52 protein-coding genes, 1 tRNA gene and 1 pseudogene (1 of these 54 running past the window's edge) are annotated in these 57,671 nt (G+C 55.5%); 32 read left to right on the plus strand and 22 right to left on the minus strand.

Going from position 1 to position 57,671, the window contains the following annotated elements:
- From trmD to HEQ34_RS07165, 8 genes are all read left to right on the plus strand, one after another.
- Positions 1-903, plus strand: a 903-nt coding sequence (gene trmD / locus HEQ34_RS07130; protein WP_366934846.1) for a tRNA (guanosine(37)-N1)-methyltransferase TrmD, incomplete at its 5' end; no start/stop codon positions are given.
- Between the two features lie 7 nt (positions 904-910).
- Positions 911-1,303, plus strand: coding sequence for a 50S ribosomal protein L19 (gene rplS / locus HEQ34_RS07135; protein WP_125230085.1), 393 nt, complete (start codon positions 911-913; stop codon positions 1,301-1,303).
- Positions 1,304-1,499: 196 nt separating this feature from the next.
- Complete coding sequence (locus tag HEQ34_RS07140) at positions 1,500-2,525, plus strand: aspartate-semialdehyde dehydrogenase (RefSeq protein WP_296199172.1); 1,026 nt, start codon at positions 1,500-1,502, stop codon at positions 2,523-2,525.
- 3 nt (positions 2,526-2,528) lie between these two features.
- Positions 2,529-3,176: a 2-hydroxychromene-2-carboxylate isomerase gene (locus tag HEQ34_RS07145; RefSeq protein ID WP_296199174.1), complete on the plus strand. Its 648-nt coding sequence runs from the start codon at positions 2,529-2,531 to the stop codon at positions 3,174-3,176.
- Positions 3,177-3,212: 36 nt separating this feature from the next.
- Complete coding sequence (locus HEQ34_RS07150) at positions 3,213-3,971, plus strand: alpha/beta fold hydrolase (protein WP_296199176.1); 759 nt, start codon at positions 3,213-3,215, stop codon at positions 3,969-3,971.
- Entirely contained in the window at positions 3,968-4,534 is a 567-nt protein-coding gene (locus HEQ34_RS07155) for a GNAT family N-acetyltransferase (protein WP_296199178.1), read from the plus strand. The genes HEQ34_RS07150 and HEQ34_RS07155 overlap by 4 nt, the downstream gene beginning before the upstream one ends.
- A 2-nt stretch (positions 4,535-4,536) precedes the next feature.
- Complete coding sequence (locus HEQ34_RS07160) at positions 4,537-5,067, plus strand: hypothetical protein (protein ID WP_296199181.1); 531 nt, start codon at positions 4,537-4,539, stop codon at positions 5,065-5,067.
- Positions 5,068-5,121: 54 nt separating this feature from the next.
- Positions 5,122-6,996, plus strand: coding sequence for a M2 family metallopeptidase (locus HEQ34_RS07165; RefSeq protein ID WP_296199184.1), 1,875 nt, complete (start codon positions 5,122-5,124; stop codon positions 6,994-6,996).
- A 313-nt stretch (positions 6,997-7,309) separates the two neighbouring features.
- On the opposite strand, the gene HEQ34_RS07170 is transcribed toward HEQ34_RS07165, so the two are convergent.
- The 3 genes from HEQ34_RS07170 to HEQ34_RS07180 all read right to left on the minus strand — a co-directional run bounded on the left by HEQ34_RS07170 (position 7,310) and on the right by HEQ34_RS07180 (position 9,840).
- Complete coding sequence (locus HEQ34_RS07170; RefSeq protein ID WP_296199186.1) at positions 7,310-7,753, minus strand: hypothetical protein; 444 nt, start codon at positions 7,751-7,753, stop codon at positions 7,310-7,312.
- 68 nt (positions 7,754-7,821) lie between these two features.
- Positions 7,822-9,267, minus strand: coding sequence for an AMP nucleosidase (locus HEQ34_RS07175; RefSeq protein ID WP_296199188.1), 1,446 nt, complete (start codon positions 9,265-9,267; stop codon positions 7,822-7,824).
- A 93-nt stretch (positions 9,268-9,360) separates the two neighbouring features.
- Complete coding sequence (locus HEQ34_RS07180) at positions 9,361-9,840, minus strand: peroxiredoxin (protein WP_296199190.1); 480 nt, start codon at positions 9,838-9,840, stop codon at positions 9,361-9,363.
- 246 nt (positions 9,841-10,086) lie between these two features.
- On the opposite strand from HEQ34_RS07180, the gene ahcY reads away from it, so the two are divergent.
- From ahcY to trxA, 8 genes are all read left to right on the plus strand, one after another.
- A complete protein-coding gene (gene ahcY / locus HEQ34_RS07185; protein WP_296199192.1) occupies positions 10,087-11,481 on the plus strand; it encodes an adenosylhomocysteinase in 1,395 nt (464 codons plus the stop codon).
- A gap of 162 nt (positions 11,482-11,643) precedes the next feature.
- The gene (locus HEQ34_RS07190; RefSeq protein ID WP_296199194.1) at positions 11,644-13,956 is read left to right on the plus strand and encodes a PAS domain-containing sensor histidine kinase; all 2,313 of its coding nucleotides are present in this window, start codon (positions 11,644-11,646) and stop codon (positions 13,954-13,956) included.
- The gene (gene tsaE / locus HEQ34_RS07195; RefSeq protein ID WP_296199197.1) at positions 13,953-14,384 is read left to right on the plus strand and encodes a tRNA (adenosine(37)-N6)-threonylcarbamoyltransferase complex ATPase subunit type 1 TsaE; all 432 of its coding nucleotides are present in this window, start codon (positions 13,953-13,955) and stop codon (positions 14,382-14,384) included. The genes HEQ34_RS07190 and tsaE overlap by 4 nt, the downstream gene beginning before the upstream one ends.
- 1 nt (position 14,385) lies before the next feature.
- Positions 14,386-15,363, plus strand: coding sequence for a phosphotransferase (locus HEQ34_RS07200; RefSeq protein ID WP_296199352.1), 978 nt, complete (start codon positions 14,386-14,388; stop codon positions 15,361-15,363).
- Complete coding sequence (locus tag HEQ34_RS07205) at positions 15,356-16,084, plus strand: nucleotidyltransferase family protein (protein WP_296199199.1); 729 nt, start codon at positions 15,356-15,358, stop codon at positions 16,082-16,084. Before HEQ34_RS07200 ends, HEQ34_RS07205 begins: the two co-directional genes overlap by 8 nt.
- Positions 16,074-19,046, plus strand: coding sequence for a double-strand break repair protein AddB (gene addB, locus HEQ34_RS07210; protein ID WP_296199201.1), 2,973 nt, complete (start codon positions 16,074-16,076; stop codon positions 19,044-19,046). Before HEQ34_RS07205 ends, addB begins: the two co-directional genes overlap by 11 nt.
- On the plus strand, positions 19,043-22,474 hold the full coding sequence (gene addA, locus HEQ34_RS07215) for a double-strand break repair helicase AddA (protein WP_296199203.1): 3,432 nt from the start codon (positions 19,043-19,045) through the stop codon (positions 22,472-22,474). The genes addB and addA overlap by 4 nt, the downstream gene beginning before the upstream one ends.
- 81 nt (positions 22,475-22,555) lie before the next feature.
- Positions 22,556-22,876, plus strand: coding sequence for a thioredoxin (gene trxA / locus HEQ34_RS07220; protein WP_296199206.1), 321 nt, complete (start codon positions 22,556-22,558; stop codon positions 22,874-22,876).
- A gap of 10 nt (positions 22,877-22,886) precedes the next feature.
- On the opposite strand, the gene argJ is transcribed toward trxA, so the two are convergent.
- Entirely contained in the window at positions 22,887-24,110 is a 1,224-nt protein-coding gene (gene argJ, locus HEQ34_RS07225) for a bifunctional glutamate N-acetyltransferase/amino-acid acetyltransferase ArgJ (protein ID WP_296199208.1), read from the minus strand.
- A 48-nt stretch (positions 24,111-24,158) separates the two neighbouring features.
- Between argJ and HEQ34_RS07230 the strand changes: the two genes are divergently transcribed.
- From HEQ34_RS07230 to HEQ34_RS07245, 4 genes are all read left to right on the plus strand, one after another.
- Positions 24,159-25,223: a TonB family protein gene (locus HEQ34_RS07230; RefSeq protein WP_296199209.1), complete on the plus strand. Its 1,065-nt coding sequence runs from the start codon at positions 24,159-24,161 to the stop codon at positions 25,221-25,223.
- Positions 25,224-25,295: 72 nt separating this feature from the next.
- Positions 25,296-25,568: a hypothetical protein gene (locus HEQ34_RS07235; RefSeq protein ID WP_296199211.1), complete on the plus strand. Its 273-nt coding sequence runs from the start codon at positions 25,296-25,298 to the stop codon at positions 25,566-25,568.
- A gap of 87 nt (positions 25,569-25,655) precedes the next feature.
- Positions 25,656-28,385 (plus strand): preprotein translocase subunit SecA, encoded by a 2,730-nt coding sequence (secA, locus tag HEQ34_RS07240; protein ID WP_296199213.1) that lies wholly within the window; start codon positions 25,656-25,658, stop codon positions 28,383-28,385.
- Between the two features lie 24 nt (positions 28,386-28,409).
- Positions 28,410-29,156, plus strand: a complete 747-nt coding sequence (locus HEQ34_RS07245) for a sulfite exporter TauE/SafE family protein (protein ID WP_296199214.1) — start codon at positions 28,410-28,412, stop codon at positions 29,154-29,156.
- Between the two features lie 297 nt (positions 29,157-29,453).
- Here the strand turns inward: HEQ34_RS07245 and HEQ34_RS07250 are convergent.
- Together HEQ34_RS07250 and HEQ34_RS07255 are read right to left on the minus strand one after the other, a co-directional pair.
- Positions 29,454-29,561, minus strand: a pseudogene (locus HEQ34_RS07250) (DedA family protein); the annotation flags it as partial.
- Positions 29,562-32,180: a DUF2339 domain-containing protein gene (locus HEQ34_RS07255; RefSeq protein ID WP_296199215.1), complete on the minus strand. Its 2,619-nt coding sequence runs from the start codon at positions 32,178-32,180 to the stop codon at positions 29,562-29,564.
- 300 nt (positions 32,181-32,480) lie between these two features.
- Between HEQ34_RS07255 and HEQ34_RS07260 the strand changes: the two genes are divergently transcribed.
- Entirely contained in the window at positions 32,481-33,443 is a 963-nt protein-coding gene (locus tag HEQ34_RS07260; RefSeq protein WP_296199217.1) for an alpha/beta fold hydrolase, read from the plus strand.
- Between the two features lie 79 nt (positions 33,444-33,522).
- Here the strand turns inward: HEQ34_RS07260 and HEQ34_RS07265 are convergent, their stop codons facing one another.
- From HEQ34_RS07265 to HEQ34_RS07275, 3 genes are read right to left on the minus strand one after another with little or no spacing between them, the layout of a single operon-like run.
- Positions 33,523-34,731, minus strand: coding sequence for an HlyD family efflux transporter periplasmic adaptor subunit (locus tag HEQ34_RS07265; RefSeq protein WP_296199220.1), 1,209 nt, complete (start codon positions 34,729-34,731; stop codon positions 33,523-33,525).
- Position 34,732: 1 nt separating this feature from the next.
- On the minus strand, positions 34,733-37,108 hold the full coding sequence (locus HEQ34_RS07270; RefSeq protein ID WP_296199222.1) for an ABC transporter permease: 2,376 nt from the start codon (positions 37,106-37,108) through the stop codon (positions 34,733-34,735).
- Positions 37,102-37,815: an ABC transporter ATP-binding protein gene (locus tag HEQ34_RS07275; protein ID WP_296199224.1), complete on the minus strand. Its 714-nt coding sequence runs from the start codon at positions 37,813-37,815 to the stop codon at positions 37,102-37,104. The genes HEQ34_RS07270 and HEQ34_RS07275 overlap by 7 nt, the downstream gene beginning before the upstream one ends.
- Positions 37,816-38,122: 307 nt before the next feature.
- On the opposite strand from HEQ34_RS07275, the gene HEQ34_RS07280 reads away from it, so the two are divergent.
- Positions 38,123-38,743, plus strand: coding sequence for a hypothetical protein (locus tag HEQ34_RS07280; RefSeq protein ID WP_296199226.1), 621 nt, complete (start codon positions 38,123-38,125; stop codon positions 38,741-38,743).
- Here the strand turns inward: HEQ34_RS07280 and HEQ34_RS07285 are convergent, their stop codons facing one another.
- The 3 genes from HEQ34_RS07285 to HEQ34_RS07295 are packed head-to-tail and all read right to left on the minus strand — an operon-like array spanning position 38,744 to position 41,446.
- Positions 38,744-39,439 carry a phosphoribosyltransferase gene (locus HEQ34_RS07285; RefSeq protein ID WP_296199228.1) on the minus strand — a complete coding sequence of 232 codons (696 nt, stop codon included), beginning with the start codon at positions 39,437-39,439 and terminating at the stop codon, positions 38,744-38,746.
- Entirely contained in the window at positions 39,436-40,134 is a 699-nt protein-coding gene (locus tag HEQ34_RS07290) for a dienelactone hydrolase family protein (protein ID WP_296199230.1), read from the minus strand. Before HEQ34_RS07290 ends, HEQ34_RS07285 begins: the two co-directional genes overlap by 4 nt.
- Complete coding sequence (locus tag HEQ34_RS07295) at positions 40,103-41,446, minus strand: erythromycin esterase family protein (protein WP_296199231.1); 1,344 nt, start codon at positions 41,444-41,446, stop codon at positions 40,103-40,105. Before HEQ34_RS07295 ends, HEQ34_RS07290 begins: the two co-directional genes overlap by 32 nt.
- A gap of 271 nt (positions 41,447-41,717) precedes the next feature.
- Between HEQ34_RS07295 and HEQ34_RS07300 the strand changes: the two genes are divergently transcribed.
- Together HEQ34_RS07300 and HEQ34_RS07305 are read left to right on the plus strand one after the other, a co-directional pair.
- The gene (locus HEQ34_RS07300; RefSeq protein ID WP_296199234.1) at positions 41,718-41,999 is read left to right on the plus strand and encodes a hypothetical protein; all 282 of its coding nucleotides are present in this window, start codon (positions 41,718-41,720) and stop codon (positions 41,997-41,999) included.
- A gap of 69 nt (positions 42,000-42,068) precedes the next feature.
- Positions 42,069-42,677 (plus strand): NAD(P)H-dependent oxidoreductase, encoded by a 609-nt coding sequence (locus tag HEQ34_RS07305; protein WP_296199236.1) that lies wholly within the window; start codon positions 42,069-42,071, stop codon positions 42,675-42,677.
- 3 nt (positions 42,678-42,680) lie between these two features.
- Here the strand turns inward: HEQ34_RS07305 and HEQ34_RS07310 are convergent, their stop codons facing one another.
- Positions 42,681-43,928, minus strand: coding sequence for an NRAMP family divalent metal transporter (locus HEQ34_RS07310; RefSeq protein WP_296199238.1), 1,248 nt, complete (start codon positions 43,926-43,928; stop codon positions 42,681-42,683).
- A 185-nt stretch (positions 43,929-44,113) separates the two neighbouring features.
- Here HEQ34_RS07310 and HEQ34_RS07315 point away from each other — a divergent pair, with 185 nt between their 5' ends.
- The 4 genes from HEQ34_RS07315 to HEQ34_RS07330 all read left to right on the plus strand — a co-directional run bounded on the left by HEQ34_RS07315 (position 44,114) and on the right by HEQ34_RS07330 (position 48,524).
- Positions 44,114-44,926 (plus strand): universal stress protein, encoded by an 813-nt coding sequence (locus tag HEQ34_RS07315; protein ID WP_296199239.1) that lies wholly within the window; start codon positions 44,114-44,116, stop codon positions 44,924-44,926.
- 6 nt (positions 44,927-44,932) lie between these two features.
- Positions 44,933-46,198 (plus strand): MgtC/SapB family protein, encoded by a 1,266-nt coding sequence (locus tag HEQ34_RS07320; protein WP_296199241.1) that lies wholly within the window; start codon positions 44,933-44,935, stop codon positions 46,196-46,198.
- A gap of 10 nt (positions 46,199-46,208) precedes the next feature.
- Positions 46,209-47,771: an MBL fold metallo-hydrolase gene (locus HEQ34_RS07325; protein ID WP_296199243.1), complete on the plus strand. Its 1,563-nt coding sequence runs from the start codon at positions 46,209-46,211 to the stop codon at positions 47,769-47,771.
- Positions 47,772-47,873: 102 nt separating this feature from the next.
- Positions 47,874-48,524, plus strand: a complete 651-nt coding sequence (locus HEQ34_RS07330; RefSeq protein ID WP_296199246.1) for a BON domain-containing protein — start codon at positions 47,874-47,876, stop codon at positions 48,522-48,524.
- Between the two features lie 291 nt (positions 48,525-48,815).
- On the opposite strand, the gene HEQ34_RS07335 is transcribed toward HEQ34_RS07330, so the two are convergent.
- Positions 48,816-49,307, minus strand: coding sequence for an Hsp20/alpha crystallin family protein (locus tag HEQ34_RS07335; protein ID WP_296199248.1), 492 nt, complete (start codon positions 49,305-49,307; stop codon positions 48,816-48,818).
- 231 nt (positions 49,308-49,538) lie between these two features.
- Here HEQ34_RS07335 and HEQ34_RS07340 point away from each other — a divergent pair, with 231 nt between their 5' ends.
- Both HEQ34_RS07340 and HEQ34_RS07345 read left to right on the plus strand, forming a co-directional pair.
- Positions 49,539-51,038, plus strand: coding sequence for a PAS domain-containing sensor histidine kinase (locus tag HEQ34_RS07340; RefSeq protein ID WP_296199354.1), 1,500 nt, complete (start codon positions 49,539-49,541; stop codon positions 51,036-51,038).
- The gene (locus HEQ34_RS07345) at positions 51,028-51,687 is read left to right on the plus strand and encodes a response regulator (RefSeq protein ID WP_296199250.1); all 660 of its coding nucleotides are present in this window, start codon (positions 51,028-51,030) and stop codon (positions 51,685-51,687) included. Before HEQ34_RS07340 ends, HEQ34_RS07345 begins: the two co-directional genes overlap by 11 nt.
- Before the next feature lie 28 nt (positions 51,688-51,715).
- On the opposite strand, the gene HEQ34_RS07350 is transcribed toward HEQ34_RS07345, so the two are convergent.
- Positions 51,716-52,159, minus strand: coding sequence for a host attachment family protein (locus HEQ34_RS07350; protein WP_296199253.1), 444 nt, complete (start codon positions 52,157-52,159; stop codon positions 51,716-51,718).
- Positions 52,160-52,229: 70 nt separating this feature from the next.
- The gene (locus HEQ34_RS07355; RefSeq protein ID WP_296199255.1) at positions 52,230-52,856 is read right to left on the minus strand and encodes a cation-translocating P-type ATPase; all 627 of its coding nucleotides are present in this window, start codon (positions 52,854-52,856) and stop codon (positions 52,230-52,232) included.
- Positions 52,857-52,900: 44 nt separating this feature from the next.
- On the opposite strand from HEQ34_RS07355, the gene HEQ34_RS07360 reads away from it, so the two are divergent.
- Positions 52,901-53,470, plus strand: coding sequence for a sulfite exporter TauE/SafE family protein (locus HEQ34_RS07360; RefSeq protein WP_296199257.1), 570 nt, complete (start codon positions 52,901-52,903; stop codon positions 53,468-53,470).
- 191 nt (positions 53,471-53,661) lie between these two features.
- Here the strand turns inward: HEQ34_RS07360 and HEQ34_RS07365 are convergent, their stop codons facing one another.
- A complete protein-coding gene (locus HEQ34_RS07365; protein ID WP_296199259.1) occupies positions 53,662-54,555 on the minus strand; it encodes a hypothetical protein in 894 nt (297 codons plus the stop codon).
- A gap of 6 nt (positions 54,556-54,561) precedes the next feature.
- Positions 54,562-54,792, minus strand: a complete 231-nt coding sequence (locus tag HEQ34_RS07370; protein ID WP_296199261.1) for a hypothetical protein — start codon at positions 54,790-54,792, stop codon at positions 54,562-54,564.
- 84 nt (positions 54,793-54,876) lie between these two features.
- Between HEQ34_RS07370 and HEQ34_RS07375 the strand changes: the two genes are divergently transcribed.
- On the plus strand, positions 54,877-55,131 hold the full coding sequence (locus tag HEQ34_RS07375) for a helix-turn-helix transcriptional regulator (RefSeq protein WP_296199264.1): 255 nt from the start codon (positions 54,877-54,879) through the stop codon (positions 55,129-55,131).
- 242 nt (positions 55,132-55,373) lie between these two features.
- On the opposite strand, the gene HEQ34_RS07380 is transcribed toward HEQ34_RS07375, so the two are convergent.
- The 4 genes from HEQ34_RS07380 to mfd all read right to left on the minus strand — a co-directional run.
- A tRNA-Asn gene (locus tag HEQ34_RS07380) sits at positions 55,374-55,448 on the minus strand.
- A gap of 74 nt (positions 55,449-55,522) precedes the next feature.
- On the minus strand, positions 55,523-56,299 hold the full coding sequence (locus tag HEQ34_RS07385; protein WP_296199266.1) for an NAD kinase: 777 nt from the start codon (positions 56,297-56,299) through the stop codon (positions 55,523-55,525).
- Positions 56,296-57,282 (minus strand): GTP 3',8-cyclase MoaA, encoded by a 987-nt coding sequence (moaA, locus tag HEQ34_RS07390; protein WP_296199268.1) that lies wholly within the window; start codon positions 57,280-57,282, stop codon positions 56,296-56,298. The genes HEQ34_RS07385 and moaA overlap by 4 nt, the downstream gene beginning before the upstream one ends.
- 130 nt (positions 57,283-57,412) lie before the next feature.
- Positions 57,413-57,671: the end of a transcription-repair coupling factor gene (gene mfd / locus HEQ34_RS07395; protein WP_296199272.1), read on the minus strand. Its footprint extends 3,212 nt past the window's final position; the window shows 259 of its 3,471 coding nt (coding positions 3,213-3,471); its start codon lies beyond the right edge, outside the window; it ends in the stop codon at positions 57,413-57,415.

Genomic DNA, 57,671 nt, shown 5'->3' on the forward strand with positions numbered 1-57,671 from the left:
CACGCCCAAATTCTCACGCTTTACCCTGAAATGTTCCCCGGACCGCTGGGGATATCCTTGGCTGGCCGTGCGCTGGAGGAGGGGAAGTGGTCTTGCGCGCCTATTCAGATCCGTGACTTTGCGACGGACAAACATCGGACCGTTGATGATACACCCGCGGGCGGCGGGGCGGGGATGGTATTGCGGGCGGATATTCTGTCGGCGGCAGTGGCGTTTGCGAAACGTGAAATGGCGCAGAAAATGAGGCCCCGCCCCTTTAGGGGAGGGGTTGGGGTGGGGTCTGTCAGTATAACGCGGCCTTTGCTACAAAACCCCACCCCCGGCCCCTCCCCTAAAGGGGAGGGGGGAAGCCCGGCTTTGGCCAGTGTTGGGACTCCCAAATTCTCTTACAATGCGGAAAAGTTGAGCGCTCCAATTATCGCCATGACCCCACGCGGCAAGCCAATCACGCAGGCGCGTATCCGTGAACTTGCGGCAGGCCCCGGCGTAACGGCGCTCTGTGGCCGGTTTGAGGGCTTTGACGAGCGCCTTTTTGATGCGCATCCCGAAATTGAGTTAGTCTCCATGGGCGACATCATCCTGTCGGGCGGCGAAATTGGGGCGTTGATGCTGTTAGACGCTTGCATTCGGCTGCTTCCCGGCGTAATGGGCGCGTCTTCCAGCGGTGACGAGGAATCCTTTGAACAAGGATTGCTTGAATATCCGCACTATACCCGACCCAATGATTGGGAAGGGCGTATGATCCCTGAAGTGTTGCGATCGGGGGATCATGCGAAAATAGCTGCTTGGCGGAAACAACAGGCGGAGGAAATCACTCGGTTACGCAGACCGGACCTTTGGGGGCGTTACAAAGACGCCCGGGTTCAGCCTGCCTCTGACGTGCGACAAAAGAATAAGGATTAAATGGGGCATGAACCTCATCCAAACACTCGAAGCCGAAGCGATTGCAGCTTTGTCAGAAAACAAAAAAATTCCTGCGTTCCGTGCAGGGGACACCGTCAAGGTGGGCGTGAAGGTCATCGAAGGTGAGCGCACGCGTATTCAGAATTACGAAGGCGTGTGCATCGCGCGTTCGAACAAGGGCATGGGCTCCAACTTCACCGTACGCAAAATGTCGTTCGGTGAGGGCGTTGAGCGCGTATTCCCCTTGTACAGCCCAAACATCGACAGCATCGAAGTCGTCCGTAAGGGCGTCGTGCGTCGTGCGAAGCTTTACTATCTGCGCGGCCTGACCGGTAAGAAGGCACGTATTGCCGAACGCCGTGACCCGCGTCCTATTAAGACCACCGAGGCTGCCGAATAAGGCAGGAGCCGCCGAGCGTTCTTAAACCGAACATGAAAGGCCGGGCTCCCACAAAGAGCCCGGCCTTTTTTATAGTGTGTGCCCCGGCTTTTATAGTGTGTGCCCCGGCGCAGGCCGGGGTCCAGACTTAAACGAAGGCTTTCAGCCATAGCTGGACCCCAGCCTTCGCTGGGGAACACAAAAGAAGGAATTGCTTATGGGTTATCGTATCGTAGTGGCAGGCGCGACGGGCAATGTGGGCCGCGAAGTCGTCAACATCTTGGCCGAACGCGCATTCCCTGCCGACGAGGTCGCTGTGCTTGCGTCATCGCGCAGCCAAGGTATCGAAATCGAATATGGCGATACGGACAAGATGCTCAAGATCCAGAATATCGAGAATTTCGATTGGACGGGCTGGGATATGGCGATTTTTGCCATCGGTTCGGAAGCGACCATGAAATACGCGCCGATTGCCGCTGCTGCTGGCTGCGTGGTGATCGATAACAGCTCGCTTTTCCGGATGGACCCGGATGTTCCCTTGATCGTGCCTGAGGTCAACCCTGACGCAATTGATATCTACAAGCGCAAGAACATCATCGCCAACCCGAACTGTTCAACGGCGCAATTGGTCGTCGCGTTGAAGCCGCTACACGATTACGCCAAGATTACCCGCGTTGTCGTATCGACATACCAGTCGGTGTCTGGCGCGGGCAAAGAGGGCATGGACGAATTGTTCGAACAGAGCCGCAACATATTTGTCGGCGACAGCGCCGATGCCAAGAAGTTCACCAAGCAAATCGCGTTCAACGTCATCCCGCACATCGATAGTTTTCTCGAAGATGGCTATACGAAGGAAGAGTGGAAGATGATGGTTGAGGTCAAGAAGATACTCGACCCGAAAATCAAGCTGACGGCGACCTGCGTGCGTGTTCCTGTCTTTGTTGGCCATAGCGAAGCGGTGAATATCGAATATGAGCGGGAAATGTCGGCGGAAACCGCGCAGAATATCTTGCGTGAGGCCCCAGGCATCATGCTCATCGATAAGCGCGAAGACGGTGGCTATACGACCCCGATTGAGGCCGCAGGTGACGATGCGACCTATGTAAGCCGCGTGCGTGAAGACCCCACAGTGGACAATGGCCTTGCCTTCTGGTGCGTGTCGGATAATCTTCGCAAGGGGGCTGCACTAAATGCGGTGCAGATTGCCGAATTGCTTGGGCGGCGGCATTTGAAAAAGGGTTAAATTATGGGGCTGCAAGCCGATATATTCTGGTCGTTTCGTAGCCCTTACAGCTATCTCGCCACGCGGCGGTATCGCGCGCTTTCGGAAGAATATGACCTGACGATAAATTTGCGTCCGGTCTATCCGCTCGCCATCCGCGAACCTGACTTTTTTGAACGCAGTCATCCAAATTGGTTGCGCTATACCTTTACCGATATGTTCCGCGTCGCGCAATTCCATGGCGTTCCGTTCGGCCCGCCACGGCCCGACCCGATTGTGCAGGATGTGCGGACACGCAAGATTGCGGACGAGCAGCCCTATATTTTTCGCCTGACCCGGTTGGGCCAAGCGGCGGCGCGGCGCGGCAAGAGCCTTGCCTTTTGCGATGAAGTCTCACGGCTGATTTGGGGTGGAGCAGAAAACTGGCATGAGGGCGACCATTTGTCGGGTGCTGCCTTGCGCGCGGGATTGGATTTGGCAGAGCTGGATGCCGAAGCGATCAGCGACGCAGAGTCGCTTGACGCAGAAATCGCCGCCAACCAAGCCGCACTTGAGGCGGCGGGGCATTGGGGTGTGCCAACCCTCGTTTTCGATGGCGAACCCTTTTTTGGGCAGGATCGTATCGATATGGCGCTGTGGCGCATGGAGCAAAAAGGCTTGGCTGCGCGTTAGTCCGGGGCGTGGATTGTTGAAAATTGAGTAAGGCTTATGATCACATGCGATAGTTTCCAAGCCGCCGACGGGGTCGAGATCGCGTGGCGCGAGACGGGGCAGGGGCGGCCTTTATTGCTGATACATGGTTTCATGTCCGAAGCCGGCACCAACTGGATAAAATACGGCCATGCTGCTGCGTTGGCCAAAGCGGGATACCGCGTCATCATGCCTGACCTGCGCGCTCACGGCATAAGTGGCAAACCCCATGATCCCAAATATTATCCACGCGACATTTTGGCAGATGACCAATTTGCGCTGCTTGGGCATTTGGATATCACCGATTATGATCTTGGCGGCTATTCGCTTGGCGGACGAACAGTATCGCGGATGCTCGCGCGTGGCGCAGCGCCCAGTAGGGCCGTTATCTCAGGCATGGGGTTGGAAGGCCTGACTCAGACCGGAAACCGTGGGACGTATTTTCGGCATGTCTTTGACAATTTGGGGCAGCATGAAAAGGGTTCGTCCGCATGGATGGCCGAGGCTTTCCTGAAAACCACCGGCGGTGATCCGGCAGCATTACGGCATATATTGGATAGCTTTGTCGACACCAATGCGGCAGAAATTGCCAGTTGGACCCTTCCCGTTGCTGTTGTGTGCGGTGAACAAGATGACGATAATGGCTCTGCGGCGGACCTCGCGGCGCTTTTGCAACATGGGAAGCTGTTTACGGTGCCTGGCAATCATATGAGCGCGGTTACCAAGCCAGAACTTGGGATGGCCTTTGTTGCGGCGCTGACGGGTGACCGCTGGTGACGCGCCCAGTTTTCGACATTCAGCCGGTATTGACGGGCGAACGCGTCATGCTGCGGCCGTTATTGACGACGGATTATGACGCGCTCTATGCCGTAGCGTCTGACCCGGAAATTTGGGCGATGCATCCGTTTCGTGATCGGTACAAAAGGGAAGTCTTTGACGGCTTCTTTGCCGATGCCATGGCATCGCAGGGCGCCTTTGCCATTTTGGATCGCGCGACAAACGAAATCATCGGCGGCACGCGCTTTTCCGGTTACGATCCGACAACCGAAGAAATAGAAATCGGCTGGACATTTTTAGCGACCGCATATTGGCGGACGGGCATCAATCGCGAAGTGAAGGCGCTGATGCTAAGGCATATATTCCAATTTGTGCGCATTGTTGTGTTTCAGGTCGGCGCAGACAATGTCCGATCGCGCACTGCGGTGGAGCGATTGGGCGCTACTTTAGTGCGAGAACATAAGCGCCATCATGGCGGGCAGGTGCATGACTACACAAGCTATCATCTGACGCGCGAGGACGCCCTGTCAGGGGCGTTGGCGACATCTTTGGAGTCTAGGTAGCCATGCGCAAGGAAACTGCTCTGGAAAGGCGTTTCTGGACGTTCTGGCTGTCCGGCATATTGTTGCTCGCGGCGTTGGTCGTGATGAATGTCTGGCTGGTCACAGAAGTTGCGCCATTGGGCATCAGCGACCATCAGGCCGCCGGAAATGCGGCGCGCGTTGACATCATCCACGCGGGCTGGGCAGCATCGGGTGTGATGGACCTCGCCATCTACAGCATGGAATTGGACCTCATCTTTATCGCGGTTTATGCTTGGGGCGCTTTTGCGGGCGGACGGATGCTTGCCGCGTCGCCGCACCTTATGGAAGCACGGCTTGGTAAGGTCATCATGGTCGCGGTCGTCGGTTTTGCCATTGCCGATTATGCTGAGACCATTAGCCAGCTTATTCAGGCGGCAGTTACCGGAGGGCATGATATGCTCTCCGGCGTCGCAGCCACCGCGCGGCCCGTAAAAACGATATTGTTTTTGGTGACATTCTTCGGCGTGCTGGTCGGCTTGGCGATTCGAAGCTGGAAAAGCCGCGCGCCTTGACGCGGAAGACCGGAAGTTTCACCATCGCGCCCTAATATCTGTCAGGAACCCCATATGAAAAATCTTGTATCCATTGCCGCTTTGGCATTCGCCACGCTTTGTGTCCCGGGCATCGCCATGGCGCAGGATGTTCCGGCAACCGCAGCTGCACCCACGGCATCTGATGCCGATGCGTTTGTTGCCCGCGCCGAAAAGGACCTTTTTAACTTCTCCGTCGAAGGGGGCCGTGTCGCGTGGATTAATTCCACGTACCTTACCGATGACACCGACGCTATCGCCGCGCGTTACGGCGAGATTGGAACAGAAAAGGCGGTTGCGTACGCACTTGAGGCGGCCAAATATCAGGCGCTTGCCGGCCTGTCTTTTGATACAAAGCGCAAGCTTGATATCTTGCGCGGCGGCATAGTCTTGCCCGCGCCGACCACGCCGGGTGCAGCGGCGGAACTTGCGACCATATCAACTCAATTGCAGTCCGCTTATGGCAAGGGCCGGGGCACATTGCGCGGTAAGGAAATCAACGGTTCGGATATTGAGGCCGAAATGGGATCGAACCGCAATCCTGAAGATCTGAAGGAGATGTGGGTAAGCTGGCACAACAATGTCGGCGCGCCAATGGGGCCGGATTACACGCGCATGGTGGAAATCGCCAATCAAGGCGCAACCGAGCTTGGCTATGCGGACGTCGGCGCGATGTGGCGGTCTGGCTATGACATGCCAGCCGATGATTTTGCTAAGTTGACCGACAAATTATGGCTTGAGGTAAAGCCATTATATGACGAGTTGCACACTTATGTCCGCACGCAGCTGAACAAAAAATATGGTGATGCCGTCCAGTCCAAAACCGGACCAATCCGCGCAGATTTGCTTGGTAATATGTGGGCGCAGGAATGGGGCAATATTTATGACGTTGTCGCGCCTCCTGGAGCGGGCGACATCGGTTATGACATTGGCGAGTTGTTGGTGGCCAAGGGGTATAAGCAGACCGACATGGCGGATTTCAGTGAAATTCGTGGCAAGGCCGAAAAAGATATGGTGAAGATTGGCGAAGGCTTTTTCTCATCGCTTGGCTTTGCGCCATTGCCAAAAAGCTTTTGGGATCGCGCGCAGTTCATCAAACCTGCCGATCGCGAAGTCGTCTGCCACGCCTCGGCTTGGAATGTGGACAATGTCGATGATCTGCGCATTAAAATGTGCATCAAGGTCAACACCGACGACTTTGTGACTATCCACCATGAACTTGGGCACAATTATTATCAGCGCGCTTATAACAAGCAGCCTTATCTATATTTGAATGGTGCCAATGATGGTTTCCACGAGGCGATTGGCGACGCCATCGCTTTGTCGATTACGCCAAATTATCTTGTCCAGATCGGCTTGCTGGATCCGGCCAAGGTCCCCGGCGCGGACAAGGACAATGGCCTGTTGCTGCGTCAAGCGATGGACAAGGTCGCGTTCCTGCCATTTGGCTTGCTGATCGACAAATGGCGTTGGGGCGTATTCAACGGATCAATCACGCCTACTAACTACAACAAAGGCTGGACCGATTTGCGCCTGCAATATCAGGGCATTATTCCGCCCGTGGAACGCCCGGCCGACCGTTTTGATGCCGGGGCCAAATATCATATCCCCGGTAATACGCCTTATACACGCTATTTCCTTGCCCGCATATTGCAGTTCCAGTTTTACAAGGCCGCTTGCGATATTTCAGGATGGAAAGGACCGCTGCACCGTTGTTCATTTTACGGCAACAAGGAGGTTGGAGCACGGCTGAACGCAATGCTCGAAATGGGGGCGTCGAAGCCTTGGCCAGATGCGCTTCAGGCATTTACCGGCACGCGCGAAATGTCAGGCAAGCCAATGCTTGAATATTTTGCGCCGTTGATGACTTGGCTCAAGACGCAAAATAAGGGCGTGAAAAAGGGCTGGTAGGCAAAAATAGCCCCGCCGCAAATGGCGGGGCCGTTTACTTTGCGGAATTTAGGGTCAGGACCTATTAAATCCACCTTCGCGGCGTCAAAATGGCAAAGATATCGAAGCAAAATGGCCGCCGCAGGCAGTCATTCTGCCTGCAAGGGCATTTTGCTTTGAGATCGAAGCCATTTTGGCGTCCTTCGGATTTGACCCATACTGTCCATTGCTACGTTGGCAAAGCTAGACTTAGAACCACTAAGTCCTGCGCTTGCCGCCTGGCACTGAACAAAATGGCCTCAAACCGCGAAGGTGGATTTAATAGGTCCTGACCCTAGGCTGTTGGTTTTGCTGCGGACTTCGCCGGTGCGGCCTTCTTCACCGCTGGCTTTGCCCGCGGTGCAGGTTTTGCAGCGGCAGCAGGCTTTGCAGCAGGCTTGGCCTCTGGCTTCTTCGCAGCAGGCTTTTTCACAGCGGGCTTTGTCGCCGCCGGCTTTGCGCTGCTCGCGGTTTTGCGGTCATATACTTTCTTACCGGCGACGGCGGCTGCTGCTGTTGCGATAACTGCGCCAGCCACAGCGGCGGACTTGCCGGGATTTTCCTTGATGACTGTGCCTGCGGTGGCGGCGGCACTGGAGGCGGAATCTACGGCTGACTTTGCGGTGGTAGTCGCAGTCTCGGCCGCAGACCGCGCCTTACCCGAAAGGGTATCGGTCAGATCGCGCACTGTGGTCAAAAGCTTGCTGAACACATCATTTCTTTCGGACTTTCTTGGCATAATCCGTTCCTCCTTGGGTTGTCATGCAAACTTGTTAATCGTTTGGAATGGAGTTGGTTCCCGCGTGCTTATCGAAATGGTGGTTCGTTGAATGCGCGTAACTTGCGGCTGTGTAAGCTATTCCCGGCCTCGCGAAGCAACTCACATGTTTGAATGCCGATCTGTAAATGTGCGGCAATCGCCTCTTCGTAAAAACGGTTTGCTTGACCGGGTAATTTAATCTCGCCGTGCAGCGGTTTGTCCGAAACACATAATAATGTGCCATATGGTACGCGGAAACGATAGCCCTGCGCCGCAATCGTTGCCGACTCCATGTCGATGGCAATCGCGCGGCTTTGCGAGAAACGAAGCGCGGAGGCGGAATAGCGCAATTCCCAATTTCGGTCGTCGGTGGTCACAACGGTGCCTGTCCGCATCCGTCGTTTCAGATCTGCACCGCTGGCTCCGGATACGTCCTCCGCTGCGCTTGCCAAGGCTTGTTGTACTTCGGCAATGGGCGGAATGGGAATTTCAGGCGGCAGAACTTCGTCTAAGATATGGTCATCGCGCAAATAGGCATGGGCGAGGACGTAATCGCCAATCCGCTGAGTCTCACGTAGGCCGCCGCAATGGCCAATCATCAACCACGCTTCGGGCCGTAGCACCGCCAAATGGTCGCAAATCGTTTTGGCATTGGACGGACCGACGCCAATATTCACCAAGGTGATACCCGAACGGTCCGGCGCGATCAGATGATAGGCCGGCATCTGGTGCCGACGCCATGTGCTGTCTGCGACAAGCTGCGCTGCATTGTCTGTTGGTTGATCCACATATAGACCACCAGCGCCTGACAATGCGGTATAGCGGCCCTTGCCGACCTGCTTGCAGGCCCAACTGACGAATTCATCGACATAACGGTGGTAATTGGTGAACAGGATATAATGCTGCACATGCTCCGCAGGCGCGCCCGTATAGTGGCGCAACCGGGCCAATGAAAAATCGGTGCGGAGACCATCAAACAAAGCGAGTGGTGAACTACTGTTGCCCTTTACGCGCAAAAGGCCATCGGCGATTTCATCGCCAATATCTGCCAACTCCGTCGTGGGGAAATGGCGCGCAAGCTCGTTCGGGCTAACGGTCCCAAGCTCAAGATCGACCGAACCATCCAGAACATAAGGAAAGGGGATTTCTTGGCGACTGCGGCCAACTGAAATCTCGAGTTCATATTGCTCATTTAAAAGGTCGAGCTGCGCGCCAATATAATCTGCAAAAAGATCGGGCTTGGTGAAGGTAGTCCGAAACGTGCCGATCTTCTCCAGCTTGCCAAATGCGAGGTTAGATTTGGTCTCGCGCGTCTTGCCGGCATAAGTGATGATGAGTTCGGGATAACAGAAGTCATTGCTTGCGCGCTGATCTGCACTTGGGGGAACCCTATCCTTCAAATAAGCCGCAAGCGCGGATTGAAGTCTTCTAACCGAAGATTCATATTCGGTAACGAGTTGATTAATGATGTTTTGAGCGTGTGTACTAGGCATAATCATGCTTCACCGAATTTTATGAATTTGGCAACAAAAAAGGGAGGGTAATCCCTCCCTTTCCCATACAGTTTCGGCAGATCTACCTAAAAGTTACAGCTGCCCGAGCATATATTCAGCTGAACTTACGTTGAAATCGCCAGGCGCTTCGACATTAACTTGCTCAACGATGCCATCGTTGACGACGAGGGAGAAACGCTGTCCGCGCTTGCCCATGCCAAATGCGCTGCCGTCCATTTCTAGGCCGAGCGCAGCAGCGAAATCGCCATTTCCGTCGGCGAGCATGGTGATTGCGTCCGATCCGCCCGAATTGTTCCAAGCACCCAAAACAAAGGCATCGTTGACAGCGGTACAAGCAATTTCGTCAATGCCCTTGGCGGCAAGTTCGTCTGCCTTTTCGACGAAGCCGGGAAGGTGGCGTGCCGAGCATGTTGGTGTGAAGGCACCCGGCACGGAGAATAATGCAACCCGGCGTCCAGCGAAATATTCGGCAGACTGAACGGGTTGAGGGCCTTCGGCAGTTGCCTTGACCAGTTTGACGTCAGGGATTTTGTCGCCAACAGAGATGCTCATGAGAAATTTCCTTTAGCAAGAGAGAGAGTTGCCGCTTCATCCGGGACGCGCCTTACCAAGTCAAGTGGGCTATGTTTAACGGCGCTTTTTTTAGTGGTCCTGACCCTAAGATTGATGACATGGGAAAGCTTGCGTTTCTTACAAAGCACCCCATCGGAAAGGCATATAAAGCAATCTTTATATTTGATTTCTGTTAAATCCGTAGCTATGGCCCGGGTTATCTGAAACCTCCCGGAGAATAAGCCTGTGGCTTTTAACGATTATGTCATTGCCGATATAGGCGAGGCCGATTTTGGCCGTAAAGAAATAAACATTGCCGAAACCGAAATGCCCGGCCTTATGGCGTTGCGCGAAGAATTTGGTTCGTCGCAACCTTTGAAGGGTGCGCGCATTGTGGGTTCGTTGCATATGACGATTCAAACCGCAGTTCTTATCGAAACGCTGACGGCGCTTGGCGCGGATGTGCGTTGGGCGACTTGCAACATTTTCTCGACACAAGATCATGCCGCAGCCGCCATTGCTGCGCAGGACATTCCCGTGTTTGCTGTCAAGGGCGAAAGTCTTGCAGATTACTGGGATTATGTCGGACGCATCTTCGATTGGGGTGACGACACCACTGCGAACATCATCCTCGACGACGGTGGCGACGCCACGATGTTTGCGTTGTGGGGCGCAAGGCTTGAGCGCGGCGAAAGCTTTGGTGAGCCGGAGAATGAAGAAGAAGTCGAGTTCCAGCGCGCGTTGAAGGCATTTGTTGCCAAGAAGCCCGGCTACCTCACGCAAACGGTCAAGAATTTGAAGGGCGTTTCGGAAGAAACCACCACGGGCGTTCACCGCTTGTACGAAATCGCGAAGAAGGGCGAACTGCCGTTTCCCGCAATCAACGTGAATGACAGCGTTACCAAGTCGAAGTTCGACAATCTTTACGGTTGCAAGGAATCGCTGGTGGACGCCATTCGTCGCGCCACCGACGTCATGCTCGCCGGTAAAGTCGCATGCGTCGCTGGCTTTGGTGACGTTGGCAAGGGCTCGGCTCAATCGCTCCGCAACGGCGGCGCGCGCGTGATGGTCACGGAGGTCGATCCAATCTGCGCATTGCAGGCCGCAATGGAAGGTTTCGAAGTTGTGACCATGGAAGAGGCCGTGCAACGCGCGGATATCTTCTGCACAGCAACGGGCAATGCCGACGTTATAACTGCTGAGCATATGATGAACATGAAGCCCATGAGCATCGTGTGCAACATCGGTCACTTTGACAGTGAAATTCAAATCGCAGCTTTATCAAACTATAGCTGGACCGAAGTGAAGCCAGGAACCGATCTCGTTCAGTTCCCAGACGGAAAGCAGATCATCGTCCTTGCGAAGGGCCGCTTGGTAAACCTTGGTTGTGCAACCGGACATCCAAGTTTTGTGATGTCGGCAAGCTTTACCAACCAAGTGCTCGCGCAAATTGAGCTTTGGACCAACGGCGATAATTATAAAAACCAAGTCTATGTTCTGCCAAAGCATCTCGACGAGAAGGTCGCGACGCTTCATCTCGAAAAGCTTGGCGTGAAGTTGACCAAGCTGACCGACAAGCAAGCTGGATATATCGGCGTTTCGACCGAGGGGCCATTCAAGCCAGACCATTATCGCTATTAATCACATTTCAGTTTGTGACGAAAAGAAAGCCTGCTGCGGAAACGTAGCAGGCTTTTTTCGTTGCGTGCGCTGCGCATTTGGGCATTAGCATATCTGTGGAAACATAAAGGGCACATGACGATGACAGGCACTGGCCTGCCCATTGCACTTATAGGAATTTTGATGGCGCTTTGGCTTGTAGGAGCCGCTGTCGCTATTTGGATGGGGCTGTCGATGCGCAACCAAGCGGCAAAAGTGCTGCGCCGGTCCATGCGTCTTGGTCGCCTTTTGGAAACGGCTCCAGCTTTCCCTGTGGTGGTAAAAGGTGATGGCAGGATAGAGGCGGCCGAACGGTTCGTGCGAATGCTTGGCTTGGACGAACCTGCCGGTTCACTTGCGGAACTTGGCGGACGTGACAATGCCGGCCTGGCGCAAAAGGACTTGGCCGAACTGGAAGCCAAGGTGCGCGAAACGCAGCGCACGGGGAAGGGCTTCACACTGCACTTGGCAATTATAGGGTCCAACCGGAGGCTGACGGTCGTTGGCAATATTGCAGACAATGTCATCTACCCCAATGGCGCAGCTTCATTATGGTTTTTTGATTCCACCGAAAATTTGCGCGAATTGGAACGGCGGACGCGCGAATCTGACGAAGCGCGTTCGGCATTTTCGGCATTGGCTGGCCTGATTGAAGCTGCCCCCATTCCCATGTGGCACCGACGACCAGACATGAACCTGCATTTTGTGAACCATGCTTATGTCGAAGCCGTGGGTGCGATTGATGGGCTGCAGGTGGTCGACGATGGGGTTGAATTACTTGAACCCGAAAATGGCCGAAGCGCCGCCGATTATGCTGCTGAAGCCGCTGCTGAGAATACTCAAAAAGAGCGTGTAGTTTCAGCGACGTTGAACGGGGAACGCCGTCAATTGCGCGTGTTCGATATCCCATTGGGCGCATCGGGCGTCGCCGGACTTGCGATTGATGTTCAGGATCTAGTCGACACAAAATCAGAAGTGCGTGAATTGTCGGAGGCGCAACGCGACCTTTTGAACCTGATGTCCGCAGGCGTTGCGCAATTCGATGGCCGCCATGGGCTTACTTTTGCAAATCTGCCATTTCAAAGTCTGTTCTCTTTTCGTGACCAATGGCTTTCGGAAAAGCCCGAATTTGCGCGCGTGTTGGACCGCATGCGCGAAAATGGCAAACTACCTGAAGTCCGTGATTTCCCGGCGTGGCGTAAAGAGCGTGAGGAGTGGTTTCGCGCGTCCGATCCAACCGAAGAAAACTGGCTCCTTCCCGACGGCACACATTTGCGCGTTTTGGCGCAGCCAATCCCTTATGGCGGGCTGCTTATGATTTTCGAAGACCGCACCGAACAGGCGCAACTGGCGAGCGCGCGCGATATCTTGCTGCGCGTGCGGACAGCGACCTTTGATAATCTGTTTGAAGCGATTGCAGTTTTTTCGGCAGATGGTCGGTTAAGTATCTGGAACCGGCTCTTTGCGGAGACGTGGAAACTGTCCGATGATCAACTGATCAAACATCCCCGTTTAGATGAACTTTTGCCTTTGTTGGCGGGGCATCTAAAAAAGCCCACACAGATAACAGTCCTTGGCGAACTGATCAGGATGACTTCGTCCAATCGTGCGCAGCGCCAAAGTGAGGCCGTCTTCGCCGATGGCCGGATGTTCCAAGTCGCGACTATACCGCTGCCCGACGGCAACACGCTGTTCACCATGCTCGACATGTCCGACACGTTAAAAATAGAGCAAGCCTTGCGCGACCGGAATAGCGCTTTGCAGGATGCAGATGCGATCAAGGGCAAGTTTTTGGCCAATATGAGCTATGAATTCCGCACGCCGTTGACGTCGATCAGCGGTTTTGCGGACATGCTAAAGGCGGGGATTGCAGGTGATTTGTCCCCGCAAGCGATGGAATATGTCGACGCGATCGTCCAATCGGCTGACCGGCTTTCAGAACAAATTAACACCGTGCTCGACTATAGTCAGATTGAGGCAGGTGCCTTACCGCTCGCGTTTGAAGACGTTGATGTTTCAGCTCTGGTGGAACACATTGCTGCGGCCAAGACGCAGATGGCAGAGGCAAGTGGCGTGATGTTAAAGGTGGAGTGCGGGGAGGCCAAGGGAGGCATGTCGCTCGATCCAAAACGCATTGCACAGGCGGTCGGTTTGGTGCTGGACAATGCCATTCGTTACCACCGTCAGGCCGGCGAAGTGTTGTTCTTGGCGCGTTGGCAAAACGACGTACTTGAACTTGTCGTATCCGATAACGGCCCGGGCATTGACGGTAAAGATGTTCAGCGTCTCTCGCCTGACAGCATGCCCACAGGTAGCTTCAGCGCTGCCGGCGCCATGACGCGCGGGCTTGGCTTGCCCTTGGCACGGCAGATAATTGAATCGCATGGTGGCACTTTCCATTTGCACTCTGCACAAGGAGAAGGAACCACAATCATCATGGCGCTACCAAAGACATGATCATTGCAACCGACGAGGATATGCGCGCCTTTGGCCATTCGCTCGCTAAAAATTTAAAGCTTTCAGACTGGGTCGCGATCAACGGCCCGCTTGGTGCTGGCAAAACCGTGTTGTGTGCAGGGATATTGGCGGGCCTTGGTTACGAAGGCGAAGTCGCCAGCCCGTCTTACGCCATCGTTCACAGCTATGAACCGCCAGATGTTTTGGTTGCCGTTGCCCATGTCGATTTGTATCGCCTCGATGATGCTGACGAACTGGACGAACTGGGGCTTGCGGACGAACGCAGCGAACGCATCACGCTCCTTGAGTGGGCCGAACGCTTTGGTTCAGCCTATGTGGTGCCAAGCCACTATATAGACATAGCACCGCAAGCGGACGGAAGCCGAATAGTGACTTTGAAAATGGATCATGATGACACAAGTAATTAATATGGCACCACCTGCTGACTTGGACGCATTTTTGAGGTTGCATGGCTGGGAAGGTGCGCAAGTGGCGCCCGTTGCGGGCGACGCGTCTTTCCGCCGCTATTTCCGCGTGGAGTCCCCCATGCGCGGCAAGGCGATTTTGATGGACGCGCCGCCACCGCATGAGGATCCGCGACCCTTTATTCATATTGCGCAATATTTGAACGGGCATCAGTTTCGTGCGCCCAAAATTTTTGCCACCGACCTGACGCGCGGCCTTTTGCTGTTGGAGGATTTTGGCGACCGGCGGATGCGGGAGCATCTGGACGACCATCCAGAAGATGAGACCGCAGTCTATCGCGCGGCTATTGATGCCATTGTCCGGTTGGCGCAGACTCCTGCCGTGCAATCGCAAGGCTATGACATGGCGACCTACATGCGCGAAGTGCAGCTTTTGTCCGAATGGTACATGCCGGCCATGGGCTTATCATTTGATGTAAGCGAATTTGACCAGATATGGACCAAAGCGCTGGCCCCGCTTGCGGATTATCAGAAAGTTACCGTTTTGCGGGATTATCATGCCGAAAACATCATGCTGCTGGATGATGGACAGCAGGGGATAATTGATTTTCAGGACGCTTTGGTGGGCCATCCAGCCTATGATCTGGTGTCCTTACTGCAAGACGCGCGCCGGGACGTGTCCCCTGCGCTTGAGGCAGAGATGCTGGCATATTATCATGATGCGGCAAAACCCGATGCTGATTTTGGGGCGCATTATGCCTTGCTGGGTGCACAACGAAATACCAAGATTATCGGTATCTTTACGCGCCTGTGGAAGCGCGATGGCAAGGAACGTTATGTCTCGTTCCTGCCGCGTATGTGGGGGCTGCTGGAACGCGACTTAGCTCACCCGGACCTTGCGCCGATCAAACACTGGTTCGACACGCATATCCCTGCGGACGTGCGCAATAATATGCCTACGGAGTTAAGCATCGATGGTTAAGCATGTGGATACAGCGATGATCATGGCGGCGGGCAAAGGGACGCGCATGATGCCCCTGACCGCCGACCGGCCGAAGCCCCTGATCGAAGTGGGCGGCGTTGCCTTGCTCGACCATGTGCTTGACCATTTGCGCGATGCCGGCATCGGCAAAATCGTCGTCAACGTGCATTATCGCGCAGAACAAATAGAGCAACATTTAGCAGCTTCTGCGGCTGACTTGGAACTGCGCATCTCCGACGAACGCGATGTGTTGCGCGACACAGGCGGTGGTTTGGTGCACGCCTTGCCACTCATTTGCGATGACCCCTTCATTTGCGTCAATGCCGACAATTGGTGGACCAATGCGGGCGAAAATGCGATCTCGCAGCTCATGGCGCATTGGGATGATGCCCGCATGGACGTTCTGATGCTCGTCATTCCGTTAGAAAGCGCACATAATAGCCAAGGCATTGGCGACTTTAACATGGATGCAGATGGACGCCTGTCACGCCGCAAGGGCGATGCGCCTGCGCCTTTTGTGTGGACGGGCATTCAGATGCTGTCGAAGCGCCTCATTGTCGATCCGCCTGCGGACGTATTTTCAACCAATATATTCTGGGATCGCGCTATAGCCCAGGGCCGTTGCATGGGCATATTACATGACGGGCAATGGTTCGACGTCGGCTATCCCGCCGCGATCGGGGCAACCGAAGCGAAGTTGGCGGAACAATATGGCGGATAAAGGCTCCGCCCCGCGCGCCCATGTGTTCAATGTGCCTTTGGGCAATGACCTGTGCGATGTAACCGCGCAGTGGATTTTGCAGTCGGCGGGCGCAGACCCGCTTGCGATCAGCAACAACATACTCCTCCTGCCGAATAACCGCGCGATCAAGGCAATGACGGAGGCTTTTGTCCGGCAGGCGGCACCGGGTATGCTCTTGCCGCATATGGTTGCCGTTGGTGACATGCAATTGGACGAAGCCTTAGGCCCAATGCTCGATCCCATACAGGCGGGCAGCGCAATATGGCCAGCCATTGCTTCGTTTGAGCGGCTGATGCTGTTGGCAAAGCTCGTACAGGACCATCAGCCGGGTGACGCCCCACTTTCGCCTGCCGAAGCGTTGCGACTTGCGCGCAAATTGGCAGAATTGATCGATGCGCTTGAGGTTGATCTGGTCGATTTCACACATTTCGCAGACATCAAAATAGAGGCTGATTTGGCCGGACATTGGCAAAGCGCTTATGCGCGGCTTTTGCAGATATTGCCGGCGTATCGATCCGCGTTAACTGCGCGAAAATTGATGGGGCCAGCCGAACGCCGCAACCATTTGCTTGCGGCGCTTGAGCAGCGTTTAGCGCAAAATATTGATACGCCTCCGGTCATAGCGGTGGGGATTACGACGTCTGCAAAGGCTGTGGCCCGCTTGTTGCGCCGTGTCGCACTTATGCCGAACGGGCACGTTATCTTACCGGGCGTTGATCTTGACCTTTCTGACGCGCGTTGGGATGATCTATCGCCGTCCACCGACGATAGCCCAGGCTTTGGGCGGCGTCGTAATGTGGAGGTCCATCCGCAGTTTCATTTGAAGCATTTGTTGGAACTTATGGGCATCGACCGCAGCGAGATTGACGTCCTTCCGACTGCCAGAACGGAGCCAGAATCTGCTACAATTTCCGAGATATTCTGCCTGCCGGAACATAGCATATATTGGCAGGACCTGCCGCCGCTGCGCAAAAGCCTTCCGCATGTCAAATGGTTGGAGGCGGAAGATAGCGCGCAAGAAGCCAAGGCCATAGCCGTGCGCATCAGGGGCGCGCTGGAGGTTGCCGGAAAGCGCGTCGCCCTGATTACGCCCGATCGCGAATTGGCGGTGCGGGTGGCTGGGCAGTTGCATAGATGGGGCATAGAAGTGGATGACAGCGCGGGCATACCCTTGCTGCAAACACCACCAGGCACGCTTGCATTGGCGCTGGTGGACGCAATCTGGAGCCGCTTTTCCGCGTCGAGCATATTGGCGATTGCCAAGCACCCTTTGGTGTTTGCCGGGGCGGAAAGGCTCGTGTGGTTGGACCATGTGCGGCAGCTTGATCTTGCATTGCGCGGCACCGCCAGCGGCATTGGCCTTTCTGCGATCACGCGACGGTTACAGACTGCGCGCAAACCAAATACAGATTTAATCGCATGGTGGTCTGGGGTTGCGACGCAACTGGCACCGCTCGAACGGGCCGATGGTCAGCCATTTGAGGATGTTATGGCATCGCTGCGCGATGTTGCAACGGTGCTTACCGATGGCGGCATTTGGCGTGGCGCAAGTGGCCGCGAACTGACGCAGAACTGGGAGGAGGTCACTTCGAGCGATCTGTCCACACTTGGCCGTGTCGATGCGACAGGCTTGGTTGCGACGTTCAAGGAAATTTTCTCCGGTGCGGTTGTTCGCCCGCCTTATGGTGGGCACCCGCGTGTCGCGATTTACGGTTTGTTAGAAGCGCGCCTGCAGCAGGCAGACTATTTGATCTGCTCGGGTCTGAACGAAGGTACATGGCCGCAAATAGCGCAGCCTGACCCGTGGTTGGCCCCTGCTATCAGGCGCCATCTAAAACTGCCGACATTGGATCGGAATATTGGCCTTTCGGCGCATGATTTGGCGACGGCACTGGGCGCACAAGAGGTGTTGCTGACTCGCGCACGGCGGGATCGCGGCGGGCCAACGGTCGCTTCACGCTTTTTGTTGCGGATCAAAGCGCTGATGGGGGAGGCGCTGGCGGTTGATGATGAACTGTTGGCGTGGGCAGACGCGCTGGATCGTCCCGAGAGAAAAGAGCGCTTTGCCGAACGGCCAGAGCCGATGCCAAATGCCGAACAACGTTTGGTTTCCTTGTCCGTTACCGATTTCGACCAGTTGAAATCTGACCCTTATTCCTTTTACGCCAAGCGCATCCTTGGCCTTCCGGTTCTGGAAAAGGTCGATGCCGAACCCAGCTACGCTTGGCGCGGGAGCCTTGTGCACGACATATTGGAAAAATGGTTCACGCACGACAATTGCGCGGTCGATAAGCTCGTCGCGCGCGCCGATGCATTGTTGGCGCAGGAGGCGAGCGACCCATTGCTGCGCACATTATGGCAACCGCGCATTGCCGCTGGTTTACGCTGGGTGGCCGATGAAACCAAACGCTTGATGGCGGAGGAAGGGCGCGTCGTGGTGGTTGCCGAACAACCCGGCACCGTCCATATCAAAGGCATCGCCGTCAGGGGGCGGGTTGACCGTATTGACCGCACTGCAGATGGCGACTTGGTCATCATCGACTATAAAACCGGCACGCCGCCATCGACCAAGCAGGTTAACGCGGGCTTCGCACTGCAATTGGGCCTCATTGGCTATATGGCCGAGGAACTGGCCATCAAGGGCGTATCAGGCACAGCGAGCCATTTCGAATATTGGAGCCTTGCCAAAAACAAGGCCAAGGATTTTGGTTTCATCGCCGTGCCCACCAGCACGCGTGCGGCCGATAACAAGCCAGAACGCGCAGACTTCGTCGCCTTTGCGGTTGAGCAGGCGGAAGCTGCGATCGGCAAATGGATATTGGGCAACACGCCCTTTACCGCCAAGTTGCACCCCGAATTTGCGATCTATGGCGATTATGACCAATTGATGCGCTTGCAGGAATGGAATGGGCGTCAGGCGATAATCGAGGACGCAACATGAGTGCGGAACCCAAAAAGCTGCACCCATTGATTCCTGCGCAAAGCAGCGCCGTTGTGCCGGACGACAATATCTGGCTGAGCGCTTCGGCAGGGACGGGCAAAACGCAGGTGCTGACTGCGCGCGTCATTCGGCTGTTGCTGGAAAATGACGTCGAGCCTGAAAATTTGCTGTGCATTACATTTACCAAGGCTGGCGCGTCCGAAATGGCGGACCGTATCAATCAGCTTTTGGCGACATGGGTACAGATGGACGATGGACTATTGTTCCATGACCTTGAGGCGATTGGTGCCGATGCAGGCCCAGAGGCGCGCAAAAAGGCACGGCAATTGTTCGCAAAGGTTCTGGATGCGCCCGGCGGCGGATTGCAGATATTGACCATCCATAGCTTCTGCCAATCGCTTCTCGGCAGCTTTCCGGAAGAGGCTGGCCTCGTGCCGGGCTTCAAGCCGGTTGAGGGCCGCGAGCAGCGGGAATTGCTCGACGCGGCGCTTGGGAACTTGGTTTTGGGTGCCGAAGCGCGCGGCGACCTTAAGATCATCGCCAATTTGCAGGAATTGAGCCTGAACATGGGCGAGGAAGCGGCCCTGCGCTTCTTGCATCGGACGGCGGCTGCGCCGGATATAATGGCATCCATCCCCGATGATGCGGGCGCGGTGGTTTGGGCGCGGCGTTTGGCAGACGTTAGCTTTTCGGGTTCTGTGGAAGAAATGTTGGCGGCGGCGTTTGCCGACGAAAAAATTCCGCGCGGGGACCTGCAATCCATCATCGACGCCAATCTTTTATGGTGCGGTAATAAAGCCGACAGTCGGGGAGGTAAGCGCGCGGCGGTGCTTCAAGACTGGCTATCCCGTTCTCCGGCAGAGCGGGCAGCTTTATTCGCGGAGTTTCATGGTTGTTGGTCAAATAAGAACGGCGACATGCAGATTTCGTCGAAGGGCTTTACCCCGATGACGGACGCTTATGCCGCGCAAGCGTTGGAGCTGTTCCAATGGACCAACCAGTTGATGGGGCAGGTGGCGCGCGCACAATATGCCGACAGGCTTGCGCGAGCCTTGTTGGTGGGCAAAGAATTTGCGGCCCAATATAGCAAGGCGAAACACGCGCTTGGCGCGGTGGATTTTGACGACATGATCCGGCGCACGGCGGCGTTGCTGCAACATGGTCAAATGGCGGATTGGGTGCGGTTTAAGCTAGATCGGCAGATTGATCATATTCTTGTCGACGAGGCGCAGGACACCAACGCCGCGCAGTGGGATATCATCAGCGCACTCAGCGATGATTTTTACAGTGGCATGGGAGCACATCCCGACAAGACACGCACTTTATTCTCCGTCGGCGATTTCAAGCAAGCCATTTACGGGTTCCAAGGGACCGCCCCCGAACGCTATGAAGCAGCAGGCGTATATTTTGCCGAGCGAATTGGCAAATCCGGGTCCGAGTTGAACCGGCTTACCCTGTCGCAAAGCTTCCGTTCGACCCCACCAATTCTTGATTTCGTCAATGCCGTTATCGAACAGGCTGGCCCCGAAAGTTTCGGCATAAGCGATGAAATCGCGGAGCATTATAGCGATAAACCGCATATCGGCATGGTCGAGCTATTGGAACCCATATCCGCCAAGCCCAATGGGCAAGATGACAGTAGCTCGGACGAAGAAGAGGATTGGTTCAGCGACGAAAAACGTGCTCTGGCCGAAAAACTGGCGGACCATGTCAAGGCGCTGATTGATGCAAAGCCGTGGCTGGTCAGCAAAAATCGTCCCCTTGAACCCGGCGATATCCTGTTTCTATTGCGCAGCCGTGGCGACATGGCGTCGATGCTGGTGGCGCAATTGCATGAACGCAATGTGCCCGTTGCAGGTATCGACAGGCTTCGATTGTTGCAGCCATTGGTGGTGCAGGATTTGCTGGCCGCCATCAAATTTGTGCTTCAACCAAATGATGATTTTAGTCTGGCCTGCGTCTTGGTTTCACCCATCATTGGCTGGTCGCAGGATACGTTGCTCCAATATGGCTATGTCGGCGACCGCAAGGGCAGTCTGTGGCAGCATATTCGTGATCGGCCTGAGCTTGAGCCGCAAATCGCTCTGCTGCGCGACATGCTGACGATGGCCGATTTCACGACCGTCTATCATTTTCTTGAGCAAATATTGTCCGGCCCCATCGGCGCGCGGCGTAAATTCACCGCGCGGCTGGGCAGTGAGGTTTTGGTACCTATCGAGGAAATGCTGAATTCCGCGTTGCAATTTGAACAGCAGCACAGCGGGGGCCTGCAAAAATTCATTGCATGGTTCGACCGTGGTGACACCGAAATCAAGCGTGAGGGCGACAGCAGCAGCAAGGAGGTCAGGATTATGACCGTCCATGGTGCAAAGGGTTTACAAGCGCCTGTGGTCATTTTGGCCGATGCCACATCTGACCCGACCAAGAAACCGGACCATTCTGTCGAGCTTTTAATGGACGAGGGGCATCGCATACCGTTGTTACCCATTCGCAAGGCTGAACAATCGGGGCGGTTGCTGGAAACTGTCGAGCGGCAAAAGACCCGCGAGCTGCAGGAGCATAAACGCTTGCTCTACGTCGCGATTACCCGCGCCGAAGAGCGGCTGATCATGGCCGGGTCATTGGGTATCAGCCGCAAGGGAGAGCCGCCAGCCGAAAGCTGGTGCGCGCTTCTGCAACGGGGCATGGCGGCGCTTGGGTGCGATTGGGAGGACGATGCGCGCTGGGGCAGGGTGATGCGTCATGTTGGGCTTCAGGGGGCTTGCCTAACGCCCGCAGAGGGCAGCAATATTGCCTCTGCGCAAACTGAGCCGTCTGTTGCCACACCGCATTGGCTTTTCGCGCCAGCGCCAGCGGAGCAACGCCCACCGCGTCCTTTAGTCCCGTCGCGTCTGGATGATGACGATTATGGCGATGCGCCAGCCACTTCGGCGATGCGCAAGGCGGCGGCGCGGGGCAAGCTTATCCACGCTTTGTTGGAACGCATCACCAACGACGTTTCGCTGCAAAAGGCGGAGCAATGGTTAGCTGCGCAGACGCCCGATCATGACATTGACCTGGCACAGCTTATGGCAGAGGTTGGCGGTATCGTGAACGACGCGCAATGGGCTCCATTTTTTGGTCCCTCCGCCCGGGCCGAGGTGCCATTGGTCGCGGTGGTTGGCGAAACGGTAATCAATGGACGGATTGACAGGTTGCTGGTTGAACCAGGTCTGGTGCGGGCCATCGATTTCAAAACGGGTCGGCAAGTGCCGCAAGATGAACACGGCGTGCCGGCCCCACATTTGCGGCAAATGGCGCATTATCGTGCAGCATTGCAGACGATCTTTCCGGCGTCGCGTGTAGAAGTGTCCTTGCTATTCACTTATGCGCCGCGTTTTATCACGCTTTCGGACGCCATATTGGCACCTTATTACCCCGCCTCCTGACGCTTCAAGCAAAACTATTGCGCATGGTGCTTGTCAGTGCTTGGCGGCGTGAATACATGGGGCGTAACAAAGGAGATTATCATGGCTACTAAATCCGTTGGCGACAATGACTTCGCCGCAACCGTGCTGGCATCAGGTAAACCCGTATTGGTCGATTTCTGGGCCGAATGGTGCGGCCCATGCAAGATGATTGGCCCAAGCCTTGAAGAAATCAGTGAAGAATTGGCCGGGCAGGTCGAGATCGTGAAGTTGAACATTGACGACCATCCCGATACGCCTGCCAAATATGGCGTGCGCGGGATTCCGACGATGATCCTGTTCAAGGGCGGCCAAATTGCGGATACGAAGGTCGGCGCAGCGCCCAAGGCACAATTGAAAAGCTGGCTCGAAGCCGCGCTTTAGGGTCAGGTGCCTAGCTGCGATAATCGGCGTTGATGCTGATATAGCCATGGGTCAGGTCGCACGTCCACACCGTGGCGTGTCCCGACCCCAGGCCCAGATCAACGCCGATTTCTATGTCCTTTTGCTTTAGGTGACGCGCCACGGGCGCTTCGTCATAATCTGCAACCGCAAGGCCATTGTGTGCGACTAAAGTCGCGCCAAAGCGGATGGAAAGCGTGTCGCGGTTCGCAGGCTCGCCAGCTTTACCAACCGCCATAACGACGCGGCCCCAATTGGCATCCTCACCCGCAATCGCCGTTTTGACCAAGGGCGAATTGGCAACCGCCAGGCCCACGCGCCGCGCACTGTGATTGCTAACGGCCCCTGTGACCTGAATTTCGATGAATTTCTGCGCCCCTTCGCCATCACGCACCACCAGATGCGCCAATTGGCGACAAACATCGTTTAGCGCCGCTGCAAAGGCGTCGGCCCCGGCGTCTTCAAACGAGGCCAAGCGCGCATTACCTGCCTTGCCTGTGGCAAAGGCGAGGACTGTGTCGCTGGTGGAGGTATCGCTGTCCACGGTAATGCAGCTAAAGCTTGCTTGATTGGCTGCGGACAAAAGTTGCTGCAAAAACGCCGCGTCGACGGCGGCGTCGGTGAAGATATAACCCAACATCGTGGCCATATCGGGCGCGATCATGCCTGAACCCTTGATAATGCCGACAATTTGCACCTTACGGCCATCGACCATAGCGCTGGCGGTTGCGCCCTTGGCAAAGGTGTCGGTGGTGCCGATGCCATGCGTGAGATCTTCCCAACTGCACAAAGCGGCATCAAACACGGCCCGCAGCCCGGCCTGCGCCTTGTCGATAGGCAAAGGCACGCCAATGACGCCGGTTGAAGACACGAATATCTCCGTCACGTCGCAGTTCAAATGGGCCGCCACTTGGCCCGTAATTGCGTCCACCGCATCTTTGCCCCGCTGCCCGGTGAAGGCGTTGCTGTTGCCCGCATTCACCACCAACGCGCGGGCACTGCCGTGCGGCAAATGCGCGCGGCACAGATCAACCTCGGCTGAACAGCACAGATTTTGCGTGGTTACGCCCGCAACCGTTGTGCCCGCATCAAACGTCACATAGCTCAGGTCACAGCGGTCCCATTGCTTATACCCCGCCCGCGCAACACGCGGCGTTGCACCCGCAATGTCGGGCATGATGGGAAAAGATATGGCGAGTGGCGATTTTACTGACATTTAAGGAAACTTTCGCTAATCTCGGAAAAAATTCGGGAGAACTAAGACATGCTGCTTTATTCGGTTCTGGCGCTAGCATCAATTGTAGTCGAAAAAAATGTGGAAACACCAACAGCGCCGCCTCCGCCAGTTGTCATGGTCCCCACGATCTCTACCGTCCCCATGCCAGCCCCAAAAAAGGGGAGTGAAAGTTCGCCTATGCCCAAAAATTATCCGGGCATGTGGGCCAATACAGCTGATTATCCAAGTCTTGCGCTGCGCGAGCTGCGCGAAGGAACATCCGCATTTAAGGTCGATGTATCTGTTGACGGACGTGTGAACAAATGCACGATCACGACCAGTAGCGGACATACTGATCTTGATAAAACAACGTGCGATAACATTACGGCACGTGCGCAATTTTATCCGGCGCAAGATAAAAATGGAGTCGCAACAACAGGCAGCTATTCCAACCGCATACGGTGGCAAATACCGGAAGTATTGAGCATGGCATCAATGCCTAAGGTGACTGAGAGTCTCCCGCGTCCGGCAAAACCGTCAAATAGAGCGCAGCTAACGATACCTGCCGACAAATACCCTGCTGCGGCTTCGGACGAAGGGAAGCAGGGACAGACCACGTTTATGCTCAATATCGACAGCACTGGAAAAGTTTTAGGTTGTTCGGTCACCGTCAGCAGCAAGGTTCCGGAACTGGACCAACAGGCATGTGCACTTGCACGCGAATGGAGTTTTGATCCAGCGTTGGATGTTAATGGAGAGCCATCGTCCGGAAAGAGCGCACACACGCTATCTTGGCGTCTTCCGAAACGTGCCGCTTCTGTATCTATGAACCCTCAGCGCGCTCGCCCAAATCCCTTTGAAAAGCCCGGCTCGATTGGCCTAACCTTGGAGTTCGACGCGGCAGGTAAGCTTACGTCTTGCAGGACAGAGAGTGAGGGCACCCCCTTCGGTAAAATCGGTGATAAGAACTTTTTGGATATGGCCTGCGAGGGTAGTGCGAACCGCGATGTCGCTCCATTTCTGGATAGTGAAGGCAAGCCACAGGCCAAACGTATCAAGTTCCGTATGTCGGTGGAGCATGAAGACCCGAAGACAGGCGCGGTTAGCAGGTAGGCAGCTCGCCTTCGGTGTGGACTTTGCTGCCATGCCTAACTATATCTCGAAATGCACCTCTTAGGGCTCAGCATGCGTTTACTGATTTATCTACTGGCGATGATGAGCGGATTTTCCGCTGCGGAGGCTGCACGTCCGGTGTCTTCCGCGTCGGCATCTGTGGATACCGCAGTTGCGCAGGCTTATGTTGCGGCCGCTGCGCTTGAAGCTGTTGCCGCTTGCGAACCTGTGGTCCGTGAGGCCGCGACGGCGCGCGTGTCACTTGCACCCGCCGTCGGTGAAGCGCGCCAAGTTGCCGTAACGCCAGATACGCCGGTTGACCGGCATGATATCATTTTAGGTTAGGCTTTCTGCGCCCTTTGGGGTGCGTTCAATAGCTACCTACCGCGCGCCAACCGCGCGCGTTTCCAATATATTTCAAAGGAATTATCCATGCTCGGCGGATTTGCTAAAGCCATATTCGGGTCGTCGAACGACCGTTACGTCAAATCAATCATGAAGATTGTCGAAAACATCAACGCGCTTGAAGTCGACATCGCCGCCATGGACGATGAACGTCTTAAAGGGCAGACGCAGCTATTCCGAGATCGTCTGGCCGCCGGAGAGACGCTTGACGATATCCTGCCAGAGGCGTTTGCCACCGTACGCGAAGCATCAAAGCGCGTCATGGGCATGCGTCATTTCGATGTGCAGATGGTCGGCGGTATTGTGCTGCATCGTGGCGAAATCGCCGAAATGCGCACGGGTGAGGGTAAAACCTTGACCGAAACATTGCCATGCTATCTCAACGCGCTTGAGGGCAAAGGCGTTCATGTTGTGACCGTGAACGACTATCTGGCCCGCCGTGACGCGGAATGGATGGGCCGGATTTACGGGTTCCTTGGCCTTTCGACAGGGGTTGTCGTTCCAAACATCGCCGAACATGATCGCCGCGACGCATATGCTTGCGACATTACCTATGCGACGAACAACGAACTTGGTTTCGATTATTTGCGCGACAATATGAAATATGAACGCGCGCAAATGGTGCAGCGCCCGTTCAACTTCGCGATTGTAGATGAAGTCGATTCTATCTTGGTAGATGAAGCGCGGACGCCGCTGATTATTTCCGGCCCGACCGACGACAAATCCGAATTATACATGCAGGTCCATGCCGTCGTTCTCCAGTTGGACGAGGGCGATTATGAGAAAGACGAAAAGAGCCGCAATGTTACGCTAACCGAAGATGGCACCGAGAAGGTCGAGCGGATGCTTGAAGGCGCTGGCTTGCTGACGGGTTCTAATCTGTATGATTATGAGAATACCTTGGTCGTCCACCATCTTGACCAGGCTCTCAAAGCAAATGTGATGTTCAAGCGCGACATTGATTACATCGTCAAGGATGGCAAGGTCATCATCATCGACGAATTCACCGGCCGCATGATGGATGGGCGTCGCTGGTCCAACGGCCTACACCAAGCGGTTGAGGCCAAGGAGGGCGTGGATATTGAGCCGGAAAACCAGACGCTGGCGACCATCACTTTCCAGAATTATTTCCGCATGTATCCCAAATTGTCCGGGATGACGGGCACCGCGGCCACCGAGGCCGGCGAGTTTCATGAAATCTACAAGCTAAACGTCGTCGAGATTCCGACCAACGTGCCCGTGCAGCGCGTGGATGAGGATGACCAATTCTACAAAAACACCCAAGATAAATTCGGCGCGATTGCCAAAACGATCAAAGAGGCGAATGACCGTGGTCAGCCCGTATTGGTCGGAACGGTGTCGATTGAAAAATCAGAGCTGCTGTCCGAATTTTTGGAAAAAGAAAACGTCAAGCACAGCGTCCTGAACGCCCGCTTCCACGAAAGCGAAGCGCATATTGTGGCGCAGGCCGGGCGGTTGGGCAGCGTTACCATCGCCACCAACATGGCGGGTCGCGGTACCGATATTCAACTGGGCGGCAACTTTGAATTTCGGTTGAATGACGAATTGCGCGATATGCCCGATGGGCCAGCGCGCGATGCCGCCATCGCGGCCTTGCAAGCCGAAATCGCGGCGGAAAAAGCGAAAGTCATCGAAGCCGGCGGATTGTTTGTCCTTGCGACAGAACGCCATGAAAGCCGCCGTATCGATAACCAGTTGCGTGGACGTTCGGGGCGTCAGGGTGACCCCGGGCTCTCCCGCTTTTATCTGTCGCTCGACGACGATCTTTTGCGTATTTTTGGCTCCGAAACCTTATTCTCCAAAATGATGAACTCCAGCCTCGAAGATGGGGAGGCGATTGGCGGTAAATGGCTGTCGAAAGCCATCGAAACCGCGCAGAAAAAGGTCGAGGCGCGCAACTATGATATCCGCAAGCAGTTGGTCGAATATGACAATGTCATGAATGACCAGCGCAAGGTCATCTATGAACAACGCAGCGACATCATGGATGCGCAAGCCGTCGATGACATCATTGACGATATGCTCAACGATACCGTCAACAACCTTGTCGGCGACCATTGCCCCGAGGGCACTTATCCCGAGCAATGGAATGTGGAGGGCCTAAAGCAAAAATGTACTGAGCTGTTGGGGCTGACGCCTGATATCGACGATTGGTTGAAGGAAGACGGTCTTGAACCCGAAATCATCGAAACCCGCATCGCAGATATGGCCACCGAAAAGTTCAAGGCGAAGGGCGCTGTTCTTGACGATGCCATCTGGCGTCAGGTTGAAAAAAGTATCTTGCTGCAAACGCTCGACCATCATTGGAAAGAGCATTTGTCCACGCTGGATGCCTTACGTCAGGTGATTTACCTGCGCGCTTATGCGCAGAAGAACCCGGTCAACGAATATAAGCAAGAGGCATTTGGCCTGTTTGAACGCATGTTGTCGGCCATCCGCGAAGGCGTGACCAAAACCATCGCCACCAATGATTTCCGCGCGGAGGAAGAATTTGTTCCGCAAGATTTACCTGAACTCCCCGATTTCCTGACAACGCATATCGACCCGTTTACAGGCGAAGATGACAGCGATGATATTGACGCAGGTTCGCTTGGGTTGGTGACAACGACGATCCCGCGTCCAGCGATGGTATCTGGGGGCATTGACCCATATGCAGGCGACCCTGATCTGCGCCGCAACGACCCATGTCCGTGCGGTTCGGGAAAGAAATACAAGCACTGCCACGGCGCATTTTGATAAGGAGATGAGGGAAGGGCGAAGATGATCTGGCTGGCCAGCCTCTTTGCTCTTGTCGCCTTTGTATATGCATCGGTTGGCTTTGGCGGCGGGTCCACTTACACGGCGCTGCTTGCTTTATGGGGGGTGGATTACCGGCTGATCCCGGTGATTGCCCTTGTCTGCAACATCATCGTCGTGACCGGCGGTAGCATCCGCTTTGTGCGCGCTGGCTTGGTGTCTTGGCCGCAAGTTCTGCCCTTGCTTATGGTGTCTGCCCCGCTCGCCTTTGCAGGTGGGCTGGTGCCGCTGAAGCAAGTGGTGTTCTTAACGATATTGGGTGGCGCGTTGTTGGCGTCGGCCATCGCGCTTTTTCTCCAAGCGGATAAGATGACGCCGCGCGCAGTTCCAAAGCCATTGTTGCTGGCGCTTTCGGGCGGCGTGGGCTTGCTGGCGGGCCTGTCGGGCATTGGCGGGGGCATATTCATGGCACCCGTCTTACATCTGATCCGCTGGGCAGAGCCACGCCGGATTGCCGCCTTCGCGTCGCTTTACATATTGATCAACTCGGCGGCGGGTTTGCTTGGTCAAATAGTGAAATCAGGGGCGCATTCGCTTGCCGAGCCTGCGCTGCAATATGGACTGCTGCTCGGCGCTGTGTTGGTCGGCGGACAATGCGGCAGCCTGTTCGGCATGCGCTATCTCTCCCCACGCTTATTACGGGTGCTGACGGCCTCATTGGTCGGCTATGCCGCGCTCCGGCTACTCTGGCAGGCCCATGGGCCATTTTAGCGCCTATTGAGCCAGAAAAGGCTCTCCGGGAGGGCCGAAAATTGCCGAATTTGGGTGTTCAAAGCAGGGAATGTGGCGCGGTGCAATGGCGTCATGCTGGCGGACATCGTCATCGATGGATAACCCTGTGGTCAATGATGCACGTTTTGGCATTATGCTAAGCGGCTGCAAATCGTGCTAAAATTGTTGATTGTAAATTTATACCAAATGCGGATGTTCCGGACATGACAACATTGCGGACGTTGGTCTGTCAGAAAAACCGACCGTCCTATTCGTTGATGGCGTCCACAATGCGGTGGGATGGGGGAAGAAACTACTTTCCACAAATGCAAACAAAAACAGCCAGCGTTCAGTATGCAGGTGCGCTCATTTTTTGACCATCCAGTTATAAAGTTTTGTCAGCATTTAGGTTTCCGTCAGTGTTTTTGCTGTGCCCATTAACCGCCCATAAGCCCAGCCGATGCCGATTAAAGCAATGCCGAGGCCGAGGAAGGATAGGATGCGCAGCAAGCCTGTAAGCGCGGCTGCATCAATCAGGAAGACTTTTAACGTTACTGCGGTCAACAGCGCGAGCCCTGCCATCCGCAGCAGTCGCGATCCGGCCATCATCCCGCGCACCAGCCACGTTATGGCAAGCAGCATCAGGCCGACCGAATAGAGGTAATTCTCACCAGTGCCGATAGCTCCGCCTGAAAGCATCGTGCCCTGCATCGCTTGGCGCACAGTGGCCAACACAGTCAGGATCATGCTGCCGAGGCTCATCAAACGCAGAGCCAGCTGCTGTTTTATGTCGTCCGCAAAATTGCCTAGCAACCACAGCCAGATCGCGACCAAAGCCATATGGCTGGTGGCTAGGTTTGCGATGGGGACAGGGCCGACTATTTGGGTTTGCATTACAGGGTTCAGCAGAACAAGGTCAAACCAGACCACGCGGAGCATAGCAACGGCGGCAATCGCCCAGCCGATCATCCGCAACGTCGTCCATTCTGGACGCTTCGGCGCTTGCGACAACGCCAGCCAGCCGAGCGCAAACAGGATCTGTGTAAACACCGCCCGTTCGGCAAAGCCAAGGCGGATAAAATCGCTGGAGCTTTGAATGGCGGCAGGTTGCTTGGCGATCAGCCAGATGAAGGCTGCCAGCCCAGCACTGCCAAAGGCCCAGATGACTTTGCGTGTATTGTCCCCAACGCGGAACCATTTCGTCCACAGCATCGCCAAAGCCAGCACGACGGGGATCAATGTCGTCCGCACGGTATCGCCGATTTCGGGCAGCTGTGCATAGACATTGCTATCGCCCCATAATGACGAGATTAACGCACCGATAATTTTGTACGACGAGACCACTGCCCAGCCCATGGCAATTGCCAAGGGTGCGATGGCGATACGGCGGACGACACGGTCGCCGGTGACCAGCGCCCATGCAGCGACGGCCATTGCGATGACCGCGCAGTAGACGGCAACCCATTCTTCGGCAATTAGATATGGGCTGGCTATTAGGGCCATCAGGACAGTTGCAGCGACAGATAGGCGTTGAAGGATATCGGCCTTTGCCAAACGGTGCTGATGCCAAGCCAATGGTGCGCTGACGGCAGCAATGGCGAGCGCGGAAACGCCCCATATAGTGTCACTGACATCTGCTGTGTAAGAGAACGCAGCGGTGAGCCACACCAAAACCGGCGCACCTAGTGCCGCCACAGCCCATGCCGGAACAGGCTGGCGATCACGCCAAAGCGCGAAATGGCCCACGCCTGCAAACAGCAGCATGATGGCAAATGATGCGGCGATGGTAACGCCATCAGCCCCGCGTTCCGTCCAAGCTCCCGACAATGGCGATGCGGCCAGTACCAACGCGCCGAGCATCACCAAAGCCATCCGTGCCTCGCGCCACGCCATTGCGATGGCCAGCACCGATAACGCTCCGAAAAAGGCCCAAGCGACGGGTGAGAAGTTCATCTGCGGCAACAGCATCGCCAGTTGCACCAAAGCCAAGGCCATCGGCGCGAAGGTTGCGGCGTCTTTCCACTTGCTGTCGTTCTGCCCAAATCGGTCGAGCGCAAAGACCGCTGCGGCTCCGCTGATGAGGATGAACAGGCCGAGATAGGCCAAGTCGTTTTGTGCTGTAAGGAGCATCGCAAAGCTCCAGAGCGCCCCGCCACCGGAAGCAAGCACGAGCAGCCAAAGCCAACGCCGCCACACAGCCAGCCCAAACAAAGCGGCGATAAATACCGCCAGATAGAGCAGTAATATAGGCAGGTTGCTCGCCCCCATGCTCGCGACCCACGGCGCGGCAAAACCGCCCGCCAGCCCCATCAACGCGGTCGGCGGACCGCGGCGCAGCGCCAGAACAAAGGCGATGGCTGTGACGACGATGACCAACAAAAACGCGATCGCAACCCCAATAAGCCCGTAAATCTCGCTCGCCATATACAGCGTGCCATACAGCGTCGCGACACCCGCCCCCGCCAGCGATTGCGCGACGCGCGGGTCAGCAGTGAAGGACTCGCCGACCTTTGGCAGCCGTCCGCCAAATTCGGACAAAGCAATCAAGGTCAGCGCGAATAACATCGCCAGAATCGACCGTGCCCCTGGCCCAAGCAGCCCTGCCTCAATTGTATAACGGACAAGGAAAAATCCGGCGAAAACTAACGCAATTCCTCCAATCCAGATCGGCAATTTGCCGCCGACCATATCCTCAAAACTTGCGCCTGCTAGCGGGTTTTTGAATACGCGTTCGGGCGCTGCTTCCTCGGGGACCTCCCATACTGGCGCAGAGCCAACATCGCGACCGACGACAGAAGCGGTGCGGCGATTCGATGCTTTTGCGGCGACTTTGAATGGTGCAGCGGGTTCGGGCGCATTGGCTTCAACCAGCACAGACTCTGGCACGACCTCCGCGACCAAATTGAACGGCAGGCTATCCTCCAACGCGGCTATTCGCCGTTGCAGTTGGACAAGTTTATTACGTTGAAAAAGCGCCCAAATGACGAGCCCTGCAATCGCATAAAACAAAAAGATTTCAGCCATCTGCCCCCCAATGCACTAAAGCAGTCATGGCAAGGCTTATGCGATACCCAAAATTAAAACAATGGGGTGGTGACAGTCTGCTCTCCACAACATTCCAGACATACAGACAACAATTTCCCGCCGCTGTTAGCCGCCGCTGGTTCATAGACTGACCGAATGGCCGCTCTCCAACCATATGCGCCAAAAACGGACTATCCGGACACGACCCAATTCCAGACGTGAACTCAAGGGAAACACTATCCTAAAACCATCCGGTCCGTTATACAATGAATTGATGTAGTTAGTCGGTAGGAGCGAGCGATGATTAGAACGGTCATTATGTTGATCTGTGCTGCGGCACTTGCGCTTCCGGTCGGCGCGGAGCCTCCAGCGGGGGGCGTTCCGATTGAAGCATCAGGGCGAAAGGGTCCATTAGCCGGCACGTTGCTTCGCGCGCCGGGGACGCTGGGACCGGTTGCCCTGATCATTCCGGGGTCCGGTCCGACCGACAGGGACGGGAATAATCCGCTTGGCGTGCGTGCAGCCAGCTACCGCTTGCTGGCAGAAGGGCTCTTTGACCAAGGCATCAATACGGTGCGCATCGACAAACGTGGTATGTTCGGCAGCGCCGCTGCGGTTGCTGATCCCAACGCGGTGATCATTGCCGATTATGTAGCCGATACCGACGCTTGGGTGCAGGCCATACGCGCGACGACCGGTGCGCCGTGCGTCTGGTTGATTGGCCACAGCGAAGGCGGATTGGTGGCACTTGCCGCCGCACAAGAGGTGAAGAACCTGTGCGGCCTAGTTCTGGTCTCTGCCGCTGGCAGACCGATGGGTGATGTGTTGAAATCACAGCTTCGCGCCAACCCTGCGAATGGGCCACTGATCGGGGCAGCCGATGCTGCAATAGATCAACTTGCCGCGGGCCAGAAAGTCGATGTGTCCGCCTTGCCGCCGCCTTTGCTGCCGCTGTTTCATCCGGTGGTCCAAGATTTTCTGATCAGCGCGTTTGCGCTTGATCCGGCAAAGCTGTCGGCGGGCGTCCGCTTGCCCATGCTCATTGTTCAGGGCGACCGTGACCTGCAGGTAGCGGTTGAAGATGCCGAAAAGCTCAAGGCCGCGAACCCCTCGGCCGTCCTCAAGATACTGCCAAATGTGAACCATGTGTTGAAAGAGGTTGCGAGCGATAATCCGGCTGATAATCTGGCCGCTTATACGAAGGCTGACCTTCCGCTTGCGAAAGGGTTGGCCGCGACGATTGCAACCTTCGTCCGTAACTGAAAGCTGCCGGTCCGCTCACCAAATCCTGCCAATTGTTCTGGCACCTGCCGAAATACGTAGATTCCAAGAGAGACAAAAATCAGCGCGCTTCGACCCGCGCGTCGTCGGAGATCTTCTCGCTTGGATGAAGGATGACGGTCGCGCCCTTTTGCAGGCCGCTGAGCAACTCGGCCCGCTCGTCGTTCATCCACCCGATCGTGACCGGTATTAATTTGGCCCTGCCATTTTCCACAGCAAAGACTGCCCATTTGCCTTTGTTGCGAAAAAGCGTGCTGACCGGCAATTGCAAGGCGTTGGTGCTTTCCCACTCGACGGCGCGGATTACAACGCGATAGCCATGGCCAAGCTTGGCCCATTTTTTCGGCGGATCGGTGATGTCGACAATGACATTCACCCGCTGCTCCTCAACGCCAAGCGCGGAGATTTTGGTGAAGCCAAAGGGCTCAATGCGCCGCACCCTGCCGTTAAGCGGCTGTGCACCACCCCAATTGTCGATCAGAACGCGTGCACCGGGCAACAAACGGACGGCGTCGGAAGACAGCAAATCGGTAACAATTTCCAGATCGCGCGGATCGCCCAGCTCCACCAGCGGGGTGCCTGCGGCGACTATCGCTTCGCTCTCTTGTGCCACGCGCATCACCGTGCCGCTGGTGGGAGAACGAACAGCTAGGCTCCTGCCGGCTTGGGGCTGAGTGGTTGGTGTGACCAGATTGGCGCGCGCAGCATCGCGGTCGAAGCGGGTAGCTTCGGTCGCCTTGATGGCTTCGGATACTGCCGCATTTGATCGTGATACTGCTGCATCGGCACTATCGAGCGCCGCGCGGGTTGCAAAACCGCGCTTGAATAGCGTCTCGACGCGCGCCTGTTGCTGCGCCGCCAGATTGTGTTCGGCGCGCGCCTGTTCGACGCGCGCCGACGATGACGCAATTACGGCTTCAAGCGCCTGAACTTGGGCTCGTACACTGGCCTCGATACGATTATCAAGGAAATCAGGCGAGGTCGGCGTCATCCGGGCGACAATGGTTTGCTGGGCTACGACCGGATCGCCAGGTTCAAGCTCGATCCGCGTCAGGCGTCCGTTAATCGGTGCGGCAACAACGAACAGATTGTGCACCCGCGTTTCGCCTTCATCGTCGATTGTGACGGTCATTGGTCCCTGCGTCACAGTTGCCAGATCAACCTCATAAGGTGGCTTGCGGATGGCTAAATAGAGCGCCGCAATTACCACGACAGTTATCAATGCCGAAATTGCCAATTGACCGGTGCGAAGGAAAGGAAGTTTAGCCATGTCAATCCCAAGTCTTTAAGACGGCAACCAGATTGAGCCGGTCGAGCCTGCGGCGAACAAATAATGCGGTAATTGTGGCAGCGAACAAAACCAAGAGCACGGCTTGCGCGACAGTGCTCGCGGTCAGGCCAAATGGCACGATGAACAGATCGCCGCCGAGGCTGGAGCTAAGCCAGCGAGAGAGAAGATAGCCAAAGGCAATGCCGAATGGCAGGCCGATGATCGTCAGGATCGCTAGCTCTCCGAGCAAAATATAGGACACCTCCGACCTGCGATAGCCAAGCACGCGCAGCGAAGCCAAATCGCGCGACCGTTCGGCAAGGCTGATCCGCGCATTATTATAAATCACACCAAAGACGATAAGCGCCGAAAAACCTGTGTTGAACATGGTTACAATCCCCATTGTCTCACCGATTGTTTCATCGAGCCCGGTTCGCGCCGCTGCGCGCAGGGAAACCCCTGCGATAGCCGGCGTAACTTTTAGATAGCGATAAAGTTCATCTATTCGTGCAGGATCAACGCCCAGATAGGCGCCGGATAGCAAGGGCGCTTCGTTCATTTTGGCGGCGATCATAGTTGCATCGACATAAGCGGGGCTGCCGACCGCGCTTTGGATAATCGCTGCCACTGGCAATGTGAAATGCCCGCGCCGCCCTTCGGTCACCTGCACCTCCAACGGATCACCAATGGACAGGCCCAGCTCGTTCGACAGACCGTAAGAGATCAGCACTCCGCGCGGCGGCGGACCTGTGATAGTACCATCTATATCGACGAGGCGATTGAGGTCATCGCCGGGGGTCGCGGCGGTTAACCCTTCTGATTTCGATTGGCGCGGGCCCATTAGTTTTGCACCAACTATCCGCATCGGCTCGACCCGCCAAACGCCGGGTGCGCGCTGGAGCGCAAAAATCGCCCTTTGGTCGCGCGGTTCGGCGAAGGTGACTATTACATCCGCGCGGTTCGACTGGTCGAATAAAATCTCGATCATTCGCGCTACATTGTCGTGCGAACCCGCAGAGGTGATATACAGGCCAAGCGCGGCAGCCACTCCCAATGAACCAAGCGCAGATCGGATAGGGCGGCGCAGGATACCGCGCAGGATAATGCGCGTCGGTTCGTCCAAGGCGCGCATCCGCCCGATCAACCGCGCAGCTGCTCCAGCGTAATTCGGCGGTAGCGGCGGGCGCATCGCCTCTATCGGCGTCATCCGCTGCACTCGGCGTACAGATTGGAATACGCCCAGCAACACGACAGCAACGGTCGCCAAGCTTGCCAACGCATAAATATCTAGGCCGGCGCGATAATTTAGGAAGGGGAAGACGAAGAAATTCTGGTACATTGCGGCCAACCCGCGCCCCAGCCATGATCCAAGTGCAAGCCCAAGTAACAGCCCCGGCACCGAAAGCGCGACTGCAATTTTGGCATAATGTAGCATGATCGCCTGCCCACGATAGCCGAATGCCATCAACAGCCCGATCACCTCATGTTCGGCATCGATCATGCGGGAGAGAACCGTGTTGATAAGGAAGGCAGCGACGCCGAGGAAGATCGGCGGCAATATGCCCGTCATTGTTTTTAGCTGCGCCAGTTCGTTGGTCACGAAACGGTCTGATATCTGTTCACTGCGCGGATAGGCACTAACCCCGCCATAGCGCGCAAGAAGTCTATCGAGCTTTCGGGTCACGTCGCGCGCGTCCGCGCTGCGGTCGACCCGCACCAGCGCCTCGTTAAAGGCATCGGTCAGGTCGAGTGAGGCCGCGAGATGCTCCTCTCCCATCCACAGCACACCGAAACGACGGTTGTCCGGGAAAATTTGTCCTGGTCCGATGGCGTAGATATATTCTGGCGACAGTGCGGTACCGACGATACGCAGATGCTGGCGTTTGCCGTAAAGCAGCGCGTCGATGTTATCACCCAGACCTATCCGCGCAGCTTCAGCGAATTTTTCGCTGGCCAGTACCTCGTCCGGCTGTTTGGGGTCGGGCCAGCGCCCGCTGCGCAGCACTAGCGCATTGATGCGTGGTTCACGGCCTGAGGGGATCGAGTGAATACGTGTTGTAATCGGTTCGGCAATCCCGGGGATGTCTAGCGTCGCTCCTGCGTTGATCCGTCCCTCAACCACGCTGACACCGGGTATGGCCTTGATCTCTTCCAGCACGCTTTTGGGCGCGCGCTTGGCTGGGGCAAAAATGTCGGCGAAACGATATAGGTCATAATAAGCGTCGCGCGTCGCATCCAAGGAACGCATCATTCCCAGCGACATTACAACCATCCCAACACCCGCCGCGATTACCAGCGATATTGCGAAGGCCTGACTGCGTATCCGCCATAGATCACGCAGTATCTTGCGGTCTAACGGTTTGAGGCTGACTACCATGTCATGTCGCCCGGCCGACGGCGATTCGGGTTGGGACGGCTGTCGGCAAGCTGCCCGTCGGCGAAGCGCAGCACGTGGTCAGCCATTTCGGCGATCACCGCATTGTGCGTTATCAGCAATGTTGTTGTCCCCAGCTCGCGGTTGACCTGATCAAGCGCCTCGAGCACGCGAACCCCGGTTTGGCTGTCGAGCGCGCCAGTGGGCTCGTCGCATAACAGCACCTTGGGCCGTTTGGCGACGGCGCGGGCAATGGCAACACGCTGCTGCTCGCCGCCCGATAGCTGGGTCGGGAAATGGTCGATCCGGTTTTCTAGGCCGACCAGCGCAAGAGCGTCGGTCGGGTCCATCGGTTCGTCGGCAATTTCGGTGATGAGCGCAACATTCTCGCGCGCGGTTAGCGAAGCGACGAGATTGTAGAATTGGAAGACAAAGCCAATATGGTGGCGGCGATATTCCGTTAGGCCATGGTCGTTGAGGCCGGTCAGCTCGACATCTTCGAAATGTACATGGCCGCTTGTCGCCTGATCCAACCCGCCAACGATGTTGAGAAAGGTTGATTTTCCTGACCCGCTTGGGCCGAGCAGCACGACCATTGCCGATTGTGGCACGTCGAGATTGACTCCGCGCAGCGCCTGAACTGCGGTGTCGCCTTCGCCATAAGTCTTGGTCAGGCCCTCAATCCGATACAGCGGCGGGGCAGAAGCCATATGGTGGTCCTTCTTGTTGCAGCCTCGGAAAAGCCGGTCAAGCTAAGCCGAGCGAGGCTGGTCGCGCGATAGGTATTATTACGGACCAGAGGTTTCTTCGGAGAACATTGTTCCGGAAAAAGCAGTCAATCCGTGACTATACGGAACGCATTGGCCTGCCGATTCAACTATGACGGCCCTTTGAATAGGAGGTTATCCTGCAAACCCGAACTAGGTTGGCTTCACCTGGTGTGTCGAACATCACAGTTGCCCATCAAGCACGTCCGCTGAGTTGCGGAGCGAAGCATTAACAAAGGCGCGCAGATTGATGGGTAACATTGATAATGGAGGAAATGTCATGAACGTCCATCTGTCTCGCAGACGCGCACTCTCGATTGCGGCCTCGCTATCTGCAGCCATGCTTCTTACGTCCTGCATGACGCCGACGCCTTATCAGCCCGAAATCAGGGGCAAACGTATTCACGGTGGTTATTCGGAAGAACATCTGGGCGATAACCGCTACCGCGTCACCTTTGACGGCAATATGTTGACATCGCGCGAACGGGTCGAGGGGTATCTGTTATACCGTGCCGCCGAGCTGACCGTTGAAAAGGGTTTTGACTGGTTCCGCATTGTCGATCGCGAAACCGAACGTGATCGGCGCACTTATGTTGAGCCTTCACCCTTCTACCGGCCTTGGTATGGTTATGATTATTGGCGCCCCTCTTGGCGTTATTACCGGCCGCGGTATGGCTGGAACAATTGGTATCCCTATGGCCGTGATCCCTTTTGGGCAGACGAGATGGATGTTCGGACCGTCGAGGAATATGAAGCGCATGCCGAAATCATCATGGGCCGAGGTGCGGTGCTACATGACAAGACCGTGTTCGACGCGCGCAAAGTGCTGGAAAATCTGGGGCCGTCGATTGAGTGGCCGAAGGACCGATAATCAAATTGAAGATATGCGGGCAGATCGCAGCCCGAAAGCATAAGCCTCGTTAAGCAGCGATATCACTTCTGCGTCGCTGGTCTGGGTGAAATCGCGGTAGAATGCGCCGACGGCGCCAAAGGGTTCGTAGGTCTCAAGGCAAATCACCTCATCACACTCCGACCCGAGATCAGCCACCACCGAAGGTGGCGCGACGGGAACTGCCAGTACCAGCCATGCCGGATCATTCTTGTTCGCTCCACGCAGCGCGGCCTTCATCGTCCCGCCGGTTGCGATGCCGTCATCGACAACAATCACCGTTCGCCCCGTGATCGCAATCGGCTGATGGTCGCCGCAATAGACTATTCGTCTTCGGTCAATTTCGGCGAGCTGACGACGCATTTCCTCGCGAATGTAATTGGGGCTGGGTGCAAGGTTTCGGATGATTGTCTCATTGAGCACCAGTTGTGGACTCGCTCCATCAACCACGGCGCCTATTCCGAGTTCTTCATATCCGGGGGCACCAATTTTGCGCACGAAAAGCAGGTCGAGTGCTGCGTCGAGAGCCTTTGCCACCTCGAACGCCACCGGAACCCCGCCGCGTGGCAAAGCCAGGATGACTGGATGATTGGTCGCAAAGCGCGTGAGGCGTCTGGCGAGTTTCAGGCCAGCGTCGTGCCGGTCTACAAATGGGTAATCTCGGTCGAACACTGTCATTGCTCCCCCTCTTTGTAATGCGCGAAGTGGATGGCGAACCACTTTCGGGCGTGGGCAATAACCTGATCGAGTGTTCCGGGTTCTTCGAACAAATGGCCTGCGCCCGGCACGATCAGGATTTTCTTTGGGCAGGTTAACGCCATGAACGCCTGCTGGTTGAGCGTGATAACCGGCCCGTCGAGACTGCCGACCAGAAGCAACGTCGGAGCCCGTACCGAAGGCAGCGCTGCGCATGCCATGTCGGGTCGACCACCGCGCGAAACAAGCGCGGCGATTGCCGCATCATCCGCTGCTGCAATAAGTGCTGCCGCTGCACCAGTGCTGGCGCCGAAATAGCCGATGGGGAGGTGACGCAGTTCGCTATTGTTCCGCACCCATTTTGTGGCTGACCTTAGCCTGTCTGCAAGCAACTCAACATCGAACACATTTCGCCGATGCAATTCTTCTTCATGTGTCAGAAGATCGAGCAATAATGTTGCCTGCCCATGCATGCGAAGCGCAGCCGCAACATGATTATTGCGGGGGCTGAGCCGCCCGCTGCCGCTACCATGGGCGAAGATGACAATTCCTGTCGAAACGGGCGGTACGCCTAACAGCGCACGCAGACGATGCGGTCCAACTAAGATCTCTTCAGACGTAATATCGATCCGCGCCACCATAACGCTACAACCCGAAAGGATAGGTTTCGGGCGCACCAAGCGGCCTTTCATGACCGAGCGGCGTTACCGCCTTGGTTCGTTCAAACCAAACATATGCATCGAACTGGTCCGCTAATACGGCCTCAAAATAATGGCTGAGCAGCTCGGTTTCGGGGCGATAGACAACGCCTATTGCTCTCTCGAGCAGGGGCTCGCGCAGTATATGTGCCAGAGATTGCCGTGTCCGCCCCCGCCAGTCGGTCAGCGTCCGCGCAAGGCCCGTCAGGCGAAAGGCATGCTCGTAGCTGTCGGGGCGGGCAGGGCGGATCGTCTTCACCTGCATGTCTGCGCCCCAGTCACTCGCTGCCGCTACTGTGCCGGTGTCGGTGCCAAAGCCGATCAGTACTGCGTCGTCACCATAAGCCACGCGGCATAACTGGCCGATGTTAAATTCTCCGTTCCAGCCCATCGCGGTCGCCGATGCATCGCCAATATGGGAGTTATGGGCCCAGACAACAGCCTTTGTACCAACACCACGGTGTGCGATTACCGCTTGCAGCGTGCTGAACATATGTCGGTCGCGCAGGTTCCACGAACTAGCTCCGCCCTGATAAATGGCGCGGTAATATCGCTCTGCCTCGCGCACAATTCGCGCGTTTTGTGCCGCATCGAACCAAGCTTCGCCATCGTTGGCCAGATAGCCCAGCCTTTTGTCGAGTAAGGTGTGCAGTTGTTCAATTGCTTTCTGCTCACAACCCTGTCGTTCGCCGCGGACCACTGCGCGGCCATATTTTGCCGGTTCATACTGCCACGGGGTCAGGCAACCATAGCGCCGACGGGCCAGCACTGCCTCTTTTGGGTCAACCTTATCGAGATAGGTCAGAACAGAATGGATGGATTCGCTGAGGCTGTAAACATCAAGCCCATGGAAAGACACTTTGGTTCGATCGGGCCTGGCTTCATTATGACCACGCATCCAGTCGGCAAAGGCAAGCAGCTCGGCATTGCGCCACATCCAGGTGGGGAAACGCACAAAGCCTTCGCCGCGGCGCGGACGTTTTTCATGATGACGAACATAGCCGTCAATCCGGGCGGCATCGGGCCAATCGGCCTCAACCGCAGCCACAGTGAAGCCGTGGTGTTCAATCAATTGTCGAGTGATCGCCGCGCGCGCATTGTAAAATTCTGACGTGCCATGCGTCGCTTCGCCGAGCAAAACCACCTGCGCGTCGCCAAAGCGGCTGAAAAATTGGCCGAACGCTTGCTGCTGCTCTGGCGGAGGCAACGGCTCTGCATATTGGCGCAAGGCAGTAACCAGACGCTCCGAGACAGTCCGTTTTGGTTTTTCTTGCGCTAAAATATTGCCCATGGCTGACTCCTGGGAACATCAGTGACTCGTATTCTTACTGTGTTCGATATGGCGGCGACATCCGGTTGATTGCGTATCTGGCGGTTGAGTCAGGGCATTGGCCGAGGCCTAAAATACAAGCTGCGCTGAACGAATAGCTTCCTACGCAACATTGCGTATCCCATCTGCAAGGCATGCCGTGCAAGATGTCGGAATGACTTGGAAAACCATACGACTCGAACTCGCCCGCACCCGAGAGTTCCCGGAAGGATCTACCGCGCATGCATATGTCTTGCGGCTACCGATTGACGATAACGGTTTCATTGAACGGTCGGCGATGAAACATCCGGCCGAAAGCCCGATTGTCCATCGCATGTGGCCTGGCGAGCACGACCGGAACGGGGTTGTTATCTCTAGGCGGACTGGATGGGCCTTCTCCTACGAAGTCGGCGACGCGGATGATGAGGGCATTTTCCATCTCGAACATCATCCAATCAAACCAGGCGAATATCTGACGATCACCGAGGCCGGCGGCGATCGACTGCCGTTCAAGGTGGTAAGCTGTAACAGCTAGGGTCAGGACCACTTAAATCCACCTTCGCGGCGTCAAAATGGCCTCAAGAAGATCCCTTTCTCGCCCGCAATGACAGGATATGATGCCATCCGAAATGCCGTCCGCAAAATCGCCATATTCGACGCCCATCCAGACCCCGAACCGGCCCGCTATGTCCATGCGCTTGCCGATTCCTATGGCGCGGGTGCACGTGGCGCTGGACATGAGGTCCGGCAAATCATGCTCGGCGGTATCAATATTCCGATCCTGCACAGCCGCGAAGACTGGATGCAAAATGACGCGCCCGCGGAAGTAAAGTCGGGGCAGGACGCGATATTGTGGGCCGACCATATTGTCTTCGTCTACCCTCTCTGGCTGGGCGACATGCCCGCCTTGCTGAAGGCGTTTCTGGAACAGGTGCTCCGCCCCGGAACTGCACTGCAATATGGCGACAGCGCGGCACCGGAAAAGCTGATGAAAGGAAAATCAGCGCGTTTGGTGGTGACGATGGGGATGCCTGCCATCTTCTATCGTGCCTATTACGGGGCGCGCAGTGTGCGCAGCTTCAAGCGCAACATATTGGAACTGGTCGGCATCGATCCTGTGGAAACATCGCTGATCGGCAATGTCGAAGGCAGCGCTAAACACCGCGAGCGATGGCTGGAGCGGATGACCGAATATGGTGCAGCGGGAAACTGACCATCAGATCAGGAAAAAGCCGATAGCGACAACCCCCATCACCCCTGTCGCCAGCCAGCCACCAACGGCGAGCCTACCCGAAACCGCCAACTTGCCCATCACGTTGCGGTTGGTCGATATCAGCATCATCACCACCATTAACGGCGCTGCTAATATACCGTTGACGACCGCTGCCCAATAGAGCGCTTTGATTGGATCAATACCGATATAGTTGAGCGTCAACCCTGCTATGGTGGCGACGGCGATAGTCGCATAAAAAGCCTTGGCCTCACGTGGCCTGCGGTCGAGGCCTTCAACCCAACCAAAACTTTCGCTGACCGCGTAAGCGGCCGATCCTGCGAGTATCGGCACTGCCAACATGCCGGTGCCGATAATGCCAATGGCGAACAACGCGAACGCGAAATCTCCGGCAATTGGCCGAAGTGCTTCGGCGGCTTGCGCGGACGATTCAACCTCCGTTATCCCATGCGCATTCAGCGTGGCCGCCGTTGCGATCACGATAAATAGTGCGGTCAGGTGGGAAAAACCCATCCCTACCATCGTGTCCAGCCTGATCCGTCGCAACTCGCTACCGGCTCGGCGTGGTGCCACGCACAGCGGCTTCACATGTCGGCGATGCTGCTCCTCCACTTCTTGCCCTGCCTGCCAGAAAAATAGATAGGGGCTGATCGTTGTACCTAAAATCGCAACTAGGGCCATCGCATGCGCGCTGTCGAATGTGAAATTTGGTACGAACGTGCCGTAAGCCGCGCTGGTCCAATCAACCCCTGCGACAAAGACCACGGCGACGTAGGAAAACAGCGTCAGCGTACCCCATTTTAGGATGCGAGCATAATGCGTATAGCTCACAAATATTTCTAGAAGCACGCAGATGATCGCGAACAGCCCGGCATAAACCATCACCGGGCCGTTGATCAGCAGGCCTAGCGCTGCCCCCATTGCGCCGAGGTCAGCGCCAAGATTGATGATGTTAGCAATGAGCAGCAGGTTGACCACCAATTGCAGCAACCAGCGGGGATAGTGGCGACGCAGATTTTGCGCGAGGCCTGCGCCGGTGACCGTGCCGATTTCCGCGCTGATCGCCTGGATCGAGGCGAGCAACGGATAACTGAACAGGATGGCCCAGCCCATATTGTAACCAAATTGCGCGCCTACCTGACTATAGGTCGCCACGCCGCTGGGGTCGTCATCGGCGGCGCCGGTGACAAGCCCTGGTCCTAATTTGCGCAGTGCGCTGCGGAGCTTGCCCACATTGAATCCTCCACGTTGCTCGCTGGTGTTTGGGCTTTCGTGTCTTGCTTTGCGCATAATACCGTTTGGCATGACCGCGTCTGCCACCGCATCCGTATTTTCCCTGATATGGCACCTCGGTACCGAGCGGTAAGTTCTGTCCAATCATTTTATCGCAATGTTGCGCTATCAGCGGGAGAGCTATCATGAAGACCCTTCTACTCCACGTCCAAGACGATCCAGGAATGGAAGCGCGCTTGCAAGCTGCGCTTTCCATCGCACGCGCGACATCCGGCCATGTTAGTTGCCTGCACATAACGCCGATCAGCCTCTATATCGCATCGGACGGCATCACCGGCGCATATATGATGCCCAATTTATCCAAAGTGCTGGACGATATGGAAAAGAAAATGCGCGCCCGTATTGAGGGGCATCTCGAAAATGAAGATGTATCTTGGAGCTATGAGCATGTCGATGGCGACCCGGCGCAAGAAATTGTTAGCCGTTCTTCGCTCGCTGATTTGATCGTGCTGGGTCGCTATCATCATCGCGAAACGCGCCATACGCCGATCACGCTGATCGGTGACGTTCTGCAAAGCTGCAGGGCACCTATCTTGGTACAACCGCAGGAGTTGGATAGCTTTGATGTATTCGGGCCAGCCGTCGTTGGGTGGAACGGCAGCTTTGAAGCGGCCAACGCACTTAGGGCCGCGTTGCCGCTACTTAAAATGGCATCAATGGTTCACATCGTAACGGTTGAAGAACCGCAAGAGCATATGCTGCCGTCGCTTTCAGCATCCACCTACCTGTCACGACATGGTGTCACATCCGAACTGCACACCCGCCCAGTTTCTGACAAGCCAGTTGAAGACGCCATCAGGGAAACCGCAGCAGTGATGGGTGCGTCCTATATCGTGATGGGCGGCTATGGCCATAGTCGTGCCCGGGAATTCTTGTTTGGCGGCGTAACCCGAACGCTTCTAAAGGAGTGCCCAATTCCGCTAATCATGGGTCGTTGAGGCTGGATGATCGTCGGCGATCTCGCCTATCGCGATTTGGGAGTCGCCATCGCAGCCGGGCTTCTTGTCGGGATTGAGCGCGGCTGGCGTCAGCGCGATGTGACGAAGGGTAGCCGGGTCGCAGGCGTGCGTACTTTTGCGCTTCTTGGCGGACTAGGTGGAATGATCGGTCTGTTGGCGCGACAACATGGCATTTTCATACCAGCGATATTGCTGGGCGGTGCTGTCATCATGCTAATCATGGGTTACGCCCGATCAATGCCCGGCCCGAAAGATGTCAGCGTCACCAACGTCGTCGCGGCGCTGTTGACGCTTTGCTTGGGAATACTAGCCACATCGGGGCAGCCTGCTTTGGCTATGGCGGCTGCTGCAGTCGTCACCATGATCCTCGCTTCGCGAAGCGGCCTGCATGCGTTGATCCAAAAACTGGGCGAAGAAGATGTTATTGCGCTCGCACGCTTTGCGATCATTGCTGGGGCGATTTGGCCTTTTCTGCCCGATGCGCGTTATGGTCCTCTTGATGCGTGGAACCCGCAGCAGCTCTGGTTGGTGGTCGTATTCGTAACGGGTCTATCCTTTGCCAGCTACGTCGCCAGCCGAAATTTCGGCGCAGAGAAGGGTATATTGATCACAGCAGCCATTGGTGGAGCATATTCGTCTACGGCAGTTACCGCATTGCTTTCACACCGGTTGCGAAATGATGAAACAGGACATGGCACATTGTCAGCGGGAATTGCGCTGGCGACGTCGATCATGTTCGTTCGGGTGTTGCTGTTGACTGCGGTCATTGCCGATTTTGCTTTCTTACCTGTCTTGAGATTGGTCGGTTTTGCGGTGTTAGCAGGAGTGATCGCCGGGCTCGTTCTGCTTCGGGACCGTTCTCCGGTCGCCTCACAGGAACCCGCGCAACCGAGAAATCCGATAGCGATCATTCCCGCAATCGGATTTTTGGTGCTGGTCGCGATCATGGCAGTCGCTGCGCGCTGGGCGGAAGCGAGATTTGGCGGTGGCGGAGCTTTGGCACTGATTACGGCTATCGGTGTGTTTGACGTCGATGCTGCGATCATCACGCTCGGCGGCCTTACCTCTGGGAGCATCGACCGTAACTTAGCCGGGCTGGCGCTCAGTGGTGCCGTTCTCGCCAATATGCTGGTCAAGATCGGAGTCGTCATACTTTATGCGGGCTTCAAGCGCGGTCGGAGCGCAATTTTGGCCTTGTCGGCGGGTGCCGTAAGTTTGGCAGGCGCGTGCGTACTCGTCATATTTACGTGAATAGGAGCTAATGAAAATGGAACCAGTCGAGATCATTTTCCACGGCGCGGCGGGCACAGTGACGGGCTCTTGCTTTGAACTTAGGGGAAATGGCAAATCGATCATTGTCGATTGCGGGATGTTTCAGGGTACACGCTCGCTGGAGGCGCTGAATCATGAAAAACTGCCCTTCGATGTAAAAGCCATCGACGCAGTTATCCTTTCCCACGCACATCTTGATCATAGCGGGCGGCTTCCCCATCTGGTCGCGAGCGGGTGCCGCGCGCCGATCTGGATGACCGCACCAACCGCAGACATTCTCGAGCCGCTACTGCTTGATTCCGCTAAGCTGCAAACCGCCGACGCGGATCGACGCAACCGCCGGCCAGACCGAATGGCGCTCACACCTTTTGTCCCGCTCTACACGGCGGACGATGTCATCTCATGCATCGGGCAGATACACGAAACACAATATTGCACGTGGAATGAACTTGGCGATGGCGACGGCTTCCGGTTTTGGGATGCACGTCATATCGTTGGCTCCGCATCCGTCGAGCTTACGCTGGCGGGGCAACGCATTCTTTTCTCGGGCGACATCGGGAGCGGCTCGGCAATCCACTGCACCGAGGCCGAACTGGGGGGATATGATCAGATTATTTGCGAGTCGACCTATGGCGGCCGAGCGCGCGAACCGGTGCTGATAACCGAACGCCGTGAACAGCTTGCTGGGTATGTCGAAGAGACGATGAGCAGGAATGGCAATCTGCTAATTCCGGCATTCGCGGTCGAACGGACACAGGTTGTGCTGGAGGATCTGATCGCCTTGTTCGAAGGCAAACGGCTTAAACCATATAATGTCTTTGTAGACTCGCCGTTAGCCGAACGTGTCACGCGCGCAACCCAGCGACACCGTCATGGCGGATATGATCTGCTGTCGGTGCCGAACATCCACTTCACGCATAATATTGAGGAATCTAAGCAAATCAACAGCATGACCGGCGTTATCATCGTCGCCGGATCGGGCATGTGCCAAGGTGGACGGATCCGCCATCATCTGTTGCATAATCTGCCACATAAACGCGCCCGCGTGTTGCTGGTCGGTTATCAGGTGGCAGGCACGCTTGGTTCAGTGTTGCGCGATGGCGCGCACCATGTGCGGATTTCGGGACATGATGTGCCCGTCAGGGCTGACATAAGGACGCTCGATTCCTATTCGACCCATGCCGATCGACCCGCGCTACTCGACTGGATTAAGTCTCGCAGTCCGGTTTCCGGGACGGTCTTTCTCGTCCACGGCGAAGAGCAGTCGCTTACGACGCTGGCAGACGACATTCGCAAAGCCGGATTAACCAAAAAAGTCGTTGTACCGATGCTCGGGGAGACCTGGGCTGTTACCGCCAGGCATGCAGCGACACGCCTCGGGGCACCGAGGAGCGACTTGCATGCTCGCATCAAACCACGCGACTGGACGGCAAGTCTGGCTGCGCTTGAATCGGGACTTGCCGACCGACTTCGTGCGCTGCCGTCAGATGCAGCGCGCGAGCGCGCGTTGGCATCACTCGTCCGTACTTTGGAACGTGCCGAAGGTCGCTAGGGAAAATACGTAAGGAGCTTTCCCAATTTGCCGCGCATCACGGGGTCATCAATATAACGCATATGGGGGATCAATAATTCATCAAGATTGAGGAGAATTCCGATGAAGACCGACAGTCAATTGCAGAAAGATGTGATGGCCGAGCTGGAATGGGAGCCGCGCGTTGATCACGCGAATATTGGTGTAGCGGCTAAGGACGGGGTCGTTACCCTGTCAGGTTTTGTAAGCAACTATGCGGCAAAACTTGCCGCTGAAAAGGCTACGCGCCGCGTGAAGGGTGTGCGGGGTATTGCAGAAGAAATCGAAGTGCGCTTTGCTTCAGATGCCAAAACAGCAGACCCCGAAATCGCCAAACGGATTGCCGATATGTTCGATTGGAGCGTGACGATCCCCAATGGCAAGATAAGCGTAAAGGTAGAGCATGGCTGGGTGACGCTAAGCGGCGATGTCGGCTATCACTATCACCGGAAAGCCGCGCGTGATCTGGCTTCGCGGATAACGGGCGTCAAGGGAGTGACCAATCTGATCGAGGTCAAGACAAACCCATCCCCATATGACATAAAGCAGAGCATCATGGACGCTTTTAAACGTTCGGCCGATCTTGATGCCAGCACCATCAGTGTGGTGGCTGACGGCGATACCGTCAAACTCTCTGGCAAAGTCCATTCGGGCTATGAACGACGGATTGCAGAGCGCGCGGCATGGGCTGCGCCCGGCGTCAACCGGCTGGAAGACAACATCATGATCATTTAATTTTTCCATTACCCCCTTTTTGCGACCCGAGGGGGCAAACTGGGCGGGCTTTGGTTCATTTAGGACTGAAGCCCGCTTTTTTTATAAGCGGGTTTTCTAGTCGCTTTTGGAATAGCCTAACCGTTTAAACGTGAAGCTTAGCGAACTATGACCTTTGCCATTTTGACGCCGTGGAGGTCGATTTAAGTGGTCCTGACCCTGGATCATGGAAGTTCGGCGGCAGGCCCGTTTCGGGGAGGTGAGCAGGAACCTGCCGCCTTGGGCATCGACGCTAGTTGATAGCGCCGAATTTCAGCTATTGATCGGAATCTTCCGCGATTGCTCTATTGCTGCTGCGCTTTTAGGTATGTGCACCGAAAGTATACCGTCTCGCATCTTGGCACTGACCTTCTCATGGTTGATGCCCTGCGGCAGTTCAATTGAGCGCTCGAACCGCCCGTAACGGCGTTCGGAAAAGACGTATCCACTTTCCTTTTTTTCGTGCTCTTCGCGCTTTTCTCCAGCTATTCGAAGGATGCCGTGAGACAGCTTTATTTCAACGTCCTCGGCCTTCATTCCGGGCATTTCAGCGACCAGTTCGAATTCGTTTTTCTTGTCTTTCAGTTCCAGCGCTGGACCGGAAAGTTCCTGCATCCGCTGGTTCAAATTGACACCGATCGGGTGGCTCCAAAACTCTTCCAGCACACGGTCAATCTCGTTGCGCATGCGAGCCAGTGGTTCCCATATATTCTCGGCGCTATGTTTGACCGGAACGCCGGTCGATATTTTTTCAAGTCGGGTCATTACATCATCCTAACAATGCATATTTGGAGTGGATCAATATGAGCAAATTAGACGCCCAGAACCTGCCTCGAAACTCCGAAGAATCCCCTAGGCGCAACTACGTAGTTGCCCGCATTGCGCTTTCGTCGGCGCCAGCCAACAATAATTGTCAAATAATGTAAATAAGCGTAGCTTGTTCATAAGGGGAGCGAGTCGTTGGATACAAGTTCCGGCACTGTTGAATTTGACCGGATGGGATTCACAGACGCAATTCTGGCGACATTGCAGGAGGCTGTGGCGATCATAAGGCTGGATCACCGACTGGCGCATATCAACCCTGCTGGCCTTGAGTTGCTTGGTGTAAACTCGTTCGATGAAGTGCCGCATGACGCGCCGTTGTCGCTGATCGATCCGGCGCATGCGCAACTATTCAAAACGCGCTATATGAACATTTTAGCGGACAAGCGCAAAAACGGCGATCCCCCTCTATCGCTTGACGTTCACACCATCGACGGTGAGCGTAGGTCGGTGGAATGCCGGATGGCACCGCTAAAGGAGAAGGATGGTAGCCTTGCTGGGATAGTGGTTACTGCACGGGACGTCAGCGCGCGTGAAGACAATCTCCGCAGCATTTCAGGCAATGCAGCCTTGCTTTCAGCGGTACTCGCAACGGTGCCTGATCCCATGATCGTTGTAGACGAGCACGGAGCGATCACTTCCTTTAGCAGCACAGCACAAACGCTTTTTGGTTATTCCGAAGAAGAAGTGCTGGGTGAAAATGTAAAAATGCTGATGCCAGAACCCCATCGCGGCATGCACGACGATTATATGCAGCACTATCTCGAAACAGGCCAAAAGCGGATTATTGGCATTGGCCGCGTTGTAGAGGGACTGAAAAAGGACGGCAGCCAGTTCCCGATGGATTTATCCGTCGGTGAAGCGCGGACGGGGGATCACAAGGCATTTACGGGTTTTATACGTGACCTGACGGAGAAGTTCGAGGCAGAGGCACGGATGCAGGAATTGCAGGCCGAGCTAGTACATACTTCGCGACTAAGCGCGGTCGGCACGCTGGCCTCTGCACTGGCACACGAATTGAACCAACCGCTGACTGCGATTGCCAACTATATGACTGCGAGCCGTGATCTGGTAAACGACTTCAAACCCACAGCTATCAGTTCACTGCGTGAAGCCCTCGATGAGAGCTCCAAAGAAGCTATGCGAGCAGGCAAGATAGTGCGGCGGCTACGCGATTTTGTTTCTAAGGGAGAAATTGACAGTCGTATATTGCCGCTGAATAACCTGATCAATGATGCGACGACGCTGGGACTGGTGGGCGCACGCGAACAGGGGGTATCTTGGTCAATTGAAGTAGCACCGGATATCGACAATGTGCTTGCTGATCGCGTGCAAATTCAGCAGGTCATGGTTAATCTTATGCGCAATGCCATAGAGGCAATGGCAGAATCTCCTACCAAACACTTGGCAATTCGCGCCCGTCCACTGGGCGGTGAGCAGGTGGAAATATCGGTCTCAGACAGTGGGCACGGTGTTCCGGACGAATTGATAGCCCAATTGTTCCAGCCCTTTATCACGACCAAAGCGCAGGGGATGGGGATGGGCCTGTCGATTTGTCGCACAATAATCGAGGCGCATGGCGGCCATATATCGGTGGAATCTGAACGCGGCGTGGGGACTATTTTCAGGTTCACTTTGCCGCGTGTCTTGAAGGAGGGTCAACATGTCAGCTGAAAAACTCGTTCATGTTGTTGATGACGACGATGGCGTGCGTCGGTCGGTGGCGTTCATGCTGAAACATGCTGGATACCGAGTTGAAAGCCATATATCGGGTGTCGAATTTCTGAAAACAGTCAAACTGGCGGAGCGCGGCTGCGTGCTGTTAGATGTGTGTATGCCCCAAATTGACGGGCTTGAGGTTCAGCAAGAAATGGCCGTACGCGGCATTGATATGCCAGTGGTCATTCTTACCGGGCATGGCGATATTGCCGCAGCGGTAAAGGCGATGCGCGCGGGCGCCGTCAATTTCCTCGAAAAGCCTTATGAGAAAGAAGATCTGCTTCATGCGATTGAAGAGGCATTGAGCCGCATTGACCGGTCGGATGATCGCGATATGAAAGCGGGAGAGGCAAAAATCCGGCTGGCAAGCCTTACTGGGCGAGAGCATGATGTCCTGAACGGACTGGTCGCGGGCTATCCCAACAAAACGATAGCTTATGATTTGGGTATATCGCCGCGCACAGTTGAAATTTACCGTGCCAATATGATGGAAAAGCTGCGGGTACGCAGCCTATCTGAGGCGTTACGCATCGCTTTCATTGCTGAGGATAATGGCGAAACAAGCGTGCCCGTTCAAACGGCGCTGCCTCAGCCCGAACAATGATTCTGCTGTCTATGCCACCGACAGGATTTCATGCTTCATACATGTCCAGCAATTTGGCCACGTCTAACGCGGTGCGACCGGCATAATCCTTGTCTATTTCGGCTATCAGCCGCGCCTTGATGTCTTTAGGCAAATGTTTCCGCATTAGGCCCAATACATGTGGCGGCGCGATCAGGACTGCCCGCCTGTCATCATCGTGCATGTGGAAGACCAACAGTTCGGCCATTTCCAGAGTAAATTCATCTTCAGCCTGTTGATGCAGGTCTGTCATTTCATAGGCGCCGCGCGCGTGGCCGATGCTCTGGAAACTACGCCCAGGCTGGTCATTGCCAAGCTCAGCTGTCGAAGGCGAATTCTGCACTTCTTCGATGAGCAGTTCCAGTTGTGGCACCCGCACGCTACCCTTGTTCCGGAACAGCGACATCCGCGCACCGTCTAAGGCCATTATTAGCATATCATGGGCAATCAGCATGCTCCATCCCCTATCCTTGAACAATTACCACGATCATTACCGATCGTGACCCGCTGCGCGATAGGTATTGCTACGGATCGATAGTCTTGCGGGGCGGCTGCCGGAACAAGACCGGTTTCATCGCCTCCAGGAACAGCAGAACACCGACGCTCCCCGCAAAAGCCAAGAAAAAATCTGATGCGTTCAAAGAACTGAACTTCAGCAAGGTAGTAGTCATGGGCACAGACAACATGAGGAACGACATGACTACGAGGCTCAATAGGACATAGAGCAACGCTTTGTTCTTTCGTCCCAACGCCCAGATAACCGAAGCAGCATAGGACCGGTTCACAAAGATCAGCGACAGGATGGCGGCGACGAGGGTGAAAAACACCAGTGTCCGGACATGGCTTTCTGCGAAGCCCTGCCACAGTGCAAAAGCGTAAATGCCTGACAATATCGCAAAGGCGGTAGCGCCCTGAAAAATGCTCCAGGCAATCATGGTCCAGGAAAATAAACGCTCGTCCGGTGCGCGCGGCGGACGGGTCATGATGTTAGGCTCTTCCTCTTCGGCCTCGAAGACAAAAGCACACACCGGGTCGATCACCATTTCGAGCAATGCGATATGGATCGGCCCAAACAGGATGGGAAGACCGAGGAGTAACGGCATCAGCGCAAATCCAGCAATTGGAACATGCACGGCAAAGATAAACGCCATCGCCTTGCGGATATTGTCGTAGATACGGCGGCAGCATCCGCTTTGTGCGCGCTGGCTTGGTGTCCTGGCCGCAAGTTCTCCCGTTGCTGATGGTATCTGCCCCGCTCGCCTTTGCAGGCGGGCTGGTGCCGCTGAAACAGGTCATGTTCCTCACGATATTGGGTGGCGCATTGTTGGCGTCGGCCATCGCGCTTTTTCTCCAAGCGGATAAGATGACGCCGCGCGCAGTTCCAAAGCCATTGTTGTTGGCGCTTTCGGGCGGCGTAGGCTTGCTCGCTGGCCTGTCGGGTATCGGCGGCGGCATATTCATGGCACCAGTCTTACACCTGATCCGGTGGGCAGAGCCACGCCGCATCGCCGCCTTCGCGTCGCTTTACATATTGATCAACTCGGCGGCGGGCTTGCTTGGTCAAATACTGAAATCAGGGGCGCATTCGCTTGCCGAGCCTGCGCTGCAATATGGACTGCTACTCGGCGCTGTGTTGGTCGGCGGACAATGCGGCAGCCTGTTCGGCATGCGCTATCTCTCCCCACGCTTATTACGGGTGCTGACGGCCTCACTGGTCGGCTATGCCGCGCTCCGGCTACTCTGGCAGGCCCATGGGCCAGTTTAGAGATTGCTGAGCCAGAAAAAATGGCTGCTTCGGATGGTGGAAAATAGCGGGGTTTGGGTGTTCCAAGGTGGGAATACAACTCGGGGCAATTGCGTCATACTGGCGGATATCTTCATCGACGGATAACTCTGTGGTCAATGATGCGCAGTATAGGCACGGTCAAGGGCCCTCGAAGACTTTGTTGCCCAATTCTAAGAGGATCGAAGCCAGTTTGTTACGCAATCAAGAAGCCCGTGCTTATCGAAGGGATCCAAAAACACCCACTGCCCATTGGCGTTAAATTCAAGAAATACTAAGTCGTCGGTATCGCCAACTGTCATGAAATCGTAGCGCCCAAATTCGACGCCCAGCTTATTTGACAAGCTGAGTATTTTGTCAGCGAACGTGCTGCCCAGAGCCATTGGTTCCCATTCTTCAACAAGCATTTCAACATTTTGATCTGCTCGCCAGTCAAGTCCGGAAAGCCCCGCGCGACTTCTACGAAAGGGAAACGACTGCCCGTCGCAATAGAACACAGTCACGTCCCAAGCGCTGTCAATCTTGGATTGCAAATACCAAGGGAATGAGGGATCAATCTGCGCAATGTCCACTTGCGTGGTCATCAAAGCGCCCTTGCTATCCGATAACTCAGATGCCAGGCTTTTCGCCACGATTTGAGCGTTATCAAACCTTGACGCATTAAATTTTCGAAATGTTACTAGTGTATCGGGGACAGAAAAATGTTCCCTGGCAAGTCCAAGGATCGTCATTTTCCCAAGCCTGTTATGGAAATCAATCGAGTTGCCCTTGGCTAGGCCCCGAGCTTGGCACCAGCCATATATATCGCGCAGAGTGTACTTCACTTCTGCTTGAACAAATTTATCGTCTTGCGTGAAGAACGCAAAAGCTTTCCACCAATAGGCTCCGGTGACGGACTCGGAAGTGATCTCGCGCCCAGTGGGGTTTCGTATCATCCAGCCATGTTCTGTGAACGACAGATCATATTCCTGCCACAGGTCGTAGTTGAAACGAAAAACGTCTTCACCGTACGACAGGACAATCTGATCAACTGTCCCATCGTACGAGCCTGAAAATAGGAGCAGCATTATGTTTTAGCAATCGCCTCGTTGGTCGCTATCGTTATCGCTGTCCGTTGGCTTTCCGTCATAAGCGAAAGTCTGAGTGCCACTAAATGTGGTCGTAGTGAAGCAGTAAGCCGTGCTACTTGCCAGCGTTGCGCCTAATGCAGTTTGGGTGGCATGGCTGTAAACAGGTGTTTGAATGGTATAGGCAGGCGCAGCAGTAGCGAGCATGAGTGGGGTAATCAAAAGAACAGCAGACATTAGGTTTCTCCCTCAAAAGTTGTAAATCCGAATCCAAATATCCCAATATGGGATATACTACAAGGGGTTATAGATAGATGGCCGATGAAAAAATCGGTCCACAGCGAACCTTACTTGGTCTTCGCCGCCCTTTTGGTGGGTGCGCGCAAAAGAACGGGTATGCGTCAGATCGAGCTCGCCCAAAAATTAAACAAGCCACAGTCGTTCGTTTCAAAGTTTGAATGTGGCGAACGGCGGCTGGATGTAATCGAATTTCTTATAATCATGGATGCATTAGGCGAGGATCCCGTTGCAATATTAACCGAGGCGTCAAAGGCTTTGCATGGAAACCAAGAATGATGAGCGCTCGCTTCTGCAAGGGGGTATAGCATGTCGGCCTGCCGTGCTAATAGGCCAGAATAGGGGGTGCCACCCGGTGTGGTCTGGATGGGTAGGTTTTTGAAGTGGGGGGGTGTAAGTAACCGCGCTGCAATGTCAGCATGATAAGTAGCTGCAAGATGACGGTGAAACCTAGGTAAAACCTTTGTTCAACCGGCATTTGTGTTTCCCCGAAGGGGATGCACTTAAGTCGTTGAAATTATTGGCTCCCCGGGAGGGATTCGAACCCCCGACCAATTGATTAACAGTCAACTGCTCTACCACTGAGCTACCAGGGAACAGCCCGATATGTTCAGGCAGAGGCGCGCCTATAGCAGCGCTTTTTTGCTTTTGGCAAGCGCCCATTGCCCGTTCAGACAATAAATTGTTCCATCGATATACGATCATCCAAGGCATGTTCCGGATCGAACATCAAAGTCAGCGCGCGGTTGCGGTCCAAGGCGACTTCGACATGTGCGATATCCCGGATTTCGCGTTGATCTGCGACCGCGCTCACTGGCCTTTTACTCGCCTCCAATATTTTGATCCGGATGACATAGCGGTCGGGCAATATTGCGCCTTTCCAACGGCGCGGGCGAAAAGGGCTGATGGGCGTCAAGGCGAGCAACGACGAGTCCAGCGGCAAAATGGGGCCATTGGCGGATAAATTATACGCGGTGGAACCGGCAGGCGTGGAGACCAATATGCCGTCGCAAATGAGTTCGGGGATGACTGCTCTGCCGTTGACCGAAATCTCCAGCTTCGCCGCCTGACGTGTTTCGCGCAGCAGGGAAACTTCGTTAATCGCGGGCAATGTGAATTTTTGACCGCTGATGGTGGTTATCTCCGTCGTCAACGGACGGACAGAAAAGGACTTGGCGCGTTGCAAGCGGCGGGGAAGGTCATGCACGTCCCAGCTATTCATCAAAAAGCCAATGGTGCCGCGGTTCATGCCATAAGCGGGAATGTCGCGGCGGCTTTCCAATAATTGGTGCAGGACCTGAAGCATGTGCCCGTCGCCACCCAGCACGATGACCGCATCGGCGCTGTCGAGTGGCACAAATTCATGCACTTCGCGCAAAAGCGCCTCGGCTTCACGGGCTTGCGGGGTTGCCGATGAGATGATCGCAAGTTGCATATTTTGGTTCATCCACCTGTTGCGTTCATATGTCGCGCGAGCCGTAAATCGGGCTGCGCAAGCTGTGTTTCGAATTCATGGCGTTGGGGTTTAAGCCGCAAAGCCTTTTGAAGCAAATGATCGACATCTGATAGGGTGTCCTCACGCAGCGCTTTGCGTAAATCGACATGCAGTTCCGAACCAAGACACATGTAAATCTTGCCGTCGGTGGTCAAGCGGATCCGGTTACATTGGTCGCAGAAATTATGGCTCATGGGGGTGATGAGGCCAAGGCGAAAGCCCAATGGTTCGACGCACCAATAGCGGGCAGGGCCTGCGCTCTTATGCGCTAAAGGATGGAGATCATAAAGTGCGCGCAACGGCGCGGTGAAGTCATCAAGCGCAATGTAGCTCTCTTCGCGTTCCGAAACGCCAGCGCCCAAGGGCATGGTTTCTATCAATGTGAGATCAAGCCGATTTTCCGCACAGAAATGCGCCATCGGCAACAGCGCGTCTTCATTCTGCTGCTTCAGCGCGACCATGTTGATTTTGACATCCATATTGTGCGCGCGCGCCGCAGCTATGCCGGCCAACACTATATTGAGATCGCCACCGCGACTGATGCGACGAAACGCGTCGGCGTCGAGCGTATCGAGGCTGACGTTAATCCTTTTCATGCCCGCCGACGCGAGCAACGGGGCAAATTGCTCCAGCCTGCTGCCATTGGTTGTCATGGTCAGTTCTTCGAGCCTGCCATTGCGCACATGCTGACCAAGTGCTGCAATCAAGATATGGATGTCGCGCCGCACAAGGGGTTCGCCGCCGGTAAGGCGGATTTTGCGGATGCCATGGGCGATGAATCGCTCCACCAAAACTAGGATTTCGTCGTAGGTCAACAGGTCGCGATGCGGCAAAAAGCTTTGCTGTTCCGGCATGCAATATGTGCAACGAAAATTGCAACGGTCGGTCACCGATATCCGTAAATAGTCGATATTGCGTCCGAAACCGTCAATCATTTTTGCGATGTAAGCGCAAAACCGTGCAGACGAAAGCTTAATCCAACAGCGGCAATAATGAGGGCAGGATTATTCTGCGCGCTTCGCCGTTTACACCCAAGTGCTTCGACGCTTTGACCCGAAGCTGCGTTCAGCCCGATTTGCGCGCCAGACTGGCGAGGCCACGTGACAGTTGCAAACATCCGTTTAATCGCGCCACAGGGTCGCCCCAAACGCGGTTGATCACCAGCTTGCTATCGGGGCGCAGCTTCGCCGTTTGGCCAAGCTTGTCGACATAAGCGAGCAACCCAGCGATATTGGGCGGCGTGTCCTGATGGAAGCTGACCAATGTCCCGCGCGCCCCGACTTCGATCTTGGCGACTTGCGCGATAAGCGCGTTTTGCTTGATC

It is taken from the genome of Sphingorhabdus sp., from assembly GCF_023910635.1.
Classification (GTDB): Bacteria; Pseudomonadota; Alphaproteobacteria; order Sphingomonadales; family Sphingomonadaceae; genus Sphingorhabdus_B.

Excerpts from the sequence above, each read along its gene's own strand:
- HEQ34_RS07315 (WP_296199239.1), top strand. The coding sequence starts at position 44,114 with ATGAAGACCCTTCTACTCCACGTCCAAGACGATCCAGGAATGGAAGCG.
- HEQ34_RS07160 (WP_296199181.1), top strand. The coding sequence starts at position 4,537 with ATGCGCAAGGAAACTGCTCTGGAAAGGCGTTTCTGGACGTTCTGGCTG.
- HEQ34_RS07370 (WP_296199261.1), bottom strand. The coding sequence starts at position 54,792 with ATGTCTGCTGTTCTTTTGATTACCCCACTCATGCTCGCTACTGCTGCG.
- HEQ34_RS07365 (WP_296199259.1), bottom strand. The coding sequence starts at position 54,555 with ATGCTGCTCCTATTTTCAGGCTCGTACGATGGGACAGTTGATCAGATT.
- HEQ34_RS07175 (WP_296199188.1), bottom strand. The coding sequence starts at position 9,267 with ATGCCTAGTACACACGCTCAAAACATCATTAATCAACTCGTTACCGAA.
- HEQ34_RS07235 (WP_296199211.1), top strand. The coding sequence starts at position 25,296 with ATGCGTTTACTGATTTATCTACTGGCGATGATGAGCGGATTTTCCGCT.
- HEQ34_RS07280 (WP_296199226.1), top strand. The coding sequence starts at position 38,123 with ATGGGTAACATTGATAATGGAGGAAATGTCATGAACGTCCATCTGTCT.
- HEQ34_RS07205 (WP_296199199.1), top strand. The coding sequence starts at position 15,356 with ATGGTTAAGCATGTGGATACAGCGATGATCATGGCGGCGGGCAAAGGG.
- addA (WP_296199203.1), top strand. The coding sequence starts at position 19,043 with ATGAGTGCGGAACCCAAAAAGCTGCACCCATTGATTCCTGCGCAAAGC.
- HEQ34_RS07320 (WP_296199241.1), top strand. The coding sequence starts at position 44,933 with ATGATCGTCGGCGATCTCGCCTATCGCGATTTGGGAGTCGCCATCGCA.
- HEQ34_RS07180 (WP_296199190.1), bottom strand. The coding sequence starts at position 9,840 with ATGAGCATCTCTGTTGGCGACAAAATCCCTGACGTCAAACTGGTCAAG.
- HEQ34_RS07305 (WP_296199236.1), top strand. The coding sequence starts at position 42,069 with ATGACAGGATATGATGCCATCCGAAATGCCGTCCGCAAAATCGCCATA.
- HEQ34_RS07330 (WP_296199246.1), top strand. The coding sequence starts at position 47,874 with ATGAAGACCGACAGTCAATTGCAGAAAGATGTGATGGCCGAGCTGGAA.
- HEQ34_RS07350 (WP_296199253.1), bottom strand. The coding sequence starts at position 52,159 with ATGCTGATTGCCCATGATATGCTAATAATGGCCTTAGACGGTGCGCGG.
- rplS (WP_125230085.1), top strand. The coding sequence starts at position 911 with ATGAACCTCATCCAAACACTCGAAGCCGAAGCGATTGCAGCTTTGTCA.
- HEQ34_RS07335 (WP_296199248.1), bottom strand. The coding sequence starts at position 49,307 with ATGACCCGACTTGAAAAAATATCGACCGGCGTTCCGGTCAAACATAGC.
- HEQ34_RS07145 (WP_296199174.1), top strand. The coding sequence starts at position 2,529 with ATGGGGCTGCAAGCCGATATATTCTGGTCGTTTCGTAGCCCTTACAGC.
- HEQ34_RS07140 (WP_296199172.1), top strand. The coding sequence starts at position 1,500 with ATGGGTTATCGTATCGTAGTGGCAGGCGCGACGGGCAATGTGGGCCGC.
- HEQ34_RS07260 (WP_296199217.1), top strand. The coding sequence starts at position 32,481 with ATGATTAGAACGGTCATTATGTTGATCTGTGCTGCGGCACTTGCGCTT.
- HEQ34_RS07270 (WP_296199222.1), bottom strand. The coding sequence starts at position 37,108 with ATGGTAGTCAGCCTCAAACCGTTAGACCGCAAGATACTGCGTGATCTA.
- HEQ34_RS07165 (WP_296199184.1), top strand. The coding sequence starts at position 5,122 with ATGAAAAATCTTGTATCCATTGCCGCTTTGGCATTCGCCACGCTTTGT.
- HEQ34_RS07375 (WP_296199264.1), top strand. The coding sequence starts at position 54,877 with ATGAAAAAATCGGTCCACAGCGAACCTTACTTGGTCTTCGCCGCCCTT.
- HEQ34_RS07325 (WP_296199243.1), top strand. The coding sequence starts at position 46,209 with ATGAAAATGGAACCAGTCGAGATCATTTTCCACGGCGCGGCGGGCACA.
- tsaE (WP_296199197.1), top strand. The coding sequence starts at position 13,953 with ATGATCATTGCAACCGACGAGGATATGCGCGCCTTTGGCCATTCGCTC.
- HEQ34_RS07230 (WP_296199209.1), top strand. The coding sequence starts at position 24,159 with ATGCTGCTTTATTCGGTTCTGGCGCTAGCATCAATTGTAGTCGAAAAA.
- trxA (WP_296199206.1), top strand. The coding sequence starts at position 22,556 with ATGGCTACTAAATCCGTTGGCGACAATGACTTCGCCGCAACCGTGCTG.
- HEQ34_RS07275 (WP_296199224.1), bottom strand. The coding sequence starts at position 37,815 with ATGGCTTCTGCCCCGCCGCTGTATCGGATTGAGGGCCTGACCAAGACT.
- HEQ34_RS07385 (WP_296199266.1), bottom strand. The coding sequence starts at position 56,299 with ATGAACCAAAATATGCAACTTGCGATCATCTCATCGGCAACCCCGCAA.
- argJ (WP_296199208.1), bottom strand. The coding sequence starts at position 24,110 with ATGTCAGTAAAATCGCCACTCGCCATATCTTTTCCCATCATGCCCGAC.
- HEQ34_RS07245 (WP_296199214.1), top strand. The coding sequence starts at position 28,410 with ATGATCTGGCTGGCCAGCCTCTTTGCTCTTGTCGCCTTTGTATATGCA.
- HEQ34_RS07295 (WP_296199231.1), bottom strand. The coding sequence starts at position 41,446 with ATGGGCAATATTTTAGCGCAAGAAAAACCAAAACGGACTGTCTCGGAG.
- HEQ34_RS07340 (WP_296199354.1), top strand. The coding sequence starts at position 49,539 with ATGGGATTCACAGACGCAATTCTGGCGACATTGCAGGAGGCTGTGGCG.
- HEQ34_RS07345 (WP_296199250.1), top strand. The coding sequence starts at position 51,028 with ATGTCAGCTGAAAAACTCGTTCATGTTGTTGATGACGACGATGGCGTG.
- addB (WP_296199201.1), top strand. The coding sequence starts at position 16,074 with ATGGCGGATAAAGGCTCCGCCCCGCGCGCCCATGTGTTCAATGTGCCT.
- secA (WP_296199213.1), top strand. The coding sequence starts at position 25,656 with ATGCTCGGCGGATTTGCTAAAGCCATATTCGGGTCGTCGAACGACCGT.
- HEQ34_RS07265 (WP_296199220.1), bottom strand. The coding sequence starts at position 34,731 with ATGGCTAAACTTCCTTTCCTTCGCACCGGTCAATTGGCAATTTCGGCA.
- HEQ34_RS07190 (WP_296199194.1), top strand. The coding sequence starts at position 11,644 with ATGGCGCTTTGGCTTGTAGGAGCCGCTGTCGCTATTTGGATGGGGCTG.
- HEQ34_RS07355 (WP_296199255.1), bottom strand. The coding sequence starts at position 52,856 with ATGGCGTTTATCTTTGCCGTGCATGTTCCAATTGCTGGATTTGCGCTG.
- HEQ34_RS07255 (WP_296199215.1), bottom strand. The coding sequence starts at position 32,180 with ATGGCTGAAATCTTTTTGTTTTATGCGATTGCAGGGCTCGTCATTTGG.
- HEQ34_RS07150 (WP_296199176.1), top strand. The coding sequence starts at position 3,213 with ATGATCACATGCGATAGTTTCCAAGCCGCCGACGGGGTCGAGATCGCG.
- HEQ34_RS07170 (WP_296199186.1), bottom strand. The coding sequence starts at position 7,753 with ATGCCAAGAAAGTCCGAAAGAAATGATGTGTTCAGCAAGCTTTTGACC.
- moaA (WP_296199268.1), bottom strand. The coding sequence starts at position 57,282 with ATGATTGACGGTTTCGGACGCAATATCGACTATTTACGGATATCGGTG.
- HEQ34_RS07285 (WP_296199228.1), bottom strand. The coding sequence starts at position 39,439 with ATGACAGTGTTCGACCGAGATTACCCATTTGTAGACCGGCACGACGCT.
- HEQ34_RS07200 (WP_296199352.1), top strand. The coding sequence starts at position 14,386 with ATGGCACCACCTGCTGACTTGGACGCATTTTTGAGGTTGCATGGCTGG.